The 57,671-nt window shown below is 50.9% G+C and carries 47 protein-coding genes, 1 rRNA gene and 1 riboswitch (1 of these 49 running past the window's edge); of the genes, 41 read left to right on the forward strand and 7 right to left on the reverse strand.

The window, feature by feature from the left end; all coding sequences use genetic code 11:
• Positions 1–49: 49 nt before the first annotated feature.
• Positions 50–166: ribosomal RNA gene (gene rrf / locus L6H98_RS25965) — 5S ribosomal RNA — on the forward strand.
• A gap of 347 nt (positions 167–513) precedes the next feature.
• Positions 514–1,518, forward strand: coding sequence for a ketoacyl-ACP synthase III (locus L6H98_RS25970; protein WP_236420593.1), 1,005 nt, complete (start codon positions 514–516; stop codon positions 1,516–1,518).
• A 135-nt stretch (positions 1,519–1,653) separates the two neighbouring features.
• Here the strand turns inward: L6H98_RS25970 and L6H98_RS25975 are convergent, their stop codons facing one another.
• The gene (locus L6H98_RS25975; protein ID WP_236420594.1) at positions 1,654–3,591 is read right to left on the reverse strand and encodes an amidase family protein; all 1,938 of its coding nucleotides are present in this window, start codon (positions 3,589–3,591) and stop codon (positions 1,654–1,656) included.
• Positions 3,592–3,959: 368 nt separating this feature from the next.
• Between L6H98_RS25975 and L6H98_RS25980 the strand changes: the two genes are divergently transcribed.
• On the forward strand, positions 3,960–6,089 hold the full coding sequence (locus tag L6H98_RS25980) for a DNA topoisomerase III (RefSeq protein ID WP_236420715.1): 2,130 nt from the start codon (positions 3,960–3,962) through the stop codon (positions 6,087–6,089).
• A 70-nt stretch (positions 6,090–6,159) separates the two neighbouring features.
• On the opposite strand, the gene L6H98_RS25985 is transcribed toward L6H98_RS25980, so the two are convergent.
• Positions 6,160–7,344, reverse strand: coding sequence for an AraC family transcriptional regulator (locus L6H98_RS25985; RefSeq protein ID WP_236420595.1), 1,185 nt, complete (start codon positions 7,342–7,344; stop codon positions 6,160–6,162).
• A 228-nt stretch (positions 7,345–7,572) separates the two neighbouring features.
• Here L6H98_RS25985 and L6H98_RS25990 point away from each other — a divergent pair, with 228 nt between their 5' ends.
• The 21 genes from L6H98_RS25990 to L6H98_RS26090 all read left to right on the forward strand — a co-directional run bounded on the left by L6H98_RS25990 (position 7,573) and on the right by L6H98_RS26090 (position 29,560).
• Positions 7,573–8,490 carry an ROK family protein gene (locus tag L6H98_RS25990; protein WP_236420596.1) on the forward strand — a complete coding sequence of 306 codons (918 nt, stop codon included), beginning with the start codon at positions 7,573–7,575 and terminating at the stop codon, positions 8,488–8,490.
• Between the two features lie 113 nt (positions 8,491–8,603).
• A complete protein-coding gene (locus L6H98_RS25995; RefSeq protein ID WP_236420597.1) occupies positions 8,604–8,741 on the forward strand; it encodes a hypothetical protein in 138 nt (45 codons plus the stop codon).
• Positions 8,742–8,866: 125 nt separating this feature from the next.
• On the forward strand, positions 8,867–9,130 hold the full coding sequence (locus L6H98_RS26000) for a DUF1294 domain-containing protein (protein ID WP_236420716.1): 264 nt from the start codon (positions 8,867–8,869) through the stop codon (positions 9,128–9,130).
• Between the two features lie 99 nt (positions 9,131–9,229).
• Complete coding sequence (locus tag L6H98_RS26005) at positions 9,230–9,664, forward strand: universal stress protein (protein ID WP_236420717.1); 435 nt, start codon at positions 9,230–9,232, stop codon at positions 9,662–9,664.
• Positions 9,665–9,924: 260 nt separating this feature from the next.
• Positions 9,925–10,026: riboswitch (purine riboswitch) on the forward strand.
• A 163-nt stretch (positions 10,027–10,189) separates the two neighbouring features.
• A complete protein-coding gene (gene purE, locus L6H98_RS26010) occupies positions 10,190–10,675 on the forward strand; it encodes a 5-(carboxyamino)imidazole ribonucleotide mutase (RefSeq protein ID WP_236420598.1) in 486 nt (161 codons plus the stop codon).
• The gene (gene purK, locus L6H98_RS26015) at positions 10,672–11,868 is read left to right on the forward strand and encodes a 5-(carboxyamino)imidazole ribonucleotide synthase (protein ID WP_236420599.1); all 1,197 of its coding nucleotides are present in this window, start codon (positions 10,672–10,674) and stop codon (positions 11,866–11,868) included. The genes purE and purK overlap by 4 nt, the downstream gene beginning before the upstream one ends.
• Positions 11,865–13,163, forward strand: a complete 1,299-nt coding sequence (purB, locus tag L6H98_RS26020) for an adenylosuccinate lyase (RefSeq protein WP_236420600.1) — start codon at positions 11,865–11,867, stop codon at positions 13,161–13,163. The genes purK and purB overlap by 4 nt, the downstream gene beginning before the upstream one ends.
• Positions 13,164–13,387: 224 nt before the next feature.
• Entirely contained in the window at positions 13,388–14,263 is an 876-nt protein-coding gene (locus tag L6H98_RS26025) for a phosphoribosylaminoimidazolesuccinocarboxamide synthase (protein ID WP_236420601.1), read from the forward strand.
• A gap of 276 nt (positions 14,264–14,539) precedes the next feature.
• Positions 14,540–14,785: a phosphoribosylformylglycinamidine synthase subunit PurS gene (purS, locus tag L6H98_RS26030; RefSeq protein ID WP_236420602.1), complete on the forward strand. Its 246-nt coding sequence runs from the start codon at positions 14,540–14,542 to the stop codon at positions 14,783–14,785.
• A 4-nt stretch (positions 14,786–14,789) separates the two neighbouring features.
• Positions 14,790–15,479 carry a phosphoribosylformylglycinamidine synthase subunit PurQ gene (gene purQ / locus L6H98_RS26035; RefSeq protein WP_236420603.1) on the forward strand — a complete coding sequence of 230 codons (690 nt, stop codon included), beginning with the start codon at positions 14,790–14,792 and terminating at the stop codon, positions 15,477–15,479.
• Positions 15,457–17,700 (forward strand): phosphoribosylformylglycinamidine synthase subunit PurL, encoded by a 2,244-nt coding sequence (purL, locus tag L6H98_RS26040; RefSeq protein ID WP_236420604.1) that lies wholly within the window; start codon positions 15,457–15,459, stop codon positions 17,698–17,700. Before purQ ends, purL begins: the two co-directional genes overlap by 23 nt.
• Positions 17,685–19,163, forward strand: coding sequence for an amidophosphoribosyltransferase (purF, locus tag L6H98_RS26045; RefSeq protein WP_236420605.1), 1,479 nt, complete (start codon positions 17,685–17,687; stop codon positions 19,161–19,163). Before purL ends, purF begins: the two co-directional genes overlap by 16 nt.
• Positions 19,151–19,600 carry an immunity 26/phosphotriesterase HocA family protein gene (locus L6H98_RS26050; protein WP_236420606.1) on the forward strand — a complete coding sequence of 150 codons (450 nt, stop codon included), beginning with the start codon at positions 19,151–19,153 and terminating at the stop codon, positions 19,598–19,600. The genes purF and L6H98_RS26050 overlap by 13 nt, the downstream gene beginning before the upstream one ends.
• Before the next feature lie 58 nt (positions 19,601–19,658).
• Positions 19,659–20,699: a phosphoribosylformylglycinamidine cyclo-ligase gene (purM, locus tag L6H98_RS26055; protein WP_236420607.1), complete on the forward strand. Its 1,041-nt coding sequence runs from the start codon at positions 19,659–19,661 to the stop codon at positions 20,697–20,699.
• Positions 20,699–21,319, forward strand: a complete 621-nt coding sequence (gene purN, locus L6H98_RS26060; RefSeq protein WP_236420608.1) for a phosphoribosylglycinamide formyltransferase — start codon at positions 20,699–20,701, stop codon at positions 21,317–21,319. The genes purM and purN overlap by 1 nt, the downstream gene beginning before the upstream one ends.
• A 240-nt stretch (positions 21,320–21,559) precedes the next feature.
• The gene (purH, locus tag L6H98_RS26065; protein ID WP_236420609.1) at positions 21,560–23,107 is read left to right on the forward strand and encodes a bifunctional phosphoribosylaminoimidazolecarboxamide formyltransferase/IMP cyclohydrolase; all 1,548 of its coding nucleotides are present in this window, start codon (positions 21,560–21,562) and stop codon (positions 23,105–23,107) included.
• 409 nt (positions 23,108–23,516) lie between these two features.
• The gene (gene purD, locus L6H98_RS26070; protein ID WP_236420610.1) at positions 23,517–24,782 is read left to right on the forward strand and encodes a phosphoribosylamine--glycine ligase; all 1,266 of its coding nucleotides are present in this window, start codon (positions 23,517–23,519) and stop codon (positions 24,780–24,782) included.
• A gap of 504 nt (positions 24,783–25,286) precedes the next feature.
• The gene (locus tag L6H98_RS26075) at positions 25,287–26,612 is read left to right on the forward strand and encodes a hemolysin family protein (RefSeq protein WP_236420611.1); all 1,326 of its coding nucleotides are present in this window, start codon (positions 25,287–25,289) and stop codon (positions 26,610–26,612) included.
• Between the two features lie 83 nt (positions 26,613–26,695).
• Positions 26,696–27,778, forward strand: a complete 1,083-nt coding sequence (locus L6H98_RS26080) for a hemolysin family protein (RefSeq protein WP_236420612.1) — start codon at positions 26,696–26,698, stop codon at positions 27,776–27,778.
• A 205-nt stretch (positions 27,779–27,983) separates the two neighbouring features.
• Positions 27,984–28,937 carry a ring-cleaving dioxygenase gene (locus L6H98_RS26085; protein WP_236420718.1) on the forward strand — a complete coding sequence of 318 codons (954 nt, stop codon included), beginning with the start codon at positions 27,984–27,986 and terminating at the stop codon, positions 28,935–28,937.
• Between the two features lie 11 nt (positions 28,938–28,948).
• On the forward strand, positions 28,949–29,560 hold the full coding sequence (locus tag L6H98_RS26090; protein WP_236420719.1) for an alpha/beta hydrolase: 612 nt from the start codon (positions 28,949–28,951) through the stop codon (positions 29,558–29,560).
• A 100-nt stretch (positions 29,561–29,660) separates the two neighbouring features.
• On the opposite strand, the gene L6H98_RS26095 is transcribed toward L6H98_RS26090, so the two are convergent.
• Positions 29,661–31,193: a hypothetical protein gene (locus L6H98_RS26095; RefSeq protein ID WP_236420613.1), complete on the reverse strand. Its 1,533-nt coding sequence runs from the start codon at positions 31,191–31,193 to the stop codon at positions 29,661–29,663.
• Positions 31,194–31,977: 784 nt separating this feature from the next.
• On the opposite strand from L6H98_RS26095, the gene L6H98_RS26100 reads away from it, so the two are divergent.
• From L6H98_RS26100 to L6H98_RS26140, 9 genes are all read left to right on the forward strand, one after another.
• Positions 31,978–34,212, forward strand: coding sequence for a dynamin family protein (locus tag L6H98_RS26100; protein WP_236420614.1), 2,235 nt, complete (start codon positions 31,978–31,980; stop codon positions 34,210–34,212).
• A gap of 27 nt (positions 34,213–34,239) precedes the next feature.
• Positions 34,240–36,576: a dynamin family protein gene (locus tag L6H98_RS26105; protein WP_236420615.1), complete on the forward strand. Its 2,337-nt coding sequence runs from the start codon at positions 34,240–34,242 to the stop codon at positions 36,574–36,576.
• Positions 36,577–36,608: 32 nt separating this feature from the next.
• Entirely contained in the window at positions 36,609–39,032 is a 2,424-nt protein-coding gene (locus L6H98_RS26110) for a dynamin family protein (RefSeq protein WP_236420616.1), read from the forward strand.
• A 266-nt stretch (positions 39,033–39,298) separates the two neighbouring features.
• Positions 39,299–40,204, forward strand: coding sequence for a hypothetical protein (locus L6H98_RS26115; RefSeq protein ID WP_236420617.1), 906 nt, complete (start codon positions 39,299–39,301; stop codon positions 40,202–40,204).
• Between the two features lie 23 nt (positions 40,205–40,227).
• Complete coding sequence (locus tag L6H98_RS26120) at positions 40,228–41,142, forward strand: hypothetical protein (protein ID WP_236420618.1); 915 nt, start codon at positions 40,228–40,230, stop codon at positions 41,140–41,142.
• 1 nt (position 41,143) lies between these two features.
• A complete protein-coding gene (locus tag L6H98_RS26125; RefSeq protein ID WP_236420619.1) occupies positions 41,144–41,467 on the forward strand; it encodes a hypothetical protein in 324 nt (107 codons plus the stop codon).
• A 197-nt stretch (positions 41,468–41,664) separates the two neighbouring features.
• Complete coding sequence (locus L6H98_RS26130) at positions 41,665–42,543, forward strand: alpha/beta hydrolase (protein WP_236420620.1); 879 nt, start codon at positions 41,665–41,667, stop codon at positions 42,541–42,543.
• A 79-nt stretch (positions 42,544–42,622) separates the two neighbouring features.
• Positions 42,623–43,915: a threonine ammonia-lyase IlvA gene (ilvA, locus tag L6H98_RS26135; RefSeq protein ID WP_236420621.1), complete on the forward strand. Its 1,293-nt coding sequence runs from the start codon at positions 42,623–42,625 to the stop codon at positions 43,913–43,915.
• Positions 43,915–44,508, forward strand: a complete 594-nt coding sequence (locus tag L6H98_RS26140) for a GNAT family N-acetyltransferase (protein WP_236420622.1) — start codon at positions 43,915–43,917, stop codon at positions 44,506–44,508. The genes ilvA and L6H98_RS26140 overlap by 1 nt, the downstream gene beginning before the upstream one ends.
• Before the next feature lie 91 nt (positions 44,509–44,599).
• On the opposite strand, the gene L6H98_RS26145 is transcribed toward L6H98_RS26140, so the two are convergent.
• Positions 44,600–45,562: a hypothetical protein gene (locus L6H98_RS26145; protein WP_236420623.1), complete on the reverse strand. Its 963-nt coding sequence runs from the start codon at positions 45,560–45,562 to the stop codon at positions 44,600–44,602.
• Positions 45,563–45,833: 271 nt separating this feature from the next.
• Between L6H98_RS26145 and L6H98_RS26150 the strand changes: the two genes are divergently transcribed.
• Together L6H98_RS26150 and L6H98_RS26155 are read left to right on the forward strand one after the other, a co-directional pair.
• Positions 45,834–49,034, forward strand: a complete 3,201-nt coding sequence (locus tag L6H98_RS26150) for a copper amine oxidase N-terminal domain-containing protein (protein WP_236420624.1) — start codon at positions 45,834–45,836, stop codon at positions 49,032–49,034.
• 162 nt (positions 49,035–49,196) lie between these two features.
• Positions 49,197–50,084: an AraC family transcriptional regulator gene (locus L6H98_RS26155; protein WP_236420625.1), complete on the forward strand. Its 888-nt coding sequence runs from the start codon at positions 49,197–49,199 to the stop codon at positions 50,082–50,084.
• A gap of 120 nt (positions 50,085–50,204) precedes the next feature.
• Here L6H98_RS26155 and L6H98_RS26160 read toward each other — a convergent pair whose 3' ends face one another.
• Positions 50,205–51,026 (reverse strand): DUF1129 domain-containing protein, encoded by an 822-nt coding sequence (locus tag L6H98_RS26160; RefSeq protein WP_236420626.1) that lies wholly within the window; start codon positions 51,024–51,026, stop codon positions 50,205–50,207.
• Between the two features lie 426 nt (positions 51,027–51,452).
• On the opposite strand from L6H98_RS26160, the gene L6H98_RS26165 reads away from it, so the two are divergent.
• From L6H98_RS26165 to L6H98_RS26175, 3 genes are all read left to right on the forward strand, one after another.
• Complete coding sequence (locus L6H98_RS26165) at positions 51,453–51,686, forward strand: hypothetical protein (RefSeq protein WP_236420627.1); 234 nt, start codon at positions 51,453–51,455, stop codon at positions 51,684–51,686.
• Positions 51,687–51,947: 261 nt separating this feature from the next.
• Positions 51,948–52,781 (forward strand): alpha/beta fold hydrolase, encoded by an 834-nt coding sequence (locus L6H98_RS26170; protein ID WP_236420628.1) that lies wholly within the window; start codon positions 51,948–51,950, stop codon positions 52,779–52,781.
• Between the two features lie 158 nt (positions 52,782–52,939).
• On the forward strand, positions 52,940–53,725 hold the full coding sequence (locus L6H98_RS26175) for a class III extradiol ring-cleavage dioxygenase (protein ID WP_236420629.1): 786 nt from the start codon (positions 52,940–52,942) through the stop codon (positions 53,723–53,725).
• 134 nt (positions 53,726–53,859) lie between these two features.
• On the opposite strand, the gene L6H98_RS26180 is transcribed toward L6H98_RS26175, so the two are convergent.
• Positions 53,860–54,075: a hypothetical protein gene (locus L6H98_RS26180; protein ID WP_236420630.1), complete on the reverse strand. Its 216-nt coding sequence runs from the start codon at positions 54,073–54,075 to the stop codon at positions 53,860–53,862.
• Between the two features lie 180 nt (positions 54,076–54,255).
• A complete protein-coding gene (locus L6H98_RS26185; protein ID WP_236420631.1) occupies positions 54,256–54,789 on the reverse strand; it encodes a DoxX family protein in 534 nt (177 codons plus the stop codon).
• Between the two features lie 352 nt (positions 54,790–55,141).
• On the opposite strand from L6H98_RS26185, the gene L6H98_RS26190 reads away from it, so the two are divergent.
• From L6H98_RS26190 to L6H98_RS26200, 3 genes are all read left to right on the forward strand, one after another.
• Positions 55,142–56,206 (forward strand): DUF3048 domain-containing protein, encoded by a 1,065-nt coding sequence (locus tag L6H98_RS26190; RefSeq protein ID WP_236420632.1) that lies wholly within the window; start codon positions 55,142–55,144, stop codon positions 56,204–56,206.
• 267 nt (positions 56,207–56,473) lie between these two features.
• Positions 56,474–57,088, forward strand: coding sequence for a DUF47 family protein (locus L6H98_RS26195; protein ID WP_236420633.1), 615 nt, complete (start codon positions 56,474–56,476; stop codon positions 57,086–57,088).
• 13 nt (positions 57,089–57,101) lie between these two features.
• Positions 57,102–57,671 carry the 5' portion of an inorganic phosphate transporter gene (locus L6H98_RS26200; protein ID WP_236420634.1) on the forward strand. 429 nt of this gene lie beyond the right edge of the window, so only the first 570 of its 999 coding nucleotides appear in the window; its start codon is at positions 57,102–57,104; its stop codon lies off the right edge, out of view.

Below are 57,671 nucleotides of genomic sequence, written 5' to 3' on the forward strand. Positions count from 1 at the left end.
GGGTACATCACTTGATGTGCGGATCGTTTTTCAATCCAAAGCAAAATCGTTTGGTGGCGATGGCGGAGGGGTTCCACACGTTCCCATCCCGAACACGACTGTTAAGCCCTCTAGCGCCGATGGTACTTGGACCGCAGGGTCCTGGGAGAGTAGGAAGCCGCCAAGCGAAGAACCACTGCCGATGTCATCGGCGGTGGTTTTTTTGTTTAAACTAGCAGCCCAATAACTTAATTGGGCTGCTTTTTTTATTAAGAATCTTGTGCATCATTTGTTTTTGATGGAGCTGGACTCGGGCGTTGATCCTGTTCTGCAAACGGGTAATGCATGATCAGAGGCTCTTTAAGACATTACATATAATATTTATAAAGAGAACGTAATTTATCGTTGCTTCTTGGAATAGGTAACAGTATTGTAATGCCAATATGGCATGACTAATTAATCGATGATAATTTTAGTACCAGATACTAATAGTTGGTGCTATAATAGTGAAAACACACTAACGGAGGTGCTAGCATGTTGCAGTCAAAAGCTAAAATCACCGCATTTGGAACGTATGTCCCAGAGCGCATTCTGAGTAATGCGGATTTGGAAAAAATGGTCGACACAAACGATGAATGGATCGTTCAGCGGACGGGCATGAGAGAGCGCCGCATCGCAGCTGAGGATCAATTTGTTTCGGACCTTGCCGTCAAAGCGGTGGAGGATATGATTCAACGCTACGGGGCAGACGTTCAAGACGTAGATATGATTCTGGTGGCGACGAGCACGCCAGAGTATCCTTTTCCCAACACGGCTTCAAGAATTCAGGCAAAACTAAATATTCCGCAGACAGGAGCGATGGATTTAAGCGCAGCATGCGCGGGTTTTGTATATGGTCTGCAACTGGCAGACAGCCTGATTACGAGCGGGATGTATCGCAAGGTGCTAGTGGTTGGCACGGAGACGTTATCGAAAATTACGGATTATACGGATCGTTCCACGTGCATTTTGTTTGGCGATGGGGCGGGGGCATTTTTGTTGGAACGGACCGAGGGGAAAGGAAATTCCCTTGCAGCGTTGTCCGGAACGCAGGGCGAAGGCGGCATACACGTTTATAGCAGCGGGCTCTCTTCCGAAATGGACGGCGTATCTCTTCAGGGGAATGGCAGTCTCGTGCAAAACGGCAGAGAGGTCTATAAATGGGCTGTGCGTCTGATCCCGGAACAATTGCCGAAATTGATTGCCAAAGCCGGATTGCAGGCAGAGCAAATCGACTGGTTCGTGCCCCACAGCGCTAACCTGAGAATGATCGAAGCGATGTGCGAGCGCGGCACGATTCCCATGGAACGTACGTTGACCAGTGCAGAATATCGGGGCAACACGTCGGCAGCTTCCATCCCGCTGGCCATCCAGCTTGCCGTGGATGCAGGGAAAGTAAAACAAGGACAGCGACTTGCTTTATTTGGATTTGGAGGCGGACTAACTTATGCTGGCCTTGTGGTGGAATGGGGAGTTCCTGATTTGGCTCAGCAAAGCTAAAGGTTGCATTGATTCGAGGAAAAATGAGTGTTAATGATCAAACAATGGTCAACTAAAAAAGTACACTTCACTGTGTTAAGAGTGAGGTGTACTTTTTTTTATGGAATGATTTTGTAATTAGTCCGTCATAACAGTTTATGGCGTGAATTTAGGTGCTTGGCGGTGGTGCGTTCCTTGCTCGTAGCTGTACGCCAGCTTGATCAGCGTACCTTCATCAAAGGCACGGCCAAGGAATTCCATACCTACGGGCAAACCTTCGCTGGTGAATCCGGCAGGCACGGTGATCGCCGGGAAGCCGGAGAATGGACTCAACCGGTTGTTGCCGCCGGAATTTTGTCCTTCGCCGATGACGCCCGCAGCTTGCGTGGATGTAGGATAAATGATGGCATCCAGATGATGGTCGGCCATCACTTTCAACAAGGAATCGCGAGTCAGCTGCGTACGTTTCAGTACGATATCCTTGTATTCGGTCGTATCGAGCGTGGCTCGCGCATCTCTGGCTTTCATGGATTGCTCTTGGGACTTATCGAACTGACCGGAAGCGATGATCTCGGACAGGCTGTGGTAAGGAGCTTCGTCTCCCAACGATTCCAGATAGTCATTCAATTGGAATTTGAACTCGTATCCGCTAAGGCTCGGGTACTTGTTAATTTCCGCAAGGTTCGGAATTTGGATCGGCACAGCCGTCGCACCCAGCGGCTCCAGTTCTGCCACGGCATGGTTGATGACGTCGGCCACTTCTTTTTCCTCGGCTTTGGTGCTAGGAATCAGCTCGGTGGCTACGCCGATGCGTGCACCCTTCAACCCGTTCACATCCAGATAATCCGTGTAGCTGGAAGGAATACGGCCGACGCTGTACGCTGTGGCCGAGTCTTTTTTGTCATAGCCGACCGTGGCGTCAAGCATGATCGCAGCATCGCTGACGGTGCGTGCCATCGGGCCGCCCACATCCTGGGTCAGCGCAAGCGGAATGATGCCGTCGCGGCTGGACAAGCCGATCGTTGGACGAATGCCGACCAGGCTGTTGAAGCTGGATGGGATCCGAATGGAACCGCCCGTGTCGGTACCCAGTCCGGCTGCGGCAAAGTTCGCGGCAATGGCTGCGCCCGTACCGCCGCTGGAACCGCCCGGATAGTGATCCAGTGCATAAGGATTCAGCGTTTGTCCGCCAAGCGAGCTGGAGGTGGTGATGCCAAAGGCGAATTCATGCAGGTTGGTTTTGCCCAAAATGATGGCCCCGGCATCTTTCAAACGTTTGACTTGCTCCGCATCCGTCGAAGGCACGGAATCTTTCAGGCAAAGGCAGCCCGCGGTTGTCGGCATGTCGTTGGTATCGAAGTTGTCTTTGACCAGCACCGGTATGCCGTGCAGCGGTCCGCGTGCGCCCTTCGTTGCGCGCTCCTCATCTAGAGCTTCGGCGATGTTCAGCGCTTCCGGATTCAGCGTCAACACGGCTTTGAGGCTGACGCCTTGATCATCGTATTTTTCGATCCGGTCCAGATACTTCTGAACCAGCTCTTTGGAGGTGATTTTTCCCTGCGTCATGGCAGCCTGAATCTCAGTAATCGTGGCTTCTTCCAGGACAAAAGGTTTGATGTAGTCATAAATGCGGTCTTTCAAGACGGCAACGTCATTTTCCGTTAATACCGCATTGGGCAGAAACAAGGATTCGGTGTACCCTTTCATCAGGCCCGCCTGGTTCAGGGCGCTTACGGCGCCAGCATAATCTGCATCATCCGGTACGTCCTTGAACGTCTCGGTCGCAGGCTCCAGCTTCAGCCATTGTTGCAGCGCCTTTGCCGCGTCCTTGCGTTTGACGGTTGTGCCCATAGGCGTGTGCATGGAAAAAGGAACGCCTGCAAGTGTTGCGGCTTCTTCCATCGCTTTCACAAAGGCTGCTGCCGTAGCAGGAGCTTTCCCAGCCGTTGCTGCTGCTGTTTTGCCCGCAGGTACGGTTGTGCTGGCCGCTGCCGCTGCCGATGGAGCCGGGCTTCCAAAACCGGTGGCGAGCACTGCGCCTGCAAGAAGCAAGGCTCCTGTTTTTTTCATCATGGCTGATTGTTGATAACTCATGCCTTCACGCTCCCTTTTCTGAAAAAATCTGAAGATGTGCGATGGATCGGTGATCTATTTATTGATCCATTCTAATTATATGTTAGATATTCTAACAACATTTATATTTATTCAAAAAAACGCATACATAATGTTGTTTAATCTGTCATTCTTCGAATAGCTTTGATTCTCTTTCACCTAAAATAAAGTTGGGATTCGCTGATATTTGTAATGTTATCTAACATTATAGTGGTGGTAAAAATTTAGGAGATTGGAATAAGGAGAAGATGAGGAGGCAGACGGATGTTGTGAAATGTTATAATGGACAGGATGGGAAAAACACGCCCCGAACGGGGAATTATGTGCTTCACGGGAAAGGAAGAGATCGATTGAAAACGTTGGTGCTCGCAGAAAAGCCTTCTGTCGCACGCGAGATTGCCCGAGTAATGGGCGCGCGTGATAAACATAAAAGTTACTTCGAAGGTCCGAAATATATCGTAACCTGGGCGCTGGGCCATCTGGTCGGCCTAGCCGAGCCGGAGGATTACGACAAAAAGTATGCCACCTGGAATCTGGAGGATCTGCCGATTCTGCCGGAACGCGCCAAGCTGAAGGTGCTCAAGGAGACGAACCATCAGTACAAAGCGGTGCAGCAGCTCATGAAACGCCAGGATGTCGGCGAATTGATCGTTGCCACCGATGCCGCGCGGGAAGGGGAACTGCTGGCCCGCTGGATCATGCAGATGGCGCAGTGGAAAAAGCCGTTCAAACGGCTGTGGATTTCCTCCCAGACCGATAAGGCGATCAAGGAAGGTTTCGCTTCGCTGAAGCCGGGCAGCCAGTTCGACCGTCTCTATGAGTCTGCGCGCTGCCGGGCCGAGGCTGACTGGATGATCGGGCTCAACGTGACGCGCGCATTGACTTGCCGCTTCAATGCCCAATTGTCCGCAGGCCGGGTACAGACGCCAACGCTGGGTATGATTATGGACCGCGAAAATGAAATCAACCGATTCCGTTCCGAGGAATATGAGACGTTGACCGCGGACATGGGCGGTTTCCAAGCGACGTGGAGAGCTTCGGGCGGGGACGCGCGCATTTTCGACAAACAGCAGACCCAAGCGCTCAAGAAACGGGTTGAAGGCCGAGCCGGTGTGATTGCCCAAGTCAAAAAGAGCGAAAAAGTCGAGCCGCATCCGCTGGCTTACGACCTGACCGAACTTCAAAGGGATGCCAACCGGAAATACGGTTTCTCGGCCAAGCAAACCTCCAACGTGCTTCAACGCCTGTACGAGCAGCACAAACTGGTGACATATCCGCGGACGGACAGCCGTTACTTGACTTCGGATATGGCCGGCACGCTCAAGGAGCGTTTGGAGAGCGTGGCGGTGGGGCCTTATGCCGCGCTGGCTCGTCCTCTTTTGCGCAAAAGCTTGAATCTGACCAAACGCATCGTGGACGACAGCAAAGTGACGGATCACCATGCCATTATCCCGACGGAACAGACAGTGCTGCTCAACCAGCTGAACCCGGAGGAACGCAAGCTGTACGATCTGATCGTGCGCCGTTACATCAGCCTGTTCTACCCTGCGGCTAAATACGATTCGGTGGCAGTGACGGTAAAGGTTGGCGAGGATTCCTTCCATGTGAAAGGAACGACCGTGAAGGATAGCGGTTGGCGCGAAGTCTACGGGTCCGATTATACGGACGACGAAGACGAATCGGCGGACGATTCGCTGGACCAGGAGCGTGCGCTTCTGCCGGAGGTGCACCAGGGCCAGAGCGTGACGATCCAGCGCTGCCACATCAAAAGCGGGCGCACCATGCCTCCGAAACGGTACACGGAAGCCGCGCTGCTGGCGCAGATGGAAAAACACGGACTCGGCACGCCGGCTACGCGCGCGGACATTATCGAGAAGCTGGTCAGCTCCGACACCATCGATCGCCAAGGCAACAGCCTGCACCCGACAGGCAAGGGCAAACAGCTGATCGAACTTGCTGCGCCGCAACTGCGCACGCCTGAGCTGACCGCCCGTTGGGAAGCCGAATTGGAGCGCATCGCGAGGGGACAAGGCAAGCCCGAGCCTTTCCTGCAGGGCATCCGTACGATGGCACGGGAGCTTGTATCGACCGTCAAGGGGAGCCAAGCCGAGTACAAACCGCATAACGTGTCAAACAGCCACTGCCCGGACTGTAATGCAAGGTTGCTGGAGAAGAAGGGCAAGCGGGGAAGGTTCCTCGTTTGTCCGACAGAGGATTGCGGTTATCGCCGTTCGGCAGAGAAACAGCTGTCCAATCGCCGTTGTCCGCAGTGCCACAAAAAGATGGAGCTGAAGGAAGGCAAAGCGGGAATGTTCGTGCGCTGCCTGCCTTGCGGCATTACCGAGGTGCTGGACAAGGACAAGAAACATGTGAACAAGCGCGAGCAGCAGAAGCTGGTGAAGCAGTATTCCAAACAGGAGAGCCTGGGCTCGAACCTTGGCGACCTGCTGAAAGCAGCGCTGGAGAAAAAGGGCGAATAGGTTTTAGACTAGACGCGGATCTACGCTCTTGGCCCAATAGGATGCATGATGCGGTCGGCCGCATTCGCCGTCAGGACGTTCTGGCGGCAAAGCGGTCGCGGTATTGTTTCGGCGTGACGCCTGCATGCTTTTTGAATATTTTAATGAAATAACTTTGGTCGTGGAAGTTCAACAGGGGATAAATCTCGCTGAGACGATAGTCGGTAAAAACGATTAAATGTTTCGCTTCTTCAATCCGCTGTTTTTGAATGAACGTCTTGAGAGCCTCTCCCGTCTCGTCCTTGAATTTCCTGGACAGATAGGAGGGGCTCATTTTGACATGCGCTGCCAGTGTGCCTAAATCGAGGTCCTCATACAAATGCTCAAGAACATACTCCTGGCACATCAGGATATCCCTGGAAAAATGGGCTCGCTGAACGCGTTCCACCCGTTCCGTGAATTCAAGCAGGATCTGTTCCAACACAGGCTGAATGGAATCGATGTGAGGCATGCTTTCCACGTATTGAATGAACGTGTCGCTAAGCGTCAGTGCCACTTCCGAATACAATCCCCCCTCAATCGCTGCACGGGTGCCCATCGTAATGGCCGCGATGATGAGGTTTTTTTTGCTGCGCAAATTGTCGGTTTTGGACAAGGTCCCATAGATTCCGTCCATGTTCACATGCTGGTTCAAGTAACGGAGCATCTTGACTTTGTTCCCCAGACGGATTTGTTCGAAAATCTTTTTCTCTGCCAGATAGGACTTATGGTAAAGGCTGTTCTCCCTTTGTTCCATGAGCGATATCTCGAGCGCATCCGCTTTGTGTTCTTCGTTCGGAAGCTGATCGTCCTCCAGTCTTTCGTTGTACAGAAGATAGTGCAATAGCGATGCGGTATGGATCAGTTGTCCGGGATCGGGCGGCTGCAATATTGCAGGCTCCAGGTGCTGGTCCATCGGATGAGGGTCCAAAAACTTGCGATAATTGGGCCACAGGATGAGACGGCCCTCGCCCATTTCGTGAGTGGTTAGGGGCATGACGATCATTTGATCCGCCTGATTGTTGATATTCACCAATTGTATCGGTTTCCGGAACTGGACGGATTGGATGGAGTGCAGCAGATCGGCAGGCGCCTTCTTCAGGTTCGAACGGGAAATGCGAAACCCGCCAAAAGACCACAGCTCATCCGAGCCGGGATACATATAAAAGACGGGAACGCGAGTGGCGTTTGCAACCAATTGAGAGGCCTGTTCAAGGGAAGTGATGGAGATCGGCATAAGATTAGAGCCTCCTTGTATGCACGAAGTCGAAAAAACACCTTTTTTCGCAAATAAATACCATAAATATAAGAGAGATCATTTTATATTTCAAGGGGACGTGCCATGAAGGTTTGGATGTAAAGCCAACCTTGGATATCCGTGTGCAACAGTTTGCATGATATGACTTAAGAGATAAGTGATAAGTACCTTTTGAGCCTTGAACTTAAATGCGGGGAGTCGATAAAGATGTATTTGGTTGTGGACATTGGCGGTACATTCGTGAAATATGCGTTGATGAGTTCCGGAGGGGAAATCCTGCATAAAGATAAACGCCATGTGGGCAGAACAAACCTGCAGGAGCTGGAAGATGTGTTATATTCGGTAATTGACGCACAGGACCTGTCCGACATTAAGGGCATCGCCCTGAGCTGTCCGGGAACGGTCGATGTGGATACGGGCGTCATCTACCACGGGGGCAGCTTTCCGTTTTTGCATGAAGTGAATTTGCGGAAAATGATTCATGATCGATACGGAATCGAAGTATCCATCGAAAACGACGGCAAATGCGCGGCCCTGGCCGAGCTGTGGCTCGGCAGCGTCCGCCATGTGAGCAATTCGATCGTGCTTGTCCTGGGCAGCGGCATCGGTGCGGGGATCATCGTGGACGGCAAACTGCATCGGGGAGCGAACCTGTCTGCCGGAGAAGTCAGTTACATCATGAGCGACGTGGCTCCGGTAACGCGGGAGGCGACGTATTTTGGCCTGGAATGCTCGGCGGTGGAAATGGTGCGTACCATCGGCATGATGAAAGGGTTGGAAGACCCGACGGATGGCGAAGCCGTGTTTGAATTCATTGTGAACAAAGACCCTGAAGCGGCAAAAGTTTTTGATAACTACTGCCTGAACGTGGCTGCACAGATCATGAATTTGCAATATGTCCTTGATCCGGACCTGTTTGCCATCGGGGGCGGAATCAGTGCCCAGCCTATCCTTATCGAGCGCATTCGGTGGGGTATCGACGAAATCAAACGAATCAACCCGTTCCATATGGCAAATCCCCAAATTACGGCCTGCGCATTCAGAAACGATGCCAATCTGTATGGAGCATTATATCATTTCATCGTGCAAAGGGATCTGAAGACGCGCAGCGCTCGGACATCATAACGCGTCGTTCGGAACTGGACGGGCTCAGGATAACGCAGCGGGGAGCACTGGCCAGAACGTCTGAATAAGTTACCTCTTTTTCAGGAAACGTAACGGTGGGAGGTGACTTGCAAATGCCGTATCATAAGCCGGAAAAGATTCATAATCAGCAAAACAAAGACAGTATTAAGGAAGAAAGCATCGGTGCGCGCCCGCAAAAAGCAGGCAAGAGAGTGCCCAGCCTGAACGGGATCCCGAAACAGGAATCCTAGGATTGCATCTCGCGGCTCATCGGCTGCCCGTAAAAAGGAGAGGTCAAGCTTTGTAGTTTGGCCTTTCCGGGATTATAATGAGGGTACAGGGAGATGTCCCGGGTTAGGGGGGCCGCTTGCAACATATGCAAACCGGAATCATTGTATGGTTTATTTTCATTAACGTGGTCGGATACCTCGTCATGTCGGATGACAAAAAAAGAGCCCAGCGCCGGAAGGACCGCACCCCGGAACGAACGTTGTTCTTGCTTGCCTTTATCGGCGGAGCGTTGGGTGTATGGATCGCGATGTACCGCAAAAGGCACAAAACCAAACATCCCAGTTTCGTGATCGGAGTACCGCTGCTGTTGTTCCTGAATGCAGTCATTTATGGATATTTTCTTTGGTAGACAAGCGGGACCTACCGAGGCTAAGGGCATGTTGCCTGTGATTCAATCGCTTGCGCAAGGTTTAAAGGGTGTTACATAACAAGGAAGGGACGGATGTTCATGTTATTCTCCAAAATTTTGGTTGCCTATGACGGTTCCAAAGCTTCAAACAAGGCTCTTGATCGTGCCATCGAGCTGGCAAAGGCGTCACCGGGGGCCGTAATAGATGTCGTCCATGCCTATGATTTTCCGCGCGTATTTATCGGTGAAGGACTGGCACCGCTGCCGCCATCGCTCAATAACGATTATTACAATCTGGCGGTGCAGACGACGGATGAGGCGAAAGAGCGTATCAAAGCTGCAGGCGTGACGGCAAATGTCGACCTGATCCAAGGGGCCGCTGCCGAGGTGCTGCTGGATTATGCCAAAGAGAACGGTTCCGACGTGATCGTGATCGGCAGCCGGGGGCTCGGCGGGATTCGCGAATTCGTACTGGGCAGCGTAAGCCATAATGTCGTGCAGCATGCCCGGATCCCTGTTCTTGTCGTAAAATAATGGTTTGTTCAATAGTGGAAAACGCCTTGCGGCGTGTGGGCCGGCTTTCTTCCTTCATGGAGAAGCCGGCTTTTCCGTTTTTTTCATAAGATAGACTGGTTTGATGTGGCTCGTTCAGTAATTTCCGAACATTAGATTTGTCAATATGTTAAATGTTCGTCTTTAAGTTGACATTCCTTGTAGGGGATTGTTAGAATGTTAGATGTGTCGATCAGATGAAAAAATGGTCGAACTGGTGCGAAAGTTTGGATTCATAATTCAATGACGAAATGATATTTGCTCGTATAATGCCGGGGATAGGGCCCGGAAGTTTCTACCTGGGAACCGTAAATTTCCGGACTACGAGGAGATACGGCTGTGAGTCGCATGCATTCCGATGCGGACAGCAAGCCCCCTTTTGGTATGCCCAAATGCTGGCGGCGTATTTCCTGGAGTCCGGTGTCCGGAGAAAATGTGATGTTTTCGCGGGTAGCGGACTTTTTGTTGTTTTAAACCAAAACGATCAGACGGGAGTGGAGTGAATTCATGTCAGTTCAGGTTGCTGTGATCATGGGCAGTAAGTCGGATTGGGAGACGATGGAGCATGCGTGCGAGGTGCTGGACGAGCTAGGGATCGGTTACGAAAAAAAGGTGGTATCCGCGCATCGTACGCCGGATTTGATGTTTGAATACGCCGAGCAGGCGGCCGGCAGAGGCTTCAAAGTCATCATTGCCGGAGCTGGCGGAGCAGCGCATCTTCCAGGCATGGTCGCTTCAAAAACGATGCTTCCGGTCATCGGCGTGCCGGTGCAATCCAAAGCGCTAAATGGTCTGGATTCCTTGCTGTCGATCGTGCAAATGCCTGGCGGCATTCCCGTGGCCACCGTGGCCATCGGCAAAGCGGGAGCGACGAACGCGGGACTGCTGGCTGCGCAAATGATCGGGGCATTCGATCCGGAAGTGCAAAGCCGGAGCGAAGCTCGGCGGGAGCGCATCAAGCAGGAAGTGCTCGAAAGCAGTGATGAGCTATGAGCGGAACGGAAAAAAGTAAAAACGGATCGCAGCATCGGGTGATGCTGCCTGGACATACGACGATCGGCATTCTTGGCGGGGGCCAACTCGGCCGCATGCTAACGCTTGCCGGTACTGCAATGGGATATCGCTTCATTACGCTGGATCCGGCGAAGGACGCTCCGTGCGGGCAGGTAGCCCGGCAGATCGAGGCCGGTTATGCGGATGAAGGAGCGGCGCTGGAGCTGGCTCGCCAATGCGATGTCATCACCTATGAGTTCGAAAATGTGGATGCGGGCGTAGCTGCCCTGCTTGAAAGGGAATCCTACGTACCGCAGGGAAGCAGCTTGCTTTATACGACGCAGCATCGACTCCGCGAAAAGAGAGCCATTGAAGCTGCAGGGGTCCGCGTTGCCCCTTATCGCGAGATTACGAGCGCGGACACGATGCAAGCAGCGGTTGGCGAACTGGGCGTGCCTTGCGTGCTCAAAACCGTTACCGGCGGCTATGACGGCAAAGGACAGCGCGTTATCCGCGATGCGGCCCAGGCTTTGAAAGCCTATGAGGAACTTGCAGCCACGGGAGCAGAACTCGTGCTGGAGCAATTCATCAAGTTCGATTGCGAGATTTCCGTCGTGGTCGCGCGCAGCACGGCAGGAGAGATCAAAACGTTCCCGCCTGCGGAGAATATTCATGTGAACAACATTTTGCATGCTTCTATCGTTCCGGCGAGAGTCCCTGCCGACATCCAGCTGGAAGCGCAAAAATTGGCCGCCGCGGTCGCGGAATCGATGGAGGCGGTTGGGCTGCTCGCCGTCGAGATGTTTGTGGCGGCGGATGGAAGGTTGTATGTGAACGAGCTTGCACCAAGGCCGCACAACTCGGGTCACTACACGATGGAGGCTTGCGCCACGTCCCAATTCGAACAGCATATTCGCGCGATTTGCGGATTGCCGCTCGGAGATACGACGTTGCTTAGTCCGGTGGTCATGGTCAACGTGCTCGGGGAACATCTGGAACCGGTCATCGAGAGAACGGGCGCGCCGGATGGCGATGCCATTGAACTGGGTGTTATCCCCAAGCTTCATATATACGGAAAAACCGAGGCGAAAACAGGACGGAAGATGGGGCATGTCAATCTGCTTTGTCACGATGTTGAAGAAGGATTACAATGGATTGAACAAACTACGATTTGGAGGAATACAAATTCATGATCGAACGTTACAGCAGACCTGAAATGAGAGCCATCTGGACGGAAGAAAACAAATTCAAAGCATGGCTGGAAGTCGAAATTTGCGCATGCGAGGCATGGGCGGAACTGGGCGTCATTCCTAAAGAAGATGCAGCGCTGCTGCGCGAGAAGGCTACTTTTGACATTGACCGGATTTACGAGATCGAGCAAGAAACGCGCCATGACGTGATCGCATTCACGCGTACCGTATCCGAAAGCCTGGGCGATGAGCGGAAATGGGTTCACTACGGCCTTACATCCACGGACGTCGTGGACACGGCACTCGGCTATCTGCTCCGTCAAGCAAACGAAATCCTGGAGCGCGACATCGTGAACTTCATCGACATTTTGCGGGAAAAGGCACTGGCATACCAACACACGCCAATGATGGGACGTACGCATGGGGTACATGCCGAGCCGACGACGTTTGGTTTGAAAATGGCCTTGTGGCACGAAGAGATGAAGCGTAACCTGGAGCGTTTCCGCCATGCGGCAGACAACGTGCAATACGGCAAAATTTCCGGCGCGGTAGGCACGTACGCCAACATCGATCCGTTCGTGGAAGAGTTCGTTTGTGCAAAGCTCGGTACGAAAGCCGCACCAATCTCGACCCAAACGCTGCAGCGCGACCGTCATGCGGAATACATGGCGACGCTCGCCCTGATCGCTACATCGCTGGACAAGTTCGCTACAGAAATCCGTGCATTGCAGAAGAGCGAGTTCCGCGAAGTGGAAGAAGCTTTTGCCAAAGGTCAAAAAGGTTCTTCGGCCATGCCGCACAAACGCAATCCGATCGGCAGCGAAAACATCTCCGGCCTGTCCCGCGTCATTCGCGGACACATGGTATCGGCATACGAGAACGTTACGCTGTGGCATGAACGCGACATCTCGCATTCTTCCGTCGAGCGCGTCATCCTGCCGGATGCAACGATGCTGCTGAACTACATGCTGAACCGTTTCGGCAACATCGTAAAAAACCTGACCGTGTTCCCGGAAAACATGAAACGCAACATGGAGCGCACGTATGGCGTGCCGTTCTCCGGCCGCGTCATGACGAAGCTGATCGACAAAGGCTTCAGCCGCGAGCAGGCGTACGATACCGTTCAACCGCGTGCGATGCAGGCATGGGAAGAGCAGCGTCAGTTCAAGGACATCGTGAAGTCCACACCTGAAATTACCGAGGCGCTGAGCGAAGAGGAAATTGAAGATGCGTTCAACCCGGCGTGGCACCTGAAACACGTTGACACGATCTTCAAAAAGCTTGGCCTTGCCAACTAATCAAAAATATAAGCTCATTATGAGTTCACGCAGAAACGGAGAAGGCAGAAAAACCTGGAGAAGCGAAGCGGTCGCCTTTATCCCCGGATTTTCACTTTGCAAACGTGTGATTCGAAAAATCCGGGGATAACAGCGATCGGAGGGTGTTCTGCATTCGTAGTGGCAAGCGTGATTAAGGGAATGAGCTTATATGTTTACCATCTCCTGAAAGAAGGTGAGCCTTCATGGCGCTGTCCACTGCGGCAGATCTTGTTAAAGCTCCATTGTTGTATAAAGGCAAAGTACGCGAATTGTACGATTTGGGAGAACACTTCCTGATCGTTGTGACGGACCGGATTTCGGCTTTCGATTACGTGCTGGAGCCGGCGGTACCGGAGAAGGGCAACGTGCTGAACAAACTCAGCAGCTTCTGGTTCGAGCTGACGGGCAGCATGATGGAAAACCATGTCGTTCATACCGACGTAAGCCGATTGGGCGATATCGTAACCGAACCCGAATTGCTCAAGGACCGCATCATGGTTACCCGCAAAGCGGAACGCATCGACATCGAATGCGTGGTGCGCGGCTACATCACCGGCGGCGGCTGGAGACAATACCAGCAAACGGGCGAAGTCAACGGCATCAAGCTGCCGGAAGGCCTTCGCAAAAATGACAAGCTGGCGTCCCCGATCTTCACCCCGGCAGCCAAAAACGACGTGGGGCATGACGAGGATATCCCGATGGAGCGCATGAAGGAACTGGTAGGCGACGAGCTGGCGGTGGAGCTTCAGGAAAAAAGCCTGCGGCTGTACGAATTCGCCCGCGACTACTGCGATCAGCGCGGCATCATCCTGGCGGATTGCAAATTCGAATTCGGCATCGTGGATGGCAAGGTCATCCTGATCGACGAAATATTCACCCCTGATGCATCACGCTTCTGGGCAAAGGAAAACTACGCGCTCGACATCGAGATCGACAGCATGGACAAAGAACCGGTGCGTGCGTATCTGTCAGGCACGGATTGGGACAAGAACAGCCAGCCAGACCCGCTGCCGCAAGAGGTGGTTGAGGCAACCACCGCCAGGTACGTCGATATTTACAACCGTTTGACGGCAAACTAACAATAACCTTTATCGGACTACTTGCAAATTTATATCCCTAACGTAAATGGTTTAGCCTTTAAAACTCGCATGAACTAGCGGAGGAGAAGATTTGAGCTGGAGAAGCGGAGCGTTCGCCTTTGCAACCGGAATGGTTCCTTTGAAAAAGGAGTCAATTAAAAACCTTCCGGGGGCAACAGCGATCGAAAGCCAAACTTCTCCGGAGCAAGCGCCAACGCCACTTTTAACAGCATAAAGCATTTATCCCGTTCATTACTGAGGAGGAACTGAAGGATTATGATCAAAGCAACCGTCTATGTCACTATTAAGCAAAGCGTACTCGACCCGCAAGGCGTGGCAGTTCAAGGAGCGCTGCATTCCATGGGTTTCAATGAAGTGGAAGCCGTAAGAATCGGTAAAGTCATGGAGCTGAAACTGGATACGAACGATCGTGTCGAAGCGGAAAGCCGTCTGAAAGTGATGTGCGAGAAGCTGCTCGCCAACACCGTTGTTGAAGATTACCGCTACGAATTGGAGGGTTAATCCCATGAAATTTGCAGTTCTTGTGTTCCCCGGCTCCAACTGCGATATCGATTGCTACAAAGCCGTAGAAGAGGCGATTGGTCAAGAAGTGGATTATGTGTGGCATACGGCAACGGACTTGTCGGCCTATGATTGTATCCTTGTTCCGGGCGGTTTCTCTTACGGGGATTACCTGCGGTGCGGAGCGATCTCCCGGTTCGCCCCGGTCATGAATGAGGTAGCGAAGGCTGCGGCAGCAGGCAAATACGTGCTGGGCATTTGCAACGGGTTCCAAATTTTGACGGAAGCAGGCTTGCTGCCGGGTGCACTGATTCGCAATATGTCCCTGAAATTCCGTTGTCACGATACAGTATTGAAAGTGGCTAATGCAAATACGCCGTTTACCCGCGATTATGCGGCTGGCGAAGAGATCATCATCCCGATCGCACACGGCGAAGGCAACTATTATTGCGATGAAGAAACGCTTGCCAGCTTGAAGGCGAACAACCAGATCGTCTTTACGTACGGCGACAACCCGAACGGTTCCCTGGCGGACATCGCGGGGATTTGCAACGAAGCAGGCAACGTGGTCGGCATGATGCCGCATCCGGAGCGCGCGGTGGATTCGCTGCTCGGCTCGGAAGACGGCAAACGTATGTTTACATCTATTTTGAAAGCATGGAGGGATCGACATGACGCAGCAGCTATCCGCTAAGGAGCCAACGGCAGAACAGGTCGCAGAACATAAACTATATGCACAAATGGGCGTATCCGACAGCGAGTACGAGCTGATCTGCGAGTTCATGGGACGCAAGCCGAACTATACCGAAATCGGCGTGTTCAGCGTGATGTGGTCCGAGCATTGCGCGTACAAAAACTCCAAGCCGCTCCTGCGTCGTTTCCCGACGAGTGGCCCACGCGTCCTGATGGGTCCGGGCGAAGGCGCCGGGATCGTGGACATCGGCGACAATCAAGCGGTTGTGTTCAAAATCGAGAGCCATAACCATCCTTCCGCGGTCGAGCCTTATCAAGGTGCGGCAACAGGCGTTGGCGGTATCATCCGTGACATTTTCTCCATGGGCGCAAGACCGGTGGCCTTGCTAAACTCCCTTCGTTTCGGCAAATTGGAGAGCGATCGCGTGAAATACCTGTTCGAGCATGTCGTTTCGGGTATTGCCGGATACGGTAACTGTATCGGGATTCCAACGGTAGCCGGGGAAGTGATGTTCGACGAAAGTTATGAAGGCAATCCACTCGTCAATGCAATGTGCGTAGGTTTGATCGATCACGACAAAATTCAGCGCGGCGTAGCCAAAGGCGTAGGCAACCCGGTGTACTATGTCGGTCCTCCAACAGGACGCGACGGAATTCACGGCGCAACGTTTGCTTCGGTGGAGCTGACGGAAGAATCCGAATCCAAGAAGACAGCGGTTCAGGTCGGCGACCCGTTCATGGAAAAACTCGTCATGGAGTCCTGCCTTGAACTGATCGACACTGGCATCGTGCTCGGTATTCAGGATATGGGTGCTGCAGGACTGACTTGCTCCAGTGCGGAAATGGCAAGCAAAGCGGGCAATGGACTTGAATTGTATCTGGATCAGGTGCCGCAGCGGGAAGAAGGCATGACGCCTTACGAAATGATGCTGTCCGAGTCCCAAGAGCGCATGCTGTTCGTCATCGAACCGAAGGATGAAGCGCAAGCGCTGGAAATCTTCGAGCGTTGGGGCGTCATCTGTGCGAAGGTCGGCAAAGTAACGGACGACGGCCGCCTCAAGCTGTTCCATCACGGCGAGGTTGTCGGCGACATGCCGGTAAAAGCGCTCGTGGACGAGTGTCCGGTGTACGACAAACCATCCACGGTACCCGCATACTACGAGCAAAGTGCTTCCATCGACACGCTTCGTTACGACGAAGTGACGGACCTTGGCGGTGCGTTGAAACAAGTGCTGGCTTCGCCGACCGTGGCGAGCAAAAAGTGGGTGTATGACCAGTACGATTACATGGTGCGTACAAGCACGGCCGTTCGTCCAGGTTCGGACGCGGCAGTCGTAACCATTCACGGCACGCGCAAAGGCCTGGCGATGACGACGGATTGCAACGGACGTTACGTGTATCTTGATCCGGAAGTAGGCGGACGCATCGCGGTCAGCGAAGCAGCGCGCAACATCGTTTGCTCCGGTGCGGAGCCGCTGGCCCTGACGGACAACCTGAACTTCGGCAGCCCGGAGAAACCGGACATTTTCTGGCAGATGGAAAAAGCGGTGGACGGCATGGCTGAAGCTTGCCGCGTGCTCGATACGCCGGTAATTGGCGGTAACGTCAGCTTGTACAACGAAAATGCCAAGGGTGCCATTTACCCGACGCCGGTGGTCGGCATGGTAGGTCTGGTGCATGACGTGGATCACATCACGACGCAAGGGTTCAAAGCTGAAGGCGACGTCATTCTCCTGCTCGGCGAGACCAAAGCCGAACTGGGCGGCAGCGAGCTGCAATACGTCGTTCACGGCACAACGGAAGGCCGTCCGCCGGAGCTGGACCTGAACAAGGAAAAAGCATTGCTCGGCACGGTGCTCGAAGCGATTCAATCCGGCCTCGTTCGCTCGGCGCACGATTTGTCCGAAGGCGGTTTGGCTGTAGCGCTGGCGGAATCTTGCATCAGCGGCAAGCTGGGAGCTCAAGTGAATGTCGAAACGTCGCTGCGCGGCGACCATGCATTGTTCAGCGAAAGCCAGTCCCGGATCTTGTTGTCGGCTGCGCCGGAGCAAGCCGGCAAGCTGGAAGCTTTTGTACGTGAACGCGGCGTTCCGGTTGCTGTCATTGGACGCGTTGAAGGAAGCAACCTGACGATTGAAGTGAACGGAACAACAGCCGTGAATGAACCCGTAGGAGGTTTGACACAGGTCTGGGAGGATGCGATTCCATGTCTCATGAACTGACGACAGGACAATTGTGGACAGGCGATTATTACAACCAAGGGTCCGGCAAGGAAGGACTCGACAAATTGAAAGAAGAATGCGGCGTATTCGGGGTGTTCAAGCACCCTGACGCGGCTTCCCTTTCTTATTACGGACTTCATGCCCTGCAGCACCGCGGGGAAGAAAGTGCCGGAATGTGCGTCAGCGACGGCAATGAGTTTCATTACCATCGCGGCATGGGATTGGTCAAAGAAGTATTTACGAAAGACCTGATGCAGACGCTCAGCGGCGACATCTCCATCGGTCACGTCCGGTATTCCACCAGCGGCGACAGCAAGCTGACGAATGCGCAGCCCTTGGTGTTCAAGTATCGCGACGGCGATTTGGCGGTTGCCACAAACGGAAACATCGTGAACGCACCGACCATTCGGCGCGAGCTGGAACAGAGCGGTTCCATTTTCCAGACGACCAGTGACACCGAGGTGATCGCGCATCTGATCGCGCGGTCGCCAAAGGGCCTTGTCGAAGCAGCAAAAGATGCGTTCCAGCGCATCGTTGGCGGATATGCGTTCCTCATCATGACCAACGACAAGCTGTTGGTCGCTTCCGATCCGCACGGTCTGCGTCCGCTGACGATGGGACGTTTGGGCGATGCCTATCTGTTTGCGTCCGAGACATGCGCGCTTGAAACGATCGGCGCAGAATTGATTCGCGATATCGAGCCCGGCGAACTGCTGATCTTGGATGCGGACGGTTTGCACGAGGACCGTTTCGATCATCACAAGCACCGCAAGGCGCTGTGCGCGATGGAATATATCTACTTTGCGCGTCCGGACAGCGACATGAACGGGGCGAACCAACACGCGGCCCGCAAACGGATGGGAAGCCGCATGGCCCTGGAAGCGTTCGTTGATGCAGACCTGGTGACCGGCGTGCCGGATTCCAGCATTTCCGCAGCCATCGGTTATGCCGAGCAAACGGGCATCCCGTATGAGATGGGCATGATCAAAAACAAGTATACGGGCCGTACGTTCATCCAGCCAAGCCAGGAATTGCGCGAGCAAGGCGTGAAAATGAAGCTCAGCGCCGTACGCCGCGTGGTGGAAGGTAAACGCGTAGTCATGATCGACGACTCCATCGTTCGCGGAACGACTTCCCGCCGGATCGTAAACATGCTTCGCGATGCGGGAGCTGCCGAGGTCCATGTGCGGATTACGTCGCCGCCGTTCAAGAATCCGTGCTTCTACGGCATCGACACGCCGGACAGCCGCGAATTGATCGCGTCTTCCCTGTCGGTGGAAGAGATTTGCCGCGAAATCAATGCGGACTCCCTGGCCTTCCTCAGTCCGGAAGGACTGATTGCATCGATTCAGGGCAACAACGAAAGTGATTACAAAGGTGGCTTATGCCTCGCTTGTTTTGATAACGACTATCCGACCCGTCTCGATTTCGGCGGCGAAGAGAAATTCGGATGCAGCTGTTAAACATGTTGAAACGGATAACGTATCACGAAGGCGATATCTTCCTTCTTCCGATGGAGGACGGCCGCACGGCGATCTGTCAGGTCGTGTGCGCGCTCAGAGGTCGGTTCAAAAAGGCGTTTTCATTTGGCGTTATTCGCATTCAGCCTGACGAAACCGCCGAGCTGAGGGACGGTGACTTCCTGCCATATACGTTCGGCAAGCGGCGGAGCAGCGTCATTTTCGCTTCGCCGGCCTATATCAGAAGTGGAGATTGGAGGATCATTGGCAACATTCCTCTGACGCAAGAAAAAGAACAACTGAAAGTGTTTGAATGCGCCGGGCATTTATATTGCGGGGATGAGTATGTTCGGCATTTGCAGCAGGAGGAGTACGGCAAGTTCAACACGCTGGGTGTGGCCGGTTTTGAATTGGTGCAAATTCATTTGTCAGGGATGTAACGGTGGCAAGAACGATTGGAAATGTGATCTATAGAACCAGATGAAGGGTGCGATGGTAGTGTCAGAAGCATACAAAAATGCCGGTGTCGATATCGCGGCAGGTAACGAAGCGGTAGAACGGATGAAAAAACACGTGAAGCGGACCTTCCGTCCGGAAGTGATGACCGACCTGGGGGGATTCGGCGCCCTGTTTGGCTTGAACAAAGACAAATACGAAGAGCCTGTGCTCGTATCCGGCACAGACGGTGTAGGGACCAAGCTTAAAATCGCGTTTGCCATGGACCGCCATGATACCATCGGGATCGACGCCGTGGCCATGTGTGTGAACGACATCGTCGTGCAGGGTGCGGAACCTTTGTTTTTCCTCGATTATCTGGCCTGCGACAAGGTTATTCCCGAGAAAATTGAAGCTATCGTGGCCGGGATCGCCGAAGGCTGCCATCAATCGGGTTGTGCGCTGATCGGCGGCGAAACGGCGGAAATGCCGGGCATGTACAGCGAGGGCGAGTATGATATCGCCGGTTTCACGGTAGGTATCGTGGACAAGGCAAAAATCATCAACGGCTCTGCGATTGCGCCTGGAGACACGGTGATCGGACTGGCGTCCAGCGGCGTGCACAGCAATGGATTTTCCTTGGTGCGCAAGCTTCTCCTCGAGAAAGCCGGACTTGGCCTCCAGGATCACATTGAAGAGCTGGGCGGCAAGCTCGGCGACGTTATTTTGGAGCCAACCAAAATTTACGTCAAACCACTGCTTTCCTTGCTCGAAAAAGTAAACGTCAAAGGCATGGCCCACATTACGGGCGGCGGGTTCATCGAGAACATTCCGCGGATGCTGCCAGGCAGCGTGAACGTGGATATCGAATACGGCTCTTGGCCGATCCTGCCGATCTTCGACTTGCTTCAGAAAACGGGCGACGTTTCGAACCGCGACATGTTCACCACGTTTAATATGGGAATCGGTCTGGTGCTCGTCGTGAACGAGGCGGATGCTGCTCAGGCTCTGGAAGAGCTGAAAGCATCCGGAGAGGAAGCATACGTCATCGGCCGTGTAACTGAAGGGGATGCACGAGTAACCTTCGCGGGAGCGGATGTTTAATGGCTCAATACCGCATTGCCGTATTTGCTTCTGGCGAAGGGACGAACTTTCAGGCCTTGGTCGATGCGGCACGGAACGGGGAGATCGAAGCTTCCGTTGACCTGCTGGTCTGCGACAAGCCTGCTGCACGGGTCGTGCAGCGGGCCGAAGAGGCGGGCGTGGCTTGCCATCTGTTTACGCCGAAAAACTATGCATCCCGCGAAGACTACGAAACGGAAATCGTGGATGTGCTGGAATCCAGAAACATCGATCTCGTCGTCCTGGCCGGCTACATGCGCCTGCTGACTTCGGTCATGGTGGATCGGTATGCAGGCCGGTTAATCAACATCCATCCGTCCTTATTGCCGGCTTTTCCCGGCAAGGATGCGATCGGCCAGGCAATGGATTATGGCGTGAAGGTGACGGGGGTTACGGTGCATTTCGTGGATGGAGGCATGGATACCGGGCCGATTATTGCCCAGCATCCTGTACCGATTTTGCCTGGGGATACGCCGGATTCGGTTAGTGATGCCATTCATGCTGCCGAGAAGCAGCTCTATCCTGAAGTGGTGTCCTGGTTCGCCCAAGGTTTGGTCCAACTTGAAGGCCGTCAGGTTACGATTCAATCACGAATGGATTAAACGGATAAGCGGACATTTTGGTACATTGACGCCGAATAAGCGCGTATCAGAGAAATGATGGATTTTTGCGCATTCTGCGGCGTCAGGATTTGATCATCGCAAGAAATTTCCCGTGAGTGGCGGTCTGTCTTCTATGAAAGCACGGCAATCGACGTTTTCTAATATTTCTCGGGAAATAAATCGGCTCACGTTTCACCAAGAAGCGCGTGGAGTCCGGAGACAATAAAGGAGGAGCAAATTGTGAGTATCAAAAGAGCGCTGGTCAGCGTATGGGATAAAACGGGGATCGTGGATTTTTGCCGCGAGCTGTCGCAAATGGGCGTGGAAATTATTTCGACGGGTGGTACAAGCAGCCTGTTGGCAGAGGAAGGCGTGCCTGTCATCGGCATTTCCGACATTACCAACTTCCCTGAAATTATGGATGGCCGGGTTAAAACCCTGCATCCGGCGGTTCATGGCGGATTGCTCGCAGTTCGTGACAACGAGGAGCACACACGTCAGATGGAGGAATTGGGCCTGGGCTACATCGACTTGGTCGTCGTGAACCTGTACCCGTTCCAACAAACGATTGCGAAACCTGACGTATCCTATGAAGATGCGATCGAAAATATCGACATCGGCGGTCCAACCATGCTTCGTTCCGCTGCCAAAAACCATGCTTTTGTCACCGTCGTCGTAGATGCGGGGGATTACGGCAAAGTATTGGAAGAAGTACGCGGCAATGGAGATACGACATTGGAAACGCGCAAACAGCTCGCAGCAAAAGTGTTCCGCCACACGGCGGCTTACGATGCCCTCATCTCCGATTATCTGTCCAATATCAATGGTGATCCGCTTCCGGAGCGCCTGACGGTGACTTACGAGAAAATCCAGGACCTGCGTTATGGCGAAAACCCGCATCAACAAGCGGCATTCTATCGCAAACCGCTGGCAGCAGCCGACACGCTTACATCTGCCGAGCAATTGCACGGCAAAGAGCTGTCTTATAACAACATCAACGACGCGAATGCGGCGCTGCAAATCGTCAAAGAATTTGAAGAGCCTGCGGTGGTCGCGGTTAAACACATGAATCCGTGCGGCGTGGGCGTAGGCGCGAGCATTTTCGAAGCTTACGGCAAAGCCTATGCGGCTGACCCGACTTCGATCTTCGGCGGCATCGTCGCAGCAAACCGCATTATCGACAGCGATACGGCCGCGAAGCTGAGCGAGATTTTCCTCGAAATCGTGCTCGCGCCAGACTTTACCCAAGAAGCTCTCGAGATTTTGACGAAAAAGAAAAATATCCGCTTGCTCAAAACCGGCGAGCTGAGCGCGGCGCGCCATCGCGAAAGCCAGTTCGTTGTAACCTCCATCGACGGCGGCATGATCGTGCAGCAAAGCGATGTTCACTCCATCGAAGCAACCGAGCTGCAGGTCGTGACGGATCGTGCCCCTTCCGAAGAAGAAATGAAGCAGCTGCTGTTCGGATGGAAAGTGGTGAAACACGTCAAGTCCAACGCGATCGTGCTTGCAGCGAATGACATGACCGTGGGCGTAGGCGCAGGGCAAATGAACCGTGTCGGCGCAGCCAAAATCGCGATCGAACAAGCCGGCGATCTGGCCAAAGGTGCCGTGCTCGCATCCGATGCGTTCTTCCCGATGGGCGATACGCTGGAGCTTGCGGCAAAAGCTGGCATCACAGCGGTCATTCAGCCGGGCGGTTCCATCAAAGACGAGGAATCCATTAAAGTGGCGAACGAATACGGCATTGCCATGGTCTTCACGGGCGTGCGCCATTTCAAACACTAGAATATAAACGTCACAATGAAGATGAACAAGCATTCCCGGCTTGTTCATCCTCATTTTCGGCTTAAGGTACGATGCCTGACGACACTAGCGGCCGAATGTGTTTGGACGGGGAACGAGTTGTTTACGAAGTGTACTTCTATATAAGTTGAACTAGACATTTACACGATAACGGAGAGGGCAGAAAGAATCTGGAGAAGCGAAGCGGTCGCTTAAAAGCTTTCTATAAGAAAGCTGCATCGGAAGCATAAGCTTCACCGGATTTTCCCTTTGAAAAAAGGGGATCAAAAAAATCTGGGGATAACAGTGATCGGAAGATCGTTCTGACCACGTAGTGAATCCGTGTAAAAATCATCGGTTCAACTTATATAATTTGAATTGATCCTGTTATTTTCATGGAGGGGAACAACGAATGGATATATTGGTCGTAGGCGGCGGAGGCCGCGAACATGCCATCGTGTGGGCTTTGGCTAAAAGCCCCAAAGCAGGCAAAATTCACTGCGCGCCGGGAAATGCCGGCATTGCCGAGCTCGCCGAATGCCACCCGATCGCGGTGCATGAATTCGACAAGTTAACGGCACTCGCCGTGGAACTTCAAGTGGGCCTGGTGGTCATCGGACCGGATGATCCGCTGGCTGACGGCATCGTGGATGCGTTTGATTCGACAGGCATTCCCGTATTCGGCCCGCGCCGCAATGCGGCAGAGATCGAAGGAAGCAAAACGTTTATGAAGGATCTGCTGCACAAATACAGCATTCCGACGGCGGCGTACGAGAAATTCGACAATTACGAGCAGGCGCAGGCGTATCTTGATCAGCAGCCTGTCCCGATCGTCATTAAGGCGGACGGGCTGGCTGCAGGAAAAGGCGTGACGGTTGCCCAGTCCCGCGAGGAAGCCAACCAGGCGCTGCGCAGCATCATGGTGGACAAGGTGTTCGGCGAAGCCGGAGCCAAGGTCATCATCGAGGAATTTCTGGCAGGCCAAGAAATGTCGATTCTGGCGTTTGTCGACGGGGAAACCGTTCGTCCGATGGCGGCGGCCCAGGATCATAAGCCGGTATTCGACAATGACGAGGGACCGAACACAGGCGGCATGGGAACGTATTCGCCACTGCCGCATATCGCTTCCTCGATCATCGAAGAAGCGGTGGAAACGATCATCAAACCGACGGCCAAGGCAATGGTGGCCGAAGGACGCCCGTTTCGCGGGGTGTTGTTCGCGGGACTGATGATCACGCCGGACGGCAGACCGAAGACGATCGAGTTCAATGCCCGCTTCGGCGATCCGGAAACGCAAGTGGTATTGCCTCGCCTGAAGAGCGATCTGCTGGACATTTTCTGGGCTACCGTGCACGGCAAGCTGGCGGATATCGAGATTGAGTGGAGCGACGAGGCCGCTGTGTGCGTCGTGCTGGCATCCGGCGGTTATCCTGGCCCTTACCCGAAAGGCATCGTGATCGAAGGTCTGGATCAAGTACAGGATGCCGTCGTATTCCATGCAGGCACGGCTCGCGGCGAGAACGGCGAGTGGCTGACGAACGGCGGTCGCATTCTTGGCGTCGTCGGCCTGGGTGCGGACATCGCAGAAGCCCGGGACAAAGCATACACCGAGGCGGATCGCATCCGTTTCGAAGGCAAACATCAGCGTTCCGACATTGCGGCCAAAGCGCTGGTATAGTGATCGAAATGTGAAAGAAAGCCCAGAAGACAAAACGTGTCAAAAACGTTTTGCATCTTTTGGGCTTTCTGCATCGTATAGATAAGTTAAAGATGTTTGGCGAGTGATTGAGCCTTTTAAGTTCTAGAACCATAGGTCATATATATAAGAAAATATCTACATATAGCTGAGGAATTGTGAACAAAATAGTGAACGGATCGATGGAACATTGGCCCAAACCATAACGTGCAACTGGATGGTTTGGTGAAAAACATGCTATACTACTCTGAAATAATGAATATGTTTTGGCGAGGAGGTGGATATCCATTGGGTAGGCGATACTGCATACTGTCGAGATGGCTGATCTAGGTTGGCCCCTATGACTTTTCGATTTCATATAGCTTGTAGAACCCATGGTGAAATATTTTTTTGAATAATACAGCCTGTTCTTTGTTAACTTCATGAAGTTAACGGTTAGCGCTGTAACTATATCTGGAGGTGAATCCCTGTCTACCGGGGAAGTCATTGGACATAATTACCGTCATTAATTTGGCATTACTCATTTTTTTGATTGCAGCAACTGCATTTTTCGTAGCATCCGAATTCGCTGTGGTTAAAATTCGGCCGTCACGCGTGGATCAGCTTGTGGCTGAGGGGAACAAAAAGGCCGTGTTGGCCCGTAAAGTCGTTTCGGATCTGGATTATTATCTCTCGGCGTGTCAATTGGGAATCACGGTCACGGCACTCGGTCTTGGCGCTTTGGGTAAACCCGCGGTGGAGAGATTGTTGTACCCGGTGTTTGATTGGCTGAGCATTCCGGCGTCGTTCTCATCGGCAGCTTCCTATGCCATTGCTTTTATACTCGTAACCTTCTTGCACGTTGTTGTCGGGGAGATGGCACCGAAGACGCTGGCCATTCAGTTTGCCGAAAAGCTGACCTTGTTGCTTTCGCCGCCGCTGTATTGGTTCGGGAAAGTGATGTATCCGTTCATCTGGGCGCTCAACGGCGCTTCCCGCGTAATCCTTCGTATGTTCGGCGTCAAGCCGGCAGGGCATGAACAGGCTTACTCCGAAGATGAAATCAAGATCATCATGAACCAAAGCTACGAAGGGGACGAAACCAGCCAGACCAAGCTGGCCTACCTGGAAAATGTATTTGTGTTCGACGAGCGTGTCGCCAAGGACATTATGGTACCGAGAACCGAGCTCGTCACGCTGGATCAGAGAATGAATTATGATGATATTATTCCTTTATTGGATGAATATAATTATTCCCGTTACCCCGTCACCGAAGACGGCGACAAGGACCGGATCATCGGCGTGGTCAACGTGAAAAAGATTTTGCCTGACATGGTTGCCAGCAGGGAACATCAGCTTGTTGATTTTCTGCGCGAAATCCCATTTGTATCCGAGCTCACCAGCATCCAGGACGCCATGATCAAAATGCAGCAAGAGCGGGTTCATATGGCCGTTGTTGTTGACGAATATGGAGGTACGTCCGGGATTATTACGATGGAGGACATCCTGGAAGAGCTTGTTGGCGAAATCCGGGATGAATTCGATGCCGACGAGGTCGCGGACATTCAGGAAACCGGGGATCAGAAGTATCTGATCAATGGACGTGTGCTTTTGGATGAGCTGGAGAGGCAATTCGGCCTTCAGTTCGAAGGCAATGAAGAATTGGATACCGTCGCAGGCTGGATTCAGTTTCAAAAGGGTGTGCAGGTGGAGAACGGCGACATCGTGGTACAAGGCGAATATGTCTGGACCGTGGTCGAAGCCGACAACTTCCAGATCAAACAACTGATGCTGGAACGTGTGGCGAACGTTGAAGCCGAGCAGCAAGCCTGATCTTTTTCGGAATAATCACATGTTCACATTAAAAATACGATGGTAAAACTTTGGAGGTGAATCCCTCTGACGGAGGGAAATCATTGGACGGAATAATAGCGTTAAACTTATTTTTGGTCGCGGTATTCATTGGATTGACGGCGTTTTTCGTAGGGGCCGAATTTGCGATTCTGAAAGTCCGGATGTCCCGGATTGACCAATTGATTGCGGAAGGAAACAAACGGGCCGTCGTGGCGAAAAAGGTAGCCCATCAACTGGATTATTATTTGTCCGCGTGTCAATTGGGAATTACAATAACAGCATTTGTTCTCGGGGCGCTCGGTGAACCCACCGTTGAGAAAATGCTGCATCCGCTGTTCGAGCGGCTGGCCGTGCCTGAGGCATTGGCGACCGTGCTTTCCTATGGTATTGCTTTGGCGGTAATCACGTTCCTGCACGTCGTGATCGGCGAACTTGCACCGAAGACGATGGCCATCCAGTTCGCGGAGAAAATGACGCTGATGTTTGCCGGTCCGCTTTACTGGTTCGGCAACATCATGAAGCCTTTCATCCATGCCTTGAACGGATCAGCACGTTTGCTGCTTGGCCTGTTTCGCATCAAGCCGGCCGGGCATGATACGGTTCACTCCGAAGAGGAGTTGAAGATGATCATGGCACAGAGTTATGAGAGCGGAGAAATCAATCAGACCGAGCTTGGTTACCTGAAAAACATCTTCGCTTTTGATGAGCGGCTGCTGCAGGAGATCATGATTCGCAAGGAAAAAATCGTTACGGTGGATAAAGAGATGCCGCTGGAACGCATGCTTGAAATTTTGAATCGGCATGAATATACGCGTTATCCGGTGACCGCGCCCGGCGATTCGAACCGTTTTGTCGGGTTTATCAATACGAAAGAGATGTTGACCAGCGTCGCCGCAGGGCGAGCTTTCGAGATTGATGCATATGTGCATGACATGCCCGGTTTCTCCGAACAGGCTCTGATCAGGGATGTCCTGATTCAGATGCAGCAGAGCCGCGTGCACATCGCCACAGTGCATAATGCAGAAGGGGATACGGTGGGTCTCGTGACGATGGAGGATATTTTGGAGGAAATCGTCGGCGATATTCGGGACGAATACGAACACAAGGATCTCGTGCAGCCTCCGAAAAAGCTTAAGTTGACGTAAAGTTGCGCCAATAAAATCAGGCTCTCGCATAAGGCGAGGGCTTTTTTTTGCGGATAAATCTTAATTTTAAAATAAATGCTTGCATTCTGATGGAATATGGATTAATATGAATTTAAAGAATCTTAAATTAAAGATAAATAACAACAAGCCATTTGGTTCAAGCTAAGATAACCGATCCATATTAAACCAAACCAAGGGAGTGGAGATTATGTTCAGAACGGCAGGCATTCACCACATTACGGCATTCGTGAACGATGCTCAGAAAAATGTTGATTTTTACGCAGGTGTACTCGGACTCAGACTGGTGAAAAAAACGATTAACTTCGATGCGCCGGACGTGTACCATCTGTATTACGGAAACGAGAATGGGGCACCAGGCACGATCATTACGTTTTTCCCTCATCCCAATGCGATGAGAGGCATCATCGGCTCCGGCCAAACTGGCGTGACCGTTTATACGATCCCTGTGGGTGGCCTGCCATTCTGGGAAAAACGCCTCGCTTCCTTCGATATTCCGTTCGAACGCAAAACCCGGTTCGGCGAGCAGTATATTCGTTTCTTCGACAAAGGCGGTTTGCTGCTTGAGTTGGTGGAACGCGAAGAGGGCGCACCAAGCAAATGGTCGTTCAATGGCGTAACGCCGGAATATGCGATCAAAGGATTTGGCGGCGCGGTATTGTATACATCTGTACCAGACAAAACGATTCAAGTGCTGGAAAAAATGCTCGGTCTGGAACCAATCGGCGAAGAGGACGGCATCATTCGTCTGCGGGCGAGCGGGGACATCGGACAGATCATCGACGTCCAGTCCACCGGCATCCAGCGGGGCGTCGGCGGCGCGGGCACGGTGCATCACATCGCATGGCGCGCCAAAGATTACACTGAGCATGAACAGGTGCAGAAACAGCTTGATCAAGCCGGATATAATCCAACGCCAATCATTGACCGCCAATACTTCAATGCCGTCTATTTCCAAGAACCGGGAGGCATCCTGTTCGAGCTGGCTACCGATCCTCCAGGATTTGCACGGGATGAGCCCCAGGAAAGCATGGGGACGAAACTGATGCTGCCTGAATGGTATGAACCGCACCGCGAGCAGATCGAACAGCTGCTGCCGCCGATTGAAGTCCGCGAATGGAAAGGAGATTCCCAATCATGAGTACAACTACGATGAAACATATCTATAAAGCAGGTTCCCTTCCCGATGCGCCAACGCTTCTTTTGCTGCATGGCACTGGTGGTAACGAAAATGATCTCATCGGCCTGGCAAGCCTTATCGCGCCGGGTGCAGCCATCCTCGGGGTGCGCGGCAACGTCTCCGAGAACGGCATGCCGCGTTTCTTCCGCCGGTTGGCGGAAGGCGTATTCGACGAGCCGGACCTGATCGCACGGACCGCCGAGCTGGGTAGTTTCCTCGATGCGGCTGCCGAGGAGTACGGCTTTGACCGCGCCAACGTATACGCACTCGGATATTCCAATGGGGCGAACATTGCCGCGAGCCTGATGTTCCATCGGGCGGGCGTATTTAAGGGAGCCATTCTGCATCATCCGATGGTGCCGCTGCGCGGCCTGGAGCTGCCTGACCTGAACGGCCTGCCGGTATTCATCGGCGCGGGCGAGAACGACCCGATCGTGTCCAGATCGGAGACGGAAGAACTCGCTTCGCTGCTGAGCGGAGCGGGAGCTGATGTTGAGATCCATTGGGAGCGTCAAGGACACCAGTTGACGCGAACGGAGGCCGAAGCTGCAGCAGCCTGGTTCAAGGCACAGAACCCTGCCTGATATAGACATCAAGAGGTGAAACAGTCTGATTTCTCAAAATCAGACTGTTTCTTACGCCATAATGGAAGGCTTGATGGATGCAAATAGATCGTGTGAATGATTATAATCCTTCCAACCATCTATCAATGTCAACAGCACCCAAATCGGCCGGTTTGATTCGTGCGAATTGTTTGAAAGCTTGATCGAAATGGTCAAGGCGTCCGACAAGATTTCGCGCCGAGCTCATGGTTCTATTTCTGCCAAGACTGGCGTATTCCTTCCAAGCATCAGAAAACAGCAAGCCTTTGCGATAGGCTTTGTTCACATCATAAACCCAGCGATACACGGATAGGAAGGTACTGTCCGATGCGGAGGGAAGTGGCTCCGTATTTAAAGTATACGGTTTTGCAGCAAATTGGTGCTTTACATGGTTTTTTCCTTTTTTTTGAAGGAGTGCCACCAAAATAAGCCTCCGCTTCAATTGCAAAAGTTCTTCTTCATCTTCTGAATCTGCAATTTGTGATGGATCCATAGTGACATGACCGAAATACATAGAAGCCTCGCTAAGCTTATCCTTAACAAATGCTTTCAATGTGATTTCTGCAATGAAAATAATGGTGAGGTATAATGCCGCTCTCCCTTCCTTGGCATCCTCGTAGTCCATGCATTCATCCTCTATATCCTCATAATGCAAGCTGGGGTTTGATTGTACAGCCGCAAAATTAAAGGGCATATTCCCTGAACCTTTCACCAAATGATCGAACAGATGGATTCGCAGCTCAGGGCTCTTTACCAACGTAAAGAGAGCGGTCAATTTCACGATAGCCTCTAGCTTATGCTTTTCATGAGGAGAATCTGCCAGACCCGTACTCTCGATTTTGGCACTTGTATAATTAACATAAGCCACGTTCAATTCACTTTCGTATAATCTCATATCTTCAAGAGGGTCTTGCTGGACTGCAATGTCCTTCAGAACCTGTTGGAACATTGTGAATTGACTTAGGATTCGTGTCCTTTTGCCATTTTTCAAAACATCGTTGGGATGAGGATGCAGAAACTGATCCTGTTTCAAATATTTTTTGAAGAAATGAAATGCGGCCCCTGACTTCTTCGCGTATTTGATCCATTCCTGTCTGATCTGGTGCAGATCCAAGCTGCTATGATCCTCCACGTTATCAAAAGTCAGGCAATGGTGGCCGAAAAGTCGCCCAAGGACTTTGGCTTGCTCCTCTTCCGACAAGTATGATGCGGACACGGACCGTTTACTTTTATCCAACTCATCGTTTAGATATAAAATGGAGTTTTCGAAATGTTTTAACCAGGCCTGAGGGTCGAGATATACAAGCTGTTCCAGAATATCGCCAAGCGAACTTTTAAATACAGTGTGATCATGATATTGGTTCATCAGTTCTACTTGTCTAGGCGAAAGAGTACATTGTTCTTCATAGATGGATCGAAATACGTACTCCTTGACTAGTCTTTCCGTTTGATCTATATCCAGTCCCAAGTGCATGCAAGTGTCATGAAGCGGCCGGCCAGTATCCACGGCATTTATCAGGCTCTCCAAACTCCATTCCCGGTGAATTTGCGTGAAATCAAAATTGAAATCACACTCCTTATATAAAAAACGCTTCAGTGCTTTACTCTTGTTCATTGTATTCCTCCAAATTGATGGACACCTAAATGCGTCCATTTTGTGTCTGTATGTACTTTTAAGTCAAATGAGGTTTGTCCATTATGTGAACTCAGGCATGGAATCGAATAAAAGAATGAAATAAACAAACCGAACTCAACATATCCGTCGCTCTTGAGAGTTATTCCAATGCCCGTTAAGAGTCGGTTCGAGACCATGATACTATATCTTCGGATAGTGGAGTAGTTTAGAGAACGACTCGATCTGAATGAATATAAGAGAAAGGGTTGAACATCATTGCTGCTGAAATGGGCGATAGGCGGGGCGGTTGTTGGTTGGATCGGAGCATTGCTTACAGATACAGACGCAGGTTCGGGCATCATCTTCGGAGCGGTTGTATCCGTACTTCTTCGGAAATGGATTTTTCGAAATCTTTGGATGTAAGAGAGAACAACAAGCATTAAACGAACAGTTCTTCATTGGTCAGGCGATTAAATCTATTCATCTTATTCCATGAGCTCCTTATGCGCTGGAATAGGGATTTAATTGCCTTTTTTGTGCACGAAAAAATTGCGATGCTGTGTCGATAATTCGGATGTATTCGACATTTACAGACATTTCTAATTGCAGTAGAATTATAGTACATTTGGCCTAAGATTTAAATGGCTGAAGGGTCGGATTTGCGAACAAGCTCTATCTATAAACAAAGGATTGTGATGGGTCTATGAATGAAACGTTACCAAACACTTTTGAAATGCAGCTGCTTGAGCTTGTCCAAAGATTTAAAGTGTTGGATTTAAGAAGCATGGCTACAGAGAATTATTATAAAAACAGAGCCGAGAACATCGCCAGGCAACTGGAAGAAAAGGAATTTCGCATAACGGTCGTAGGCGAGTTCAGTGCAGGAAAATCTACGTTTCTGAACGCATTGATTGGAAAGGATATTCTTCCTCACGCTCGTGTAGAAACTACGGCAACCATAACGTACATTCGCAATGTATCTGCTTCACATCCATGCGTGAATACAATCGCAGTGCATTTTGCCGATCCGAACAAGCAGCGTGTTGTGTTGGATCTGAACGAAAATCCCGAAGCCCTTAAAATGTATACGACTACGATGGCCGAGTTGAACGTAGCCCAAGAAATTTCATATGTCGATGTATACGTCAATTTCAAGAGTACGGATGAAAAAGTGGTCTTCATAGACACGCCGGGGCTTAATGGTGTTGCAGATGGGCATCGTGATATGACGATGCATGAGATCAAACGCGCCCATGCCAGCATTTGTCTGTTTCATCTTCGCAGCCTGAGCCATAGCAATCTGGAATTATTGCGAATTTTGCAGGAGCACCAACATTCATTTCTTTTTGTTCTGAATTTCATCGATGAACTAAAGCAATCAGAAGGAGAGAACGTTGAATCAAAGCTGCATTCCTTTCACAAGCAGTTGGTTGAACAACTGACCGACGGCAATCAGAGCAAGGGTTCTACTCTCCGAACTTTTGGAGTGTCCTCCCTCCAGGCGCTCGCTGCCAAGGATGAGGCCATCCCGAGAGTGTACAGCAGCGATCGGGTGGATTTGACAATGGAGGACAGGGAGACACTTCTACAGGAGTCCCTGTTTCAGCTTTTTGAAGATTATTTGTGGAATGACGTTTTGAACGGAGAACAAAAAAAGATATTTGAAACCTCGTTGTTCATTTCTTTTCAGAGTTTGCTTCGAGAGCTTTCGGAGGATTTGGACAAAACGCGGGTTTTCACTGAAGTACAGCTGGATGGCAAAGAGATCAGAGAAATTGAACGAAGGCTGGTTCAGCTTGAGGAGCTGTCCGCAAGGAATCGGGATAAATTGACCCATTATATGAACAGTCGCCATTCAGGTCTGGAGAAGCTGTTAAAACAGAAGATTAGAGAAGACACGGATCTCATTCTGCAGCAAATGCACAAAAAAGTACATATGGATGATTTCGAAGCTTTTGAATCGTCTATGGAAAACAACCAATACGGCGACATGTTGAACTCAAAATTGAGGTTGCTTTCCTCCGAATATCACTATTACGTCTCTTCGATTCTGGAAGAAATCTATCAAACTTCCATCCAGAAAGCAAAGGAATATGCACCTTTGGTGGAAATACGTTCTCAGGGTACTCTCGTGATTCAGGCGACGCAATTCGATGGCAGCGATTACGCCTACGAGAAAAAGCTGGATCAGTTGACGGAAAAGAAGATCGGGTATCAATTGAAGACTAATGAAATCGTCGATGAACAGGCCGAAGTGTCCAAGGAGCTTCAGAAGATCCATCATCAGGTGGAAAAGCTGGATGCGGGCATTAGGAAGGTCGAGAAAAATCGGACTGCTGAGCAAAGCAGATTAGGAAAAGAACCAGAAGTCCGCCAATATACGGAAACTCGCTACCGAACGAAAGAGAGAAAAAAGTTTAGTCCTTTTCGTATATTTGGCGGGAGTACGTATCAGGAGTCCTATTCTGAAACGGTAACAGATACGTTGGAGAGGGACCAATGGCGCAGGAATAAGCAGGAGATCCAGTCTAAATATGCCGAACAAAAGGACCGCTTGCAGCAAGAGAAAATGGAAATTAACCTGAGAAGAAGGCAATTGCAGATGAAGGCTGTCCAGTTTGCCGATCTGTTAAGTTCCCTGGAAACGAAGCTGCAGCAGATTGAGGAAGATATCCGGCGCAAGCAGATTGAGTATGATGAGATTCTCATGAAAGCCCGGCAAGAGTATATGCGTTCCGAAAAACGAAGGCTGATGGAGCATATTAGCGCCTATTTAAAGGAACGTGCGTACTTCCAGCTAGTGGATGCGTGTAAGCGGAATGTCGAGATTAATATGGTCAGTATCCGACAACAGGTTCAAGAATTTTACGATAGAAGCCAAGGAGAAGCTAGGCATAGGTTGATCACGATGCTTGATTCCGGCAAGGATGAAATTAAGCAGCGGATTGCACCTATTGCTGCGCTACAGAACGAGGTTTTACGATTATCTCAAGCGATGTCAAATATGAATAGCATCTAAACAGCGAGCTGGCAGGAGGAATGTTTCGTGAATACGGAGTGGATCAAGGAGCAGTATGAAGATCGAAAACAGCGGGTACAGTCATTGTTAGTACAGGCTCGGGACTATTATGCAGCAATAGATATGCAGGAGCAGGCGCAGTCCTTTGAAACTTTACACAATCATCTGGAAAACGGTTACTTCTCTATTGTTGTCATTGGAGAGTTCAGCGCCGGAAAATCGACTTTTCTAAACGCCCTCATGGGGGAGAAGTATCTCCCGTCATTTACCAACGAAACGACAGCGACCGTTAACTTTTTGAGGCACAAGGATGTTGGGCCAGAAGGATACGGCTCGGCCATTTATTATAAGGATGCGAATAAACAACCGCATTATTCGGATGCTTCCGTACAGACCATAGAGAGGTTCGTAAGTACCAGCAGTGATCTTCACGTAGCCGATGAGATCGACCGGGTGGAGCTTTTCCTGGATTCTGCGTTTCTAAACGATGGTGTGATGCTGGTAGACAGTCCGGGACTTAACGGTGTGGCTGAAGGCCACAGGGAGATTACGGAGAGGCAAATTGAAAAATCCCATGCCTGCATTTTCATGTTCTCAGCAGATCAGCCAGGCAAGAAAACGGATTTTGAGTTTCTTACAAGCCTAAGGGCCAAAGTCGATACCATTATATTGGTGTTAAACAAGATTGATGTAATCAAACCCAATGAACAATCCGTCGAAGACGTGATCGACAATTTGAGGAATAGTTACCGCAAGTATTTTCCGGACCAGCCGATTCCGGAGATTTGGCCTGTGGCAGCGTATCCCGCCTTGGTTGCCAGAAGCGGCCAGTCTTTGAGCTATCGGGGAAAGAACGCCTATTCTTCGGAAGAAAGACAGGAATATCTTGCCGTTTCGCGCATGGAGGCGTTTGAACAGCGTCTATGGCGGTTTCTTATTCAAGGCGAAAAAACACGTCAAGAACTATACGCGCCTGTCGATCGGGTGAAGAAGGTTTTGATTGCGCGTACGAATGAGCTGGATGAACTTAAGCAAGACCTGATTCACGCTGTAGACACCCGAAATGTAGAACTGGAGATTGAAACTCTGGAGGAAGAGATCCGGCAAGTGGAAGAAAAAATCACGGACAAAAAGCAGGCGCTGCTGGGAGAAATCAATCAGATCGTGAAGGATACGCGTGTTCTGCTCGGCAGCCGTACCCGTGATATGAAGCAGCGGCTGATCGGCGAGGTACATGAATGGACGGACCTGAACCAGGTTCAGCAGGACGTCGAGCAATTTAACAAAAAAATCGTGAGGCAGTACCATGAGATTGCCAATCAGGTCCATCAACGTTTCCTGGATGAATTCATGGAATTGCTTCAGAGTCGTTACAGGGAGTATCAGCAGCAGATCGAAAGCGAAGTCTCGGCCAGGCTTGATGGAATCCAGTTCCAATTGCATAAGGGGATGGCTGCAGACTCGTTCAATTTTCATTTTGGACTGGAAGAATATCGAACACTCCAAGAGCGTTATGAGCAGGAGCTTGAAGAATTGGAAGAGCGGATGCATGCAGTGATGGATGAACGGCTGCAGGCAGACGAGGAGCGGAACCGCAGGGCCGAGCTTGAGCAGAAGATTGAAGGTGTGAGGCAGCGGGAGCAGGCGTACAAGGCTGCTTTTGGCCCACGTCCCACCAGTCAACGGTTCGCAAAGGAGTATACCGAAAAAACAAGCCGTGGCGGAATTTTTGGAGGGGTAAGCGATGTGTTGTTCGGAAAGAAAGAAGTGACCAGAATTGATTATGTCACGGATGACAGCGCCCGTCAGGAATACGATGCCGAGATGCTGAAGATTGAACGGCAATTCGAGCAGGAAGCGACGGAACTGAGGAAAAAGATCGAGGCCGTTGCGGAGCCCCAGAAGGGAACGGAACAATATCGCCAGGAAATGTTGCGGTTGGAAAAGATAATGCTGAAGAAGCGGCAGGAACAGGAGAGGATCGAGGAGGAGTTCAAAGAACAGTTCCAGAAAAAACATGCTGCTGCATTGCGGAGGGTTCGCAATGAGATTGAAGACTTTGTTGATGCCTTGGAGAAAGAGGCGGAGGAGCTGCTGGTTAAGGAACTTCGCAAACAACGCAACCAGTTATGCGACATTGCGGTGGACAGCATTCAAAATAACCTTCAAGAATTGATCCTGCGGAAGCAGAACCAGTTGAAAACTCGTAAACAACAGTTGGAATCCACGGTGGATGAGAAAGAAATGCTTATTCAGCGTTGCGATCAAGAAATGGAAACCATTCGCGAGGTATTAACGGAGGCGGTCTCACTTGCTGCGGAATTGGAGATGATAGAGGTCGATATTATTTCTATGGATAAATAACATTATATGGTGAAATCGGAAGGTGGACGGAAATGACAATGAAAGAAATGATGCGCACCCATAAGGAAATCGCCTCTTATTTAGGAGACGAGGGCAGCCTTTATTTGCTTGATGAATTGGAGCGCAGGCGACTGAGGGGAGAATTTTATCTTCCCATCGTCGGCCAATTTTCAGCAGGAAAATCAAAATTTATTAACGCGCTTCTGGATATTCATTATCTACCCACAAAAGGGACGGAGGCAACTGCGATCCCGACGTTTATAGCTTATGGAGAGGAAGAATCGGCGTTTATCGAATATCAGAATGGCTCGATCGTGCCCATCGCGCCGGAAGGACTCGCTTCCTACCAGCACACGGGTGATGGATCTACCGCTCAGGATATCAAGGCACTCCATCTGCAATTAAACAATCCATTATTGGAACAAGGACTGGTCATTGTAGATACGCCGGGATTTAATACGATCGTTCGCTCTCATGAGGAGGTGACGTTATCCGTTATTCGACAAGCACAGTTTCTAATCTATGTCATGAGCAAGTCCTTGACGGAATATGATGCGAAATTTCTGCAGAAGATTGAGGAGATGGGTATTGAACTAATCTTTGTGAGAACGAAGTTGGATGAAATCAAACCATTTGAGGAATCGCTGGAAGAGCTAATTCAAACCGAAAATGCAAAAATTTATAAATATTTTGAGAAGAAACGTCTTTTTTTTCCTGTGAGTAGCGATGCAGAAGCACTGAAGCAGCTGGAATGGAAGAGACGCATGGAAGATATGCAACAATACATTAATACACAGGTCAATCCTTGTTTAAAGGAGTTATGGGACGCGAGTTTAGGTCAACGACTTCTTGTTTTGGGAAGAGCATTTTATCGCAGCTTGAATGAGAAGCAGGAACTGCTGCAAAGGGCGGATAGCATTAGTGCGGAAAAGCTGCAAGCGCAAGTGTCATTTTTGGAGCAGCAAGTGCGGCTTCTCGATAAATCGCATTATGTCAGAAGCAACCAAATTCAAACGGATTTGGACCCCTTCTTATTTAAAATCAAGAACGATGCCAATCGATATAAGGAAGAATGCAGAGTAGCCTTCGAACGGGGCATCCCTCTTCATTCCGGCATGGAAGCTATGCAAGAATGGACCCGTAGCAATGCTTTGAAGCGGGTTGAGGCCTACATGAATTATATTCAAGAAATGTTCTCTATATATAACCGGCAAATGATAGAACAAGGTTTTCATGGGGCGCAGCATCTCATTCAAGAAATTTCCCATCAACTAGAGGGAGGCTTAGATCTGAATGCTCCTCCATTCCACCTTACTCTTCCCGATCCGGAGCGGATTAACCAAACACATGAGCACGCCGTTAGTCGACTTCATGAGGAACTAGCGTTGTTAGCAGAGTTGCTTCAACGAAGCGATGAAGAACTCAGACAGTATGACGTGACTATGGATGAGGTTCAAGCGCTGGCGTGGGAGTTGGAACATGTTGTTTCGGAAGCGCGAAGAGAAATGGAGGGCATGGAAACCTATACTCCCCAGACGATATACGTTGAAGGAAACCAGAGCGCTTCTGAATTCATGGGGAAAATCGGGAATATTGCGGATTGGCTGACGCTGTTTATTCCAGGGAAAAATGCAGCAACTGCGGCGACAAAGGTGGAGAAAATATCAAAGATAACGCAAATCGGAAAAAAATTAAACGTTCCGGCTAAAACGTTACAGGCTGCCACCAAAACGTTAGATACCGTTATAACAAAGGGAAACAAATTGCGACAAAACATGAACAAAGCCAAGGATGTTGTGGTTAAGGTGCAAGGCTATCAGAACCTGGTCCGTCAAACGCTTCCCGATGAACACGCCGGCTTGCTGGATTTTATTACGTTGGAATATTGGTTTAAAAAGGCCGGCACCTTGTTTGATACGCCACCTTATCATGAATTGGACAAGGTTGCCGAAGCAAATTACTTCAATCGGAAGAAGGAACTGGAGCAGCGGCATCATCAAGCCATCCAGAAGGAATTGAAGCAGCTGGACGAGCTACGGTTGCTCCGTCAGAAGGAAGAAAGGCTGAAAAAGGAAAAAGAAGTCCAGCTCAGAAACCAGAAACTTCTTGAGAAGCAGCTTGAGGCGGAGCGGGAACGGGCTGAAAAAGAGGCAGCAACGACATATGCGAGACAACTGACGGGGCTGTTCGAGGAGGAACTTTCCCGTGTCCACGCCATGCTTCTGGTTAGACTTGAACAAAGTTATCATCGTCAGGTGCAGGCTATTATAATCAGCGCCACTATAGAGATTCAGCAGAAAATGGCTTCCATTCAATCCGACCTCCAGAAGCTGCTGGAAGAGAAGCACGATCGGACTACGGATCAGCATCGTGCCATCCAGCAAGTTGAAGCATTTATGGATTATCTGGAAGAGAGTGGCGCAAGGTTGAAAGGAAATGTAGGATGCATCCAGTAAAACGGTTAGTGCAGGCACATCGCCCGGTCTTTGTTACGGGCATGTTAGGTGCTGAGCGATATGAGTGGTTTCGCGATCTGCTTGCCCCCCGCTTCAAACGCTTGATTTTATCACGGGAGATGGAGCAGGAGGCGGGGATTCCTCTTTTCTTGTTTCCAAACCGGCATCATGCAGCTTGGTCGGAGCTGGATACCGGAGAATTCGTTTCATTAGACGAAGAGCCTTCTTCGAAGGCCATCGCTCATTATTTACCCGTATCCCATGGGTTGATTCCGCAAGGATTTATTTATATCGTATGGCCTTCCTTCGGAAAGTCAGTTGATTTAGACAGGTTATATATGGAAGAGTTTCAGAAAAATATTGAATCGAAACCCGATTCAAGGCTTTTATGGATAGATGTCTTTCCATTTGCTCAAAAAAATGCCTTGGATACGTTGAACGGGCTTCGTTCACGCTTGATGCCCCTCGATATAACCGTGGGCATGCTTCGCTCGGAGAGACGATATGCCTATTCGGATGTATCTGGAGAAGAAGCGGCTATTGAGCAGGCAATAAAGGAATGGTCCAATCTGGGAATTAAGGAATCCGTGATCATTGAATCGGGGGAACATCGGAGTCTTTTCAAATCGCTGTTATCCCAAAAACGCTCTTACATCCCTGCTCTGCAGTCCCGCATCAGGCATGATGTGCACGCAAAGTTCAAGTTATATCGCAAATATTTTGATGAAGATTACCACTGGATAATTTTGAGCGAGCTTACTGCAGATTATTTGGATCCCGTTTTTTCGTATGAAGCCTGGTGTCAGGAGTCTTCTCCGTTAGTTGCTGGCTGGAACAAGCAAGTCCGGAAACGGATCATCCCTGGCCTGAATGAGAAACTAGCAGAGTTTGTGAAAATGAAGGTAGATGAAACGGAAGTGTATGACCTGAATGCATTTTTGCAGCCCAGACTGAGTGAGGTATGGGAAACGGGATTTCGATACATTGAAGAGTCCATTGAGGATGAGGATTTCCCAAAAGGCACTGTTTCCGAAATTCAGTATATGGCTGCGATAAAAACGTATAAGTCACAGTTTATTGAAGCATTCACTCATGTGACGCAGGTACTTTTGCGCAATACGGTCAAGGAAGTCATTGAAAAGCATTTTGGCCTGTGGGGCAGATTGGCATAATTTCAAAACGGGGGAACGAAAATATGAAGATTAAAACGATGAGCAGTATCGGCATATTGGTGCTCGCTGGCTCCTTGTTGATGCCTATATATGCCGTATACGATGCTGCGGGGTATATTATTGCAAGTATATCCTCTGTTCTGATCGCCTGCTTGTGTTATTTTGTGGTTGGGGCCATGGAAGAACGAAGAACGGAGCTCCAAAAAGTGAATGCGCAGATCCATCGCGAGATGCAAGATAGCAAACAACAGCTTGTTGAATATATGGACAAATTCACGGCTTCCTCGAAAGATGTTCAATCGGAATGGCTGCAAGCAGCTAAGGATATGAAAGCATACCAACAGGGCTCTTTGCTGCAATTGGAGGATGCAAAAAACCAAATGCTCTCCATTGCAGCGGATCAGCAGACTCAAGCCAAGCAGCTAGCCCTGCAGCTAGAACAATTTACTTCACGCATGGTATCTTTGTTCGAAGGACGCCTTAAGGAAGAGTTCGAGGCGATACAGGCTACGAGAACGATGACAGGGGAAGCGTTAGCTGCGCTGGAAGCCGAAGTCTCCCAATCCAAAGAACAGCAAGATATTTACCTAGGTAAATTGGAAAGGGTGTATATAGATACGACGAATCAATGGATGTTGAATCAGAAGGATTGGGCTGATTTTGTGAAGCAGCATATGTCTGAGGTGAAGCTCGTCATTGAAGATATGCTGGACGATACGAAAGCGGCAGTAGAAGATATTATGAAGTCACAGAGAAAGGATATCCGTGAAGTGCTTGGAGAAATTCAAGAATACCAGGAGTCTGTGTTAAAAGAACTCGCTGGACAAGGGAGACTGCAGCAATCCAATCTTGAAATTCTTCAAAGACTGCAGGAGGAAATCCTTGATCTGAACCAGCAGGACATGAAATTGATTTCCAGGCTGATGGAGAAGGTGTGATATGCAATTGGATGAGCATTCAGCCCGAAACGATTACAAAAATACGCGTATCTTGGAATTATTGCGCAACCAGATCAATAACTTCTATTATGATCCCCGTAATCAGCATAAACTCAGTCTGCTATCCATACACCCTTCAACTCAGGCCAGGCAGATTGAAGAGAATCTTCTTGTCTTGGATGAGCTTATTATCAGCATAGAAAGAAATCTAGGCTGTGGCAACTTCAAAAGAGCTCTTCATTTTATTTGGATACTGCAGCATCAAATGAATCAGACGCAAACGCAATTAGTAAATTTGGATTTTTTAGAATTAATTAATCATTAAATAATCGTGCGAAGCATCCTATTCGAACAGCCTCTATCTGATAAACAGATTCGGGCTGTTCGAAGTGCTTTTTTTTCGTATCTAACAGGATGCTTGCCTTGTCGTTGATTAGGGAATATTTTATAATGGATCAAATGATAATGATTTTCAATTAGAGGCGGCGAGCAGTGAAACGTCGAATGGGTGGGAGGAGAGCCATGGGTCATAATCCAAAGCTGCATTCGTTGGGAACAAGTTCGTTTATTACGACAAAGGATGGGCGCAGGCTTCATTATATGAGCAAAGGGAGCGGGGACCTGACGGTTGTATTCGAATCAGGCATGGGAGCCTCGCGATCGAATTGGGGATTGGTGGCGCCATTGGTCGCCGAGCATTGCCGGACAGTGGTATACGACCGGTCTGGCTTGGGCCGAAGTGACGCGGATTCCGAGGATCGCATTCTTCGCCGGCTGGCAGATGACTTGGGAGAGCTACTGTCGGCTCTTGGGCCCGGACCGTATATTCTGGTTGGGCATAGTTGGGGAGGACCTGTTGCGCGTACCGCAGCAGCGGCAGATTTATCGCGTATCAAAGGACTGGTGCTGGTCGACCCTTCGGATGAGCATTGCGGGCTGTACTTTTCCAGGTTGACCAAAATCAGTTTTGCACTGAACGGCCTGCTGCTGCCTTTCATGGCGCGCATCGGTTTGCTTCGGCGAATGGGCAGTGTCCTTGGCGAGACCCTGCCCGAAGACGTGAAACAGGACCACCTTTTTGAGGATTTTACGGTGCAGGCTGCACGAACGGCGGCAGCAGAAGCGAAAGCGTTTCTGGACGATTTGTCTTCGCTTCAGGTTGCTCCTCCCCGTCTGGGGAATGCGGAGGTCAGCATCATTTCGGGAACGAGGGCAGGAAAAGGCGAGCGCAAGATCAGGCCGGCGATTGTGGAGGCTCATCATCGGACCGTGAGCAAACTGCCGAATGCAAGGTGGATCGAAGCAGCGGAGTCGGGGCATATGGTGATATATACGGAACCTCAGTTAATCGTGGACGAAATTCTGCGTATGGGAAATGTTGCGGGTCTTGGCGCAGAATGAGCCAAAAGTGATACAATAATACGTAAATACAAACAATGCTTGCAGCTGCAAGCCAATATAAGCGGAGTGTGGATAAGAGATGAAACCAGTGGAACAGGAAGCAGCGGGAACGCCAAGCTACGCCCGTGCCCAAGTCGGCATGGAAGACATCGTGCGCGCGCATCATGTGCTTCGCGAAGTAATTGTGAGAACGCCGCTGCAGCGGGACGCTGTATTGTCGGCCAAATATAACTGCAATGTGTATCTCAAAAGAGAAGATCAGCAAGTGGTGCGTTCCTTCAAGATCCGCGGTGCGTACAACATGATTCGCAGCTTGTCTCCGGAAGAACTGGAAAGAGGCATCGTGTGCGCAAGCGCGGGCAACCATGCGCAGGGTGTTGCCTTCTCGTGTAATGCGCTGGGCATTTTCGGGAAAATCTTCATGCCAAGCACGACTCCGAACCAGAAGGTGAAGCAAGTTCGACGTTTTGGCGGCAGCAATGTGGAAGTGGTGCTGACCGGCGACACGTATGATGATGCATATGAAGAAGCAATGCGTGCCTGCGACGAGCAGGGCATGACATTCATCCACCCGTTCGACCAACCCAAAATCATTGCGGGCAACGGTACGGTAGCGATGGAAATCATGGAAAGCCTTGAGGAGAAAGCCGATTATGTATTCGTCACGATCGGCGGCGGCGGTCTTGCCGCAGGCGTGGGCACATATGTGAAGACGGTCAGTCCGGAAACACGCGTCATCGGCGTTGAGCCGCTGGGTGCTGCCTCCATGAGCGAAGCGATGTTCCGGAAGCAGGTCGTCACGTTGGACGATATCGACAAATTCGTGGATGGTGCTGCCGTTAAACGGGTGGGCGACCTCACCTTCGATATCTGCTGTGACACGCTGGACGACATCGTGAAAGTGCCGGAAGGCAAAGCCTGCACGACCATTCTGGAGCTGTATAATGAAAATGCGATTGTAGTCGAACCGGCCGGTTCGCTCACCGTGGCGGCTTTGGACCAGTACCGCGAACAAATCGCGGGCAAAACCGTCGTTTGCGTCATTAGCGGGGGCAACAATGACATCGACCGCATGCAGGAGATCAAGGAGCGCTCCCTGATCTATGAAGGGCTCAAATATTACTTCATGGTTAACTTCCCGCAGCGGGCCGGAGCTTTGCGCGAATTCCTCGTGGACGTTCTGGGACCCGATGACGACATTACCCGTTTCGAATATACGAAGAAACATGACAAAGAAAACGGACCTGCGCTCGTAGGCATCGAATTGCTGCGTAAAGAGGACTATCAGCCGCTGATCGAACGGATGAACCGCAAAGGCATCGCTTATACCGAACTGAACAAAAATCTGAACCTGTTCAACATGTTAATCTGATGAACCATTACGATCCGAACAGGTTGACTGACGGGGTACTGCGGGCTGCGGTCAAGGAAGACGCTGCACAGGTGATTCCGCTTTTGGTGCAAGCGATCGATGATATTGCGTACGCCTTGGCGGGCGAAGGGGATCACGAGCAGGCCATGCACATTTTGCGGCAGCTTTACGAGCAGGAGGACACACGAATCAGCTATCGCAACGTAACCGTGATGGAACGCGAAGGCCATGTTGCAGGCATTCTCGTTGCCTATGACGGCGGAGATGCGGACCGGCTCGATCAGCCGATTCTGAACCGCCCGGGCCGCAGCAAAGACGAGAAGTATCGGCTTGGGAAAGAAACCCGGCCCGGTGAATACTACCTCGACACGTTATCCGTGGACCAGGCCTATCAAGGGCAAGGCATCGGAAAGGCGCTCATGGCTGCTTTCGAAGAGCAGGCCAGGACGCTCGGGCATTCGCGGACAGCGTTAATCGTGGAACGAGACAATGACCGGGCCAGAATGTTGTATGAACGGCAGGGGTACGTCAAAGACGACGTCTTAATCATTTCGGGTCATGAGTATGACCACATGGTCAAGCCGATCGAATAAACAATCGAATTCGTTTACGGGTACAAACAATAAAACATCGCCATGCGCCATAATGCGCCGGGCGATGTTTTTTTGAACCGCCAAGGATTCATCACTCCGAAGCCGGTACATGTTTTTCCAGCCAACGTTCCACCGCCGGTGTCTTTTCGAAGTTGGAAGCAGCGGCGACATCCAGGAAATCGGCGAGTTGTTCAAGAAACGGACTTTCTACGGAGGCGAGGCGTTCGATGACAGCCTTGTAACCTTTTTGAGCGTTTGCGGTCATTTTGTTGGTTTCATAGTCGAATAAAGGCGTGTTGATCAATCCATAGAATGTATATTGGGTGTAGCTGTCAAACAGGCTTTGCACTTGGGCAGACCGTTTGGAATCCGGATATAGTTTCAGGAAATGCTCCTGACTGAGTGCACGCAACAGCATCTCCTGGTACCCGATGAGCAAATCGCCGTCTTCTGCCGGAATTTTGCGTGTCTCGGCAGCCATGATGTTGATGTAATCGGCGATATCCGGTTTGACGTATTGGTTGTATTTTTGGAATGCAGCGTAGTTCATGATCGGGTACAGCGCGCCTTCCAGCATGATCAGCTTGTACCCGTTATCCCGTGCTTCCTGCAGCAAATTATACGCGGCAGCATCGTCGATCCGGCTCATGAGCTTGGTAAAACTGTCCCCTGTTCGGTAAGCTTGCAGCAGCTTGGCTTGAACGTTGGGAACCAGCATGCGGTCTGTCATGGGCGACAGCGCCTTCAGCCGCGCGTTCTCCAGTTGGAGCACCATGAGCGAGGCGTGGTGGGACGTTACCCGTTTGATATTGGAGGCGAGATAGCGGTCAGCGGCGGGCAGGCCGTTCTTTTTTTTGAGCATGGATTGGTAGGTATTGTATATGGATGCGGATTGGCTTGCATGGGTCTTGTCCGTCTCATTGGACGTTGCGGCAGCGGCGATCCCCGCCACGGAAGCGAAACCGGGCTGCAGCATCAGAACAGCGGCTGTCACGGCGATGAGTGTACGCGTTGCGCGGCCTTTGTCAGATAGAGTAGAGAAGAATGAAGGCATGGAACGGATCCTCCTGTTATTTTCAAGATGATTACTATAACCTTACCCAATATTTGAAATAGGTTGGTCTCGGAATGGTAACAAAATGTCTTGTTATTTTAACCTTTGAACGGTAGATGATGGAAGCGTGTTTCTGCCAAAATATTTTTTGGGCGGGATCGGAAACTTTTGGAGGGATTCGAACGTCTATGAATTGTACAGGTATAAATAGGAATTTTCCGACGAAAACAACGATACACCTTTCAATTAACGGGAGAATGGGGATACAGGTATGAAGAAAGCAGGAGGAAATCAAGTCAAAAAGGTGATGTCCGCACTGGCCGTTTCGGCCATGCTGATGTCCGCATTGCCGGCGCCGGCCATTGATGCCGCAGCACCGATCAGCATTTACATCAACGATTCAGCGCTGAAGGCGCCTCAGCCGCCGGTCATGAAGGCAGGACGGGTGCTCGTGCCGCTCCGGTCCATCTTCGAAGGGCTGGATGCCAATGTGCAGTACACCAACAAAACCAAAACGATCAAGGCGACCCGCGGCGATCAGGAGGTCATCCTGAAGCTTGGTTCCAAGACGGCTTACATCAACGGAGAACTGACCTATCTTGACGTGCCTGCGAGCACGATCAAAGGCAATACGATGGTGCCGATCCGCTTCGTAAGCGAGGCATTCGGAGAAAAAGTGTACTGGAATTCCCGCATGCAGCGCGTGGATATCAAAACGACGACAACGCCGCCGGTGGATAACACTTCATATGCTGCCTGGAACATTTATGGTACCGTATCCGGAAACAATGGGGATGGCCGCGATCTGACCGTAAGTTTCACGCGCCCTGCTTCCGAGAACGGGGTATCCGAATACCGCATCATGCTGGTTAAAACGCGCGACGTCAACGGCTTTAACGAATCGGCTGCCTCATCGGTGCCTTCCAGCAATTACACGAGGGTCGTTCCGAACGGCACCAATCCGAAGCTGACGCTGAATGCGCAGACCCGTGACGTCAACGGCGATCTGCTCTCGTCGACAGAAACCTATCGCCTGTACGTGTTTACGGTGGGCGGCAGCGGCAATAACTACAAAAACGCTCTTGCCTGGTCTTCGCAGGCGTTGAAGCTGTCTGGCGTGAAGACGGAAGTTCAAGCGGTGAACAGCCTCAAAATAGCCGATGTGAGCGATTATGGTGACGGACGCGATCTGGAGATCAGCTTCAATCAGCCGTCCAACACGTCCAATATTACGTACTACCGCGCGTTTGTCGTTAAAGCGAAAGATGCGTCTTCGTTTAATCTGGCAGCAGCGAACAAGGTTTCGAGTTCCAACTCCGCGATCATTTATAAGAACAACACGACATCGGTGACAAGCAAGCTGTCTTCCACGTCGCGGGATACATCCGGGGAATTGATCAAAAACGGCACGTCCTATGTGGTGTACATCATGTCGGTAAGTGCGAACACCGCATCGGCGGAAAGCAAATTATCCACCGTTTCATCGTCCCTGACACTGGGCGCGAATACGGCTGCCGCACCGGTCATTACGCAGGTTTTGGACAATTCGGATTATGGCGACGGCCGCGACATTCGAGTGAGCTTTAACCGGGTATCCGACGAATCCAAAGTTGGAAGCTACCGTATTTTCGTGGTGCGCAACTCCGTAGCCGGCAGCTTTAATTTGACCACGGCCAGCAATTTGTCATCCAGCCTGTATTATCAAGTGAACAAAACGGGCGGCAACATCACCGTCTCGCTGCCTTCCAACATGAGGGATACCAGCGGGTACAGCGTAACGAATTTGCAGGATTATCGCATTTACGTCATGGCGGTAGGCAACCAACAGAACAATTATACCAACGCGTTGTCTTCCTCGTCGTCGGTGTTGAGGCTGGCCACGAATGCCAATGCCCCTGCGGTAACCAACGTGGCGGTAGCAGACGTGAGCGATTACGGGGACGGCCGCGATTTACGGGTATCGTTCAATCGGCCTTCTAGTGAAGACAATATCGCTTCCTATCGGATCTATGTTGTACGTAATGGAAATACCGGCAGCTTTAATCTGAGTGCAGCGAATGCGTCCAATAACTATATCCAAGTGAACAAAACGGGCGGCAATCAATCATTGACGCTGCCGTATTACGCAGTAGATACAAATGGCTATACCCTGACTAATGGAGTAAGCTACCGCGTATTCGTCATGTCGGTGAGCACGAGCGGCAATACGAGCCAAAACGCGCTTTCCTCGTCATCGGCAAGCATTACATTATCGCAAAACTCAGCTATAGCAGCACCGACTAACGTGGTGGCTTCCGATGTGGGCGATAGCGGTAACGGCAGTGACTTGCAGGTGTCCTTTACCCGTTCCGTAGATGAAACAAATGTGAATCATTATCGCGTTTTCGTGGTGAAGGCGGATAGAGCCGGCAGTTTCAACCTGTCGACGGCGAATGCCATCAATAGTGCCAATTATACGTATGTGAGCAAAACCGGGAATAACCCGACTTTGAAGTTGTCCGGCACAGCCAGGGATACAGACGGTCAGGCGATCAGAAACGATGTGAGTTACCGTGTGTTTGTGCTCGCGGTCAATACCAATACATCGATTGCCAATGCCCTGTCCTCAGGGTCAACTGCGCTGACGCTGACGTCGGTTAAGGCCGTTTCGCCAGCAACCAATGTGAATGTGACCGTTAAAAATACAGGGCAGGCCGGTAATGCCTCCGATGTCACATTCAACTTCAGCAAACCTGCTGATGAATCGGGAATTTCGGGATATAAGGCGTATATCGTTCCCGCAGGCCAGGTGAGTTCGTTCAATGTGGCCTCTGCGGAAAGAATCGGCAGCTATGTGGATATTGCCAAGTCGAGTGCGGGGTCAGCCATTCAACTGAATAGCGGCCATGTGGATATTAATGGAGGCACATTGGTTCCTGGAACCAAGTACAACATTTTCGTCATGTCCGTTGCGGATAGTCCTGCTCGCACTTCTGTCCTGTCGGCTCCTTCCCAGGAGTTTACGATTCTTGCCAAAGCGGCAGAGCCGGTGGTTGCGGATAAGGTCTCGGGCGTTTCAGCTACCGTGAATAATGCGACGACTTCTATCGATGTAAGCTTCAACAGAGCAACGAATCAGACGGGGATTTCAAGGTACGACGTTTACCTCGTCAGACAAGGCGATACGTTGAATCTGGGCAATACCAACATCGCCGGAGCAGTGCAAACGAATACCGAAAACCCTGCGATTAACATAACAAGCAGCATGAAGGATTCGGAAGGCAGACCGATTGAGGCAGGAAAATCCTACTCCGTATATGTCGTGAGTGTCGCCAACGGGCAAGCAGCTACAGTGAGCTCCATATCGAGTCCTTCCAATTCGGTGCAGTTTCCTTCCGCCCCTGCCAATCCAGCAGGAAGCGGGAACAGCGATTCTCCGGCTCCCGTTATAACCCCGCCTGCAACTGCAGCGCCGGAATCCGGGACGCCTTAACCCCCCGTCAATTTGAAATAGGTACAATAAGCCCTTATCCATTGGATAGGGGCTTTTCGGTGTAAAAGGGCCATACCCAAAACAGTTCCTGTAACGCTTGCGGGCGGTACTCCGCCGGGAGATAATAAAGGGAAAAGAGCGTGGCCCGAAAGGAAGGATGAAATGCTTGCATTTCGCTTGACGAGGCTGCCGGATGCCCGGCTGCCTTTATATCTATATTGCGTAGGTACCCATGAAGAGAGAGCGCTGATCAGAGCGGATGGCTTCCCGGTGTACCAACTGTTTTTGTCGCGGAGCGGAGAAGGGCAGCTTAACGTTTCCGGTGAGGGGACGTGGAAGGTAACCGCAGGACAATTGTTCGTGTTGGCCCCTGACAAGGGTTATGAGTATTGCCCGCGTTTCAAAACCGATTGGGAGCTGGGGTACATCGGCATCGGGGGCGATGCGGCAGCTTCCATCCTGCGGGCCGCAGGTTTGTTGCAATCGGGGCCCCGAACGCTGCATGATTTCGAGCAATTCTGGTCAAGAATGACGGCGCTATGGCACTCCTTGAATCAAGGTTTGGGACCGGATGCGTGTTGGGAAGTTTCGGCCATGCTGTACCAGCTCATTCTGGACTTGTCGCGTTGGATCGATGGGGAGCCAGAGAATGCAGCCAAGAGAACGGGACGGATTGCCAAACCGGCCATCCAAGCAGGACTCCAGCATCTCGGCCAGTCTGACCCGAGGCAGGATGCCTTTGACCGTGCGGTCGACTTGATGCATATGCATTACAGGGATGATTTGCTCCTGAAACATGTTGCGGAGGCCGTCGGCTATTCGGTGCAGCATCTTAACCGGATTTTCCATCAAAAGCATGGTATAACGGGACACCAGTACATGCAGCGCCTGCGTTTGCGCAAGGCGGCGGACTGGCTGAACGAGCATCCGCATGCCAGCGTGAAGCAGGCCGCCGAGACGATCGGCATGGAAGTGAACTATTTTATCCGCATGTTCAAGCGGGAATTCGGGGAGACGCCGGGAAGATCCCACAGCCACGCAAGAGAATGAATACGGCCTGCGAGAAAGAATATGAACACCTAGGTGGCATCGCAAACAAACGGGCGGACATCCGCGCCTCCTGCGGGATCAGAAAAGGCTGCCGAGTTCCCGGCAGCCTTCTTACAAACACTATAGCTTCTTGTTCCCGAAGATCGGTCTCAAGGTAAACAGTCCCGCCAAGCCGATCAGCAAGCTGACCCATGGCGGGAGCCAAAAGACCGGAAAGCTGTCACGCAGCGGGTATCCCACGAACAAAACAACGAGCACGATGGCGATATAGATCGCGATGCCGCGAAGATTGACTTGCGGACGGGTCGTCAGGTCAGCGCCTTCGTCATCCGGTCGCTCCGCCAGCCGGCGCAGCGTTTCCACGAGAGCGATGCCGCCTACAGCCGCGACGATCAGCGTGAACAGGCTGATGTGGCTGAACGGTCCCGTATCTCCGTCGGTCCAGCCCATGAACAGCCCTGCTGCGCCCTGCATCAGCAGTACGACCGAAATGGCCGCCCATGCGATCATGATATACCATTTGAGCGTACGTTTCGTTCGAGCAGGAGGTTCGGCATCGTCTTGTTCTCCATCGTTTTCCTCTTCATGCTCGGGTTCGGGCGTCCACGTTTGGCTTAGAGAGTTCTTCATGTTTCCGTACCGAGTTACGGGAGCTGTCGTCATTTCTTCCGCGGTGCTGTCTTCTGCACCAAGGCGCGCAAATATATCTTTTTCCAGATCTTTGGCATATCGCGCGCGAGCGGACTCGCCGTTCTTCTGGGCTTGCACGATCGCTTTGCCTTCTTCGAGAATCCATTCTTCCTGCGTTTTCTCGTCAACAGGCGTTTGGCGCGCAATGTCGCTGATCTGGTTGTACAATTTTGCATTTTCGGGAGTCATTTGGCTTAGTTCGGTAATTTGCCGATTCTGTAATTCTTTAAGCTTCTTATAAGAAATCCTCAATGATTGCTCCTCCTGTCTAAACACGCTACGGTATCCGGGTTAGGCAACCCTGACGATATTTTAGTATACGGGAAGGGCTCTCATTTCGCAAAGTCATTCCTTATAGAAAAGCTGTTTGTGATTCACCCACAGGCCGATGAAGGCCAGTACGACACAGGTGCAAAGAAGTGTCAGTTTGCCGTGGCTGCGAATCCATTCGATGAGATGTTCCATGATTCAAATCCTTTCGCCCGAAATCACCGGGTTCGAAAAACCGGCTTCGTTGTCGCTTTCCGTTGATGTATAGAATTCCCGAAATACTGGCAGAGATATACCTGTACATGGAACGTATTGTATCAATATGGTGAAACGTGAATAAAGAACGGCCGCTTCCTGCACAATATAAGCAATTTCCAACAGAATTCAGGGATGGGAGCGTGCGACAGGATGAATCAGAATCATAGCGAATTGACCCGCCGGCTGCTGCTGAACAGCAATTCCCGAGGCGTCAAGGATGAAGTGATTCCTATGGGACAAGAGGCGGAAGATGTCGAACTGGCTGGCGAATTAACGGAAGATGGCATCCATCAAGAAAGCATTTGGAGCAGTCTGGATGATGCGGCAGATGATTGGCAGGGACGGGTGGAAACGCATGAGATGTTCCGTCGGAGTTACGAGTAACCGGTAAGACTTCGGATCGGGTAGGGCCAGCTGACAAGCTGGCTTTTTTGCTATGGCCATAAAGTGATCCCGGATCGAGAATATTCAATTCCTGCAGGCCATTACCGATAAAAGACGAATACAAAACCAACAAAACAAGCGATGCTTTCGTTGACTTTGTGCAGTGTACAATGATAATATACAGTTAACTTCTTTAATTCACATTAAACTCATCGGATTTATATATTATGAAATTGGAATTTGTGGAAAGGGGCAAGCGATATGGAGCGTCAGATCAGCATACGTCATGGGCAGGAGGAGCTTACGGCCACCATTCATTATCCGGTCGTTCAGGACATCAAGGAGGTTAACGCGCAGCAGAAACGCGTACCGCTCGCGGTGATCTGCCATGGGTTCGTGGGCAGCCGGATCGGCGTGGACCGCCTGTTCGTCAAGACCGGGCGCGAACTGGCCGAAGACGGGTATCTGGTTCTGCGCTTTGACTACATCGGGTGTGGGGAGAGCAGCGGCGAATACGGCGCGGAAGGCCTTGAATCGATGATCGCCCAGACGCGCTCCGTGCTGGATTATGCGGTAAACTGCAGTGACGTTGACCCTAGCCGCATCACCCTGATCGGACATAGCTTGGGCGGCGCGGTTGCGCTGTTGACGGCCATTCGCGATAAACGGGTCAAAAATCTCGTAATGTGGTCTTCCGTCGGGTATCCTTTCAACGATATTGTGAAAATCACCGGACGCGACGTGTACGATGATGGAGTGAAGCATGGTCATGCGGACTATTTGGGATACAAATTCACGCCGCGATTCTTCGAATCGCTCGCCGAGCATCAGCCGTTTCAGGAAGCGGTCAAATTCAACGGAGATGTTCTGGTCGTTCACGGCACGTCCGACGACGTTATCCCGGTGGATTATGCGTTTCTGTATCAAAAGGTATTTTGGATGCGTCAGGAAGGACGCTGCGACAAGGAGATCATTTTCCAGGGAGACCATACGTTCTCGTCCGGCAAAGAGCGGGAGCAATTGATTAACCGTACCAGGGAGTGGCTTGGCGAACGCCAGAAGATCGAACAGGATTGGCAGCACTGGATGATCTGATTGCAGAGATGAAACAGGTCCTGAATGCATCAACAAGGTGAATGGAGTGTATCACGGGCTCGGCTTGGCGGCTCCAGGGGATGTAAGCTTGGAAAAGCGCCTTCTTCGCGGTAAAATAGAAGAGTAACCATTCTATCCGTGTCTGGAGGTTGGCAGCAATGACATTACCCGCATTATTCATTGCACATGCTTCCCCCGCCCTGGCGGTGGAAAGCAACGACTACACTCGTTTCCTGAACCAGCTTGGAGAGAGGCTGCCGGCTCCGAAGGCTATCGTGGCATTCACGGCCCATTGGGATTGTCCCGAACCGTCCGTGACCATGGACGAAACGCATCGGACTTTGCATGACTTTTACGGATTTCCAGCAGATATGTATGATCTCGATTATCCAGCCCTTGGCATGCCAAGCCTGGCCAATGAGATTTGTGCGCTGTTTGCACGAAGCAACTTGCAGCATCTTCCGATCACCGGGCGTGGGCTTGATCATGGCGTATGGGTTCCGCTTTTGCATATGTACCCGAAGGCTAACATTCCGGTCGTGGCCGTATCCGTCGATTCCTTGCGTTCCCCGCAGGAGCAGTATGATATCGGTCGGATGCTGGAGCAGCTGAGGCATGATGACGTGTTGATCGTAGGCAGCGGGGGAATGGTGCATAACCTGCGTCTGCTTGGCGACAGCGAAGAACCGCAGGATTGGGCGGTGGAATTTGACGATTGGATGGGACAGCGGCTCGAGCAATGGAATACGAGGGAGCTGTTTCAGTACGACAAAAAAGCCCCGCATGCTCGCATGGCCGTACCTTCCTATGGAACGGAGCATCTGGCGCCATTGTTCTATGCCATGGGCACGGCAGATATGACGCGCAAGGCGAAAAGGCTGTTTCAAGCCTACTCCCACGGAACGCTTAGTCTGAACTGCTGGCAGTTCGGCGACGACGCATAACTTGGAGCAGACGACAGGGAATATGTGGAAACAGACCGCGTTGCGTAGGATGGACTCCAACAAAATGACATTGATCTTGTAAAAAGGTTCCGATCCCATTCATCAAGAAGGGCGGAACCTTTTTTGGCGTTGGATCAAGACTTTCGAATCTCGAAAAATTCGCAGTCGGTACGGGCGTGATAGGCGAGATCGCTTACGCTGGATTGAATAACGATGGTGTTGCTGTCAAAACGAATGATAATGCCGCCGGAATCGATCTGATGATTGTCTTTGAAAACACGAATTCGGTGCTGGCGATCCATCGCTTCCTGAAAATCGGCATCCGTCTCAAGACGGCGGTTAATGGCCATGTTTGCTGCTCCTTTGGCTTGTCTGGTATATGTTCATCATAATATGTCTGTCTACAGAGGGCAAATGCATACGGGTCAATCCATCTGCGTCGGGAGAAAGCTGGCCTTGGCGAAAGTAAGCTCGAATTCATAAAAAAGCCCCGCTCCGAATTGGAGCAGGACTTCCGTATTATTTATGAGTTACGCTGTTTTTTGTGCGCTGCTTATGGTTGGTGTATCTTTTGGACCTTTGTTGCGAGTGAACAATCCGCGGAGGTAAGGCAGTACCCAACGATCCAGGCCGATTTTACCAGCATTTGCGCCAGCGACAACCAGGAAGATTTCCATCAGTACCAGTTGGGCGTTCGTGCTCACGGTGCCCGAGAAGAGGAACGCGAAGTTCATGACCATTCCCATCAGCGCTGCCAGCGTTGTAAAGCATCCGAGGATGAGGCCGACACCGACGAGGAATTCACCGAGCGGGATCAGGAAGTCGAACAATCCTGCATTCGGAATCGCGAATTTCTCAAGGAACGTTCCCCACCAAGCTTGCACTGCGGGATGGTCACCCGTTGTTTTTTCCAAAGCGCCTTGCAGGAACCCGCCTGCCGCGAATCCGCCGGTCAATTTTTCCCAACCGTGGGTCATCCAGTCGTAACCGATGTAAACCCGAAGCACCGTCAAAATCCACATTGCCACTTTATTCTCTCTAAGCCATACGTTGAAGCTGAACATATAAACCACTCCTTCATGGGATGTATTGAATTTTTTTGTTTTTTGGTTTCTCTAAAGTGATCACCTTTGATGTCTTTATTGTATAGTTCCAACGTCATTTTGTTTGTGATTAAAATCACAATCTAATTCAAATTTTAAGTAAGGACGTTTTAGTTCACATTTTATCCACATTGTTGTTCGTTTCCTGCGTTTCATTTCAAAGATTCAAGGGTAGACAATCCCGCCTAAAGCGAAGACAAACCGGGCCGTCTGTGATTAAATGGAAAGAAATACGTGGTAATGGCGATCCGCATCGAGATTGGAGCACCCGGAAATGGAAGCCATATTTCAAACCATCGGGAGGGACCATCGATTGAAGTTATGGAAATGGAATAAAAGCAGAACAGCCGCGTCGCTGCTCATTGTCGCCTTGAGTCTGTCCGCCTGCCAAAACAAGGAGCTTGCGCAGCCGACGCCGGAGCCGGTGCCTGCTCCCGTTCAGGAAGAACAGGTGTCGGAAGAGGAGCCAGCGGCGAAGTTCAAGGCACCATTGACGGGGTTGCCCAGCGAAGAAGCGATTACCCGCCGTCCGCTGGCCGTTATGATCAACAATGCGCCGGCCGCTCGTCCCCAATCCGGGCTTAGCTCCGCCGACATTATCATGGAAGTGCTTGCAGAAGGCGGAATTACGCGGTATATCGCCATTTTTCAAAGCGAAGGCGCAGATGAAACCGTGGGACCCGTGCGCAGCATCCGTCCGTATCTGATCGAGCTGGGGGAGAGTTATGACGGAGTGCTGATTCATGCAGGCGGCAGTCCGGAGGCGTATTCCATTTTGCAGAAGCAGCAAAAGCAGCATATGGACGAAATTTCGAACGGGGGCCCCTATTTCTGGCGTTCTTCCGATCGCAAAGCCCCGCACAACCTGTATACTTCATCGGACAAGCTAAGGGAAGGCCTGCAGAAAAAAGGGTATGACCATGACAGCCTATCTCCGGTTTACCTCTACAATGAAGAAGGCTCTACGGCTGCGGGCGAAGAAGCAGCGGCGTTTGACGTGAAATATTTGCTCGATAGTTACCGCGTGACGTATGAATATGATGAAGTTAGCGGACGATATATGAGACTGGTCAACGGGAAGGCCGATGTGGATCAGGATAACGGCGAGCAGCTCGGTGCTGCCAATATCATCGTGGCGGGCGCCGATCACAAAGTGCTCGATAGCGTGGGCAGATTGTCCGTCGACGTGGATCAGGGCGGTGAAGCGATGTTGTTCCAAAAAGGAAAAATGATTCAGGGTCAGTGGGTCAGAAAGTCAGGGGATATTATTCGTTTTATTTATAATGGAAAAGAAGCCAATTTGATCCCGGGGAAAACGTTCATCTCCATCGTGCCGAATTCGCCTGATTTTGCAGGACACGTTCAAGTGAAACAATAGAAAAACCGTATCGCAATGTCGAAAAATATAATGTCGAATAATGTAAAATAGTGACTTTGGGTGGAGAAGTGTAAACGCAGTGTAAAATGTGAACATCATTTTTCCACTCTTTCCATATTATTAAGATTCATTTCAGAAATGTGTGATAAGAATATAAAAAAGGATCGCAGGTTTTGTACAAACCATGAAACAAATATGATAAGATAGCAAAGGTTGTCATTTCATGTTTCAAGGTTATCAGCATTTTCTCGTAAAGGGGATAGAACGATGAAGTTAAAGAAGAAGGATATATTTTTCGAAACATTGGAGAATATGGCGGATACTGTCGTACAAGCGGCTGACTACTTCTCCCAGCATGTTTCCAACCTTCAGGATGTGACTCTGTTTACCAATGAAATGAAGAAATACGAGTCCAAATGTGACGACTACGTGCATACCATCATTATGGAGCTCAACAAAACATTCATTACGCCGATCGAGCGTGATGACATCATGGAACTGACAACAACCCTTGATGACGTATTGGACGGGCTTGAAGCAACGGCTTCCCGTTTCTATATGTACCAACTGACCGAGCCGGACGAATTCATCGTACAGTTTGCGGAAATTTTGCGCCAATCTGCGTATGAAATCCAAAAGGCCGTTCATTTGCTGTCCCAGAAAAAATTGCTGGCGATCCGCGAGTATACGATCCGCATCAACGATCTGGAGAACCAAGGCGACGAAGTATTGCGCATGTGCATTAAACACCTGTTTGCCACGGTATCCGATCCGATCGAGTTGATCAAACGCAAGGAAATCTACGAGCGTCTTGAGACGACGACGGATGCTTGCGAAGACGTAGCGAATATGCTGGAATCCATTATCATGCGTAATTCTTAAGGAGCCATAGAACATGGAAACAACGATTTTGGTATTAGGTATAGTCGTCTTCCTTGCGCTGGCTTTTGACTTCATCAACGGGTTCCACGACACGGCGAATGCCATTGCAACGTCGGTGTCCACGCGGGCGCTCACGCCAAGACGCGCGATTCTTCTCGCGGCCGTGATGAACTTTGTCGGGGCGATGATGTTCACCGGCGTGGCGAAGACGATCGGGGGAAGCGTGACCGACCCCACGAAGCTGGACAACGGGATCGAAGTCGTCATCGCCACCTTGATCGCCGCGATCATCTGGAACCTCGTGACCTGGTGGTTCGGCATTCCGTCCTCATCATCCCATGCACTGATCGGTGCGCTTGCCGGCGCGGTATTGGTGGGAGCGGGATCGGACAAGGTCAAATGGAGCGGTTTTATCGATATTGTCGGAGGTTTGATTCTTTCGCCGCTGATCGCGTTCGCGATCGGTTACGTGGTCATGATTATCCTTAAATACATTTTTGCCAGACGCAGTCCGCATACGGTGAACAAAGGTTTCCGTACGGTTCAGATTTTCACGGCTGCATTGCAGTCGTTCACCCATGGT

The sequence above is a fragment of the Paenibacillus sp. JJ-223 genome, assembly GCF_927798175.1.
In the GTDB taxonomy this organism is placed as follows: domain Bacteria; phylum Bacillota; class Bacilli; order Paenibacillales; family Paenibacillaceae; genus Paenibacillus; species Paenibacillus hubeiensis.

Bases quoted from the DNA above. Each gene is read 5' to 3' on its own strand.
- purL (WP_236420604.1), top strand. From the start codon at position 15,457: ATGACGCAGCAGCTATCCGCTAAGGAGCCAACGGCAGAACAGGTCGCA.
- L6H98_RS26000 (WP_236420716.1), top strand. From the start codon at position 8,867: ATGCAAACCGGAATCATTGTATGGTTTATTTTCATTAACGTGGTCGGA.
- L6H98_RS26170 (WP_236420628.1), top strand. From the start codon at position 51,948: ATGGAGCGTCAGATCAGCATACGTCATGGGCAGGAGGAGCTTACGGCC.
- purB (WP_236420600.1), top strand. From the start codon at position 11,865: ATGATCGAACGTTACAGCAGACCTGAAATGAGAGCCATCTGGACGGAA.
- L6H98_RS26090 (WP_236420719.1), top strand. From the start codon at position 28,949: ATGAAACATATCTATAAAGCAGGTTCCCTTCCCGATGCGCCAACGCTT.
- purN (WP_236420608.1), top strand. From the start codon at position 20,699: ATGGCTCAATACCGCATTGCCGTATTTGCTTCTGGCGAAGGGACGAAC.
- L6H98_RS26050 (WP_236420606.1), top strand. From the start codon at position 19,151: ATGCAGCTGTTAAACATGTTGAAACGGATAACGTATCACGAAGGCGAT.
- L6H98_RS26100 (WP_236420614.1), top strand. From the start codon at position 31,978: ATGGCTACAGAGAATTATTATAAAAACAGAGCCGAGAACATCGCCAGG.
- L6H98_RS26095 (WP_236420613.1), bottom strand. From the start codon at position 31,193: ATGAACAAGAGTAAAGCACTGAAGCGTTTTTTATATAAGGAGTGTGAT.
- L6H98_RS26150 (WP_236420624.1), top strand. From the start codon at position 45,834: ATGAAGAAAGCAGGAGGAAATCAAGTCAAAAAGGTGATGTCCGCACTG.
- L6H98_RS25975 (WP_236420594.1), bottom strand. From the start codon at position 3,591: ATGAGTTATCAACAATCAGCCATGATGAAAAAAACAGGAGCCTTGCTT.
- L6H98_RS26165 (WP_236420627.1), top strand. From the start codon at position 51,453: ATGAATCAGAATCATAGCGAATTGACCCGCCGGCTGCTGCTGAACAGC.
- purF (WP_236420605.1), top strand. From the start codon at position 17,685: ATGTCTCATGAACTGACGACAGGACAATTGTGGACAGGCGATTATTAC.
- L6H98_RS26180 (WP_236420630.1), bottom strand. From the start codon at position 54,075: ATGGCCATTAACCGCCGTCTTGAGACGGATGCCGATTTTCAGGAAGCG.
- L6H98_RS26025 (WP_236420601.1), top strand. From the start codon at position 13,388: ATGGCGCTGTCCACTGCGGCAGATCTTGTTAAAGCTCCATTGTTGTAT.
- ilvA (WP_236420621.1), top strand. From the start codon at position 42,623: ATGAAACCAGTGGAACAGGAAGCAGCGGGAACGCCAAGCTACGCCCGT.
- L6H98_RS26140 (WP_236420622.1), top strand. From the start codon at position 43,915: ATGAACCATTACGATCCGAACAGGTTGACTGACGGGGTACTGCGGGCT.
- L6H98_RS26185 (WP_236420631.1), bottom strand. From the start codon at position 54,789: ATGTTCAGCTTCAACGTATGGCTTAGAGAGAATAAAGTGGCAATGTGG.
- L6H98_RS26145 (WP_236420623.1), bottom strand. From the start codon at position 45,562: ATGCCTTCATTCTTCTCTACTCTATCTGACAAAGGCCGCGCAACGCGT.
- L6H98_RS26195 (WP_236420633.1), top strand. From the start codon at position 56,474: ATGAAGTTAAAGAAGAAGGATATATTTTTCGAAACATTGGAGAATATG.
- L6H98_RS26175 (WP_236420629.1), top strand. From the start codon at position 52,940: ATGACATTACCCGCATTATTCATTGCACATGCTTCCCCCGCCCTGGCG.
- L6H98_RS26130 (WP_236420620.1), top strand. From the start codon at position 41,665: ATGGGTCATAATCCAAAGCTGCATTCGTTGGGAACAAGTTCGTTTATT.
- L6H98_RS26125 (WP_236420619.1), top strand. From the start codon at position 41,144: ATGCAATTGGATGAGCATTCAGCCCGAAACGATTACAAAAATACGCGT.
- L6H98_RS25970 (WP_236420593.1), top strand. From the start codon at position 514: ATGTTGCAGTCAAAAGCTAAAATCACCGCATTTGGAACGTATGTCCCA.
- L6H98_RS25985 (WP_236420595.1), bottom strand. From the start codon at position 7,344: ATGCCGATCTCCATCACTTCCCTTGAACAGGCCTCTCAATTGGTTGCA.
- L6H98_RS25990 (WP_236420596.1), top strand. From the start codon at position 7,573: ATGTATTTGGTTGTGGACATTGGCGGTACATTCGTGAAATATGCGTTG.
- purQ (WP_236420603.1), top strand. From the start codon at position 14,790: ATGAAATTTGCAGTTCTTGTGTTCCCCGGCTCCAACTGCGATATCGAT.
- purS (WP_236420602.1), top strand. From the start codon at position 14,540: ATGATCAAAGCAACCGTCTATGTCACTATTAAGCAAAGCGTACTCGAC.
- L6H98_RS26110 (WP_236420616.1), top strand. From the start codon at position 36,609: ATGACAATGAAAGAAATGATGCGCACCCATAAGGAAATCGCCTCTTAT.
- purE (WP_236420598.1), top strand. From the start codon at position 10,190: ATGTCAGTTCAGGTTGCTGTGATCATGGGCAGTAAGTCGGATTGGGAG.
- purD (WP_236420610.1), top strand. From the start codon at position 23,517: ATGGATATATTGGTCGTAGGCGGCGGAGGCCGCGAACATGCCATCGTG.
- L6H98_RS26155 (WP_236420625.1), top strand. From the start codon at position 49,197: ATGCTTGCATTTCGCTTGACGAGGCTGCCGGATGCCCGGCTGCCTTTA.
- L6H98_RS26120 (WP_236420618.1), top strand. From the start codon at position 40,228: ATGAAGATTAAAACGATGAGCAGTATCGGCATATTGGTGCTCGCTGGC.
- L6H98_RS26005 (WP_236420717.1), top strand. From the start codon at position 9,230: ATGTTATTCTCCAAAATTTTGGTTGCCTATGACGGTTCCAAAGCTTCA.
- purK (WP_236420599.1), top strand. From the start codon at position 10,672: ATGAGCGGAACGGAAAAAAGTAAAAACGGATCGCAGCATCGGGTGATG.
- L6H98_RS25995 (WP_236420597.1), top strand. From the start codon at position 8,604: ATGCCGTATCATAAGCCGGAAAAGATTCATAATCAGCAAAACAAAGAC.